Source organism: Bacillus sp. ISL-7, assembly GCF_018613065.1.
Window position 1 is genome coordinate 57,672 of record NZ_JAGGQW010000040.1, and the last position, 57,671, is coordinate 115,342.

At 34.9% G+C, this 57,671-nt stretch carries 59 protein-coding genes and 1 pseudogene (2 of these 60 cut by a window edge); 44 read left to right on the forward strand and 16 right to left on the reverse strand.

The features are described from left to right. Positions 1-390 carry the 3' portion of a GNAT family N-acetyltransferase gene (locus J7E66_RS15855; protein ID WP_215001603.1) on the forward strand. Its footprint begins 135 nt before the window's first position, so 390 of the gene's 525 nt are visible here — the last part of the coding sequence; the start codon falls outside the window, past its left edge; the stop codon is at positions 388-390. A 166-nt stretch (positions 391-556) separates the two neighbouring features. On the opposite strand, the gene J7E66_RS15860 is transcribed toward J7E66_RS15855, so the two are convergent. Then, complete coding sequence (locus tag J7E66_RS15860) at positions 557-1,831, reverse strand: C48 family peptidase (RefSeq protein ID WP_215001605.1); 1,275 nt, start codon at positions 1,829-1,831, stop codon at positions 557-559. 470 nt (positions 1,832-2,301) lie between these two features. Between J7E66_RS15860 and J7E66_RS15865 the strand changes: the two genes are divergently transcribed. From J7E66_RS15865 to J7E66_RS15890, 6 genes are all read left to right on the forward strand, one after another. Beyond that, a complete protein-coding gene (locus J7E66_RS15865; RefSeq protein ID WP_215001607.1) occupies positions 2,302-2,865 on the forward strand; it encodes a recombinase family protein in 564 nt (187 codons plus the stop codon). A gap of 225 nt (positions 2,866-3,090) precedes the next feature. Next, a complete protein-coding gene (locus tag J7E66_RS32895; protein ID WP_215001609.1) occupies positions 3,091-3,201 on the forward strand; it encodes a hypothetical protein in 111 nt (36 codons plus the stop codon). Positions 3,202-3,403: 202 nt separating this feature from the next. Beyond that, complete coding sequence (locus J7E66_RS15875) at positions 3,404-3,826, forward strand: DUF6884 domain-containing protein (protein WP_215001611.1); 423 nt, start codon at positions 3,404-3,406, stop codon at positions 3,824-3,826. Between the two features lie 22 nt (positions 3,827-3,848). Next, positions 3,849-4,856, forward strand: coding sequence for an HNH endonuclease (locus J7E66_RS15880; RefSeq protein ID WP_215001613.1), 1,008 nt, complete (start codon positions 3,849-3,851; stop codon positions 4,854-4,856). Positions 4,857-4,920: 64 nt separating this feature from the next. Continuing rightward, complete coding sequence (locus J7E66_RS15885) at positions 4,921-5,856, forward strand: HNH endonuclease (protein WP_215001614.1); 936 nt, start codon at positions 4,921-4,923, stop codon at positions 5,854-5,856. Between the two features lie 63 nt (positions 5,857-5,919). After that, entirely contained in the window at positions 5,920-6,795 is an 876-nt protein-coding gene (locus tag J7E66_RS15890; RefSeq protein ID WP_215001616.1) for a hypothetical protein, read from the forward strand. 195 nt (positions 6,796-6,990) lie between these two features. Here J7E66_RS15890 and J7E66_RS15895 read toward each other — a convergent pair whose 3' ends face one another. Beyond that, positions 6,991-8,718, reverse strand: a complete 1,728-nt coding sequence (locus tag J7E66_RS15895; RefSeq protein ID WP_215001618.1) for an ATP-dependent nuclease — start codon at positions 8,716-8,718, stop codon at positions 6,991-6,993. A gap of 498 nt (positions 8,719-9,216) precedes the next feature. Between J7E66_RS15895 and J7E66_RS15900 the strand changes: the two genes are divergently transcribed. The 5 genes from J7E66_RS15900 (at position 9,217) to J7E66_RS15920 (ending at position 14,587) form a co-directional block, all read left to right on the forward strand. After that, positions 9,217-10,194, forward strand: a complete 978-nt coding sequence (locus J7E66_RS15900; protein ID WP_215001620.1) for a DUF4917 family protein — start codon at positions 9,217-9,219, stop codon at positions 10,192-10,194. A gap of 343 nt (positions 10,195-10,537) precedes the next feature. Further along, positions 10,538-11,296, forward strand: coding sequence for a hypothetical protein (locus tag J7E66_RS15905; RefSeq protein WP_215001622.1), 759 nt, complete (start codon positions 10,538-10,540; stop codon positions 11,294-11,296). A gap of 389 nt (positions 11,297-11,685) precedes the next feature. Beyond that, a complete protein-coding gene (locus tag J7E66_RS15910) occupies positions 11,686-12,252 on the forward strand; it encodes a recombinase family protein (RefSeq protein WP_215001624.1) in 567 nt (188 codons plus the stop codon). Between the two features lie 276 nt (positions 12,253-12,528). After that, on the forward strand, positions 12,529-13,452 hold the full coding sequence (locus J7E66_RS15915) for an HNH endonuclease (RefSeq protein WP_215001626.1): 924 nt from the start codon (positions 12,529-12,531) through the stop codon (positions 13,450-13,452). A gap of 565 nt (positions 13,453-14,017) precedes the next feature. Continuing rightward, the gene (locus J7E66_RS15920) at positions 14,018-14,587 is read left to right on the forward strand and encodes a sce7726 family protein (RefSeq protein ID WP_215001628.1); all 570 of its coding nucleotides are present in this window, start codon (positions 14,018-14,020) and stop codon (positions 14,585-14,587) included. Here J7E66_RS15920 and J7E66_RS15925 read toward each other — a convergent pair. Beyond that, on the reverse strand, positions 14,556-15,617 hold the full coding sequence (locus J7E66_RS15925; RefSeq protein ID WP_215001630.1) for a beta family protein: 1,062 nt from the start codon (positions 15,615-15,617) through the stop codon (positions 14,556-14,558). The two genes, J7E66_RS15920 and J7E66_RS15925, sit on opposite strands and share 32 nt — an antisense overlap. Positions 15,618-15,984: 367 nt before the next feature. Between J7E66_RS15925 and J7E66_RS15930 the strand changes: the two genes are divergently transcribed. The 5 genes from J7E66_RS15930 to J7E66_RS15950 all read left to right on the forward strand — a co-directional run bounded on the left by J7E66_RS15930 (position 15,985) and on the right by J7E66_RS15950 (position 20,296). After that, on the forward strand, positions 15,985-17,730 hold the full coding sequence (locus tag J7E66_RS15930; protein ID WP_215001632.1) for a DNA/RNA helicase domain-containing protein: 1,746 nt from the start codon (positions 15,985-15,987) through the stop codon (positions 17,728-17,730). Between the two features lie 24 nt (positions 17,731-17,754). Beyond that, positions 17,755-18,093: a nucleotide pyrophosphohydrolase gene (locus J7E66_RS15935; RefSeq protein WP_215001634.1), complete on the forward strand. Its 339-nt coding sequence runs from the start codon at positions 17,755-17,757 to the stop codon at positions 18,091-18,093. Between the two features lie 191 nt (positions 18,094-18,284). Next, complete coding sequence (locus tag J7E66_RS15940) at positions 18,285-19,073, forward strand: hypothetical protein (protein WP_215001636.1); 789 nt, start codon at positions 18,285-18,287, stop codon at positions 19,071-19,073. Between the two features lie 109 nt (positions 19,074-19,182). Continuing rightward, on the forward strand, positions 19,183-19,680 hold the full coding sequence (locus J7E66_RS15945; protein WP_215001638.1) for a PDDEXK family nuclease: 498 nt from the start codon (positions 19,183-19,185) through the stop codon (positions 19,678-19,680). 256 nt (positions 19,681-19,936) lie between these two features. After that, positions 19,937-20,296 carry a hypothetical protein gene (locus tag J7E66_RS15950; RefSeq protein ID WP_215001640.1) on the forward strand — a complete coding sequence of 120 codons (360 nt, stop codon included), beginning with the start codon at positions 19,937-19,939 and terminating at the stop codon, positions 20,294-20,296. A 784-nt stretch (positions 20,297-21,080) separates the two neighbouring features. On the opposite strand, the gene J7E66_RS15955 is transcribed toward J7E66_RS15950, so the two are convergent. Genes J7E66_RS15955 through J7E66_RS15965 form a run of 3 tightly spaced genes read right to left on the reverse strand, consistent with a single transcriptional unit; the run spans position 21,081 to position 24,521 of the window. Further along, positions 21,081-23,039: a helix-hairpin-helix domain-containing protein gene (locus J7E66_RS15955; protein WP_215001642.1), complete on the reverse strand. Its 1,959-nt coding sequence runs from the start codon at positions 23,037-23,039 to the stop codon at positions 21,081-21,083. Next, positions 23,032-23,844 (reverse strand): PP2C family serine/threonine-protein phosphatase, encoded by an 813-nt coding sequence (locus tag J7E66_RS15960; RefSeq protein WP_215001644.1) that lies wholly within the window; start codon positions 23,842-23,844, stop codon positions 23,032-23,034. The genes J7E66_RS15955 and J7E66_RS15960 overlap by 8 nt, the downstream gene beginning before the upstream one ends. Then, on the reverse strand, positions 23,841-24,521 hold the full coding sequence (locus tag J7E66_RS15965; protein ID WP_215001646.1) for a vWA domain-containing protein: 681 nt from the start codon (positions 24,519-24,521) through the stop codon (positions 23,841-23,843). The genes J7E66_RS15960 and J7E66_RS15965 overlap by 4 nt, the downstream gene beginning before the upstream one ends. Positions 24,522-25,728: 1,207 nt before the next feature. Here J7E66_RS15965 and J7E66_RS32610 point away from each other — a divergent pair. Both J7E66_RS32610 and J7E66_RS15975 read left to right on the forward strand, forming a co-directional pair. Beyond that, positions 25,729-26,877 (forward strand): site-specific integrase, encoded by a 1,149-nt coding sequence (locus tag J7E66_RS32610; protein ID WP_215001648.1) that lies wholly within the window; start codon positions 25,729-25,731, stop codon positions 26,875-26,877. A 99-nt stretch (positions 26,878-26,976) separates the two neighbouring features. Beyond that, on the forward strand, positions 26,977-27,261 hold the full coding sequence (locus tag J7E66_RS15975) for a ferredoxin family protein (protein WP_168242623.1): 285 nt from the start codon (positions 26,977-26,979) through the stop codon (positions 27,259-27,261). A 139-nt stretch (positions 27,262-27,400) separates the two neighbouring features. Here J7E66_RS15975 and J7E66_RS15980 read toward each other — a convergent pair whose 3' ends face one another. Then, positions 27,401-27,748: a hypothetical protein gene (locus tag J7E66_RS15980; RefSeq protein WP_214732307.1), complete on the reverse strand. Its 348-nt coding sequence runs from the start codon at positions 27,746-27,748 to the stop codon at positions 27,401-27,403. 213 nt (positions 27,749-27,961) lie between these two features. Here J7E66_RS15980 and J7E66_RS15985 point away from each other — a divergent pair, with 213 nt between their 5' ends. Then, positions 27,962-28,261: a hemerythrin domain-containing protein gene (locus tag J7E66_RS15985; RefSeq protein WP_215001650.1), complete on the forward strand. Its 300-nt coding sequence runs from the start codon at positions 27,962-27,964 to the stop codon at positions 28,259-28,261. A gap of 26 nt (positions 28,262-28,287) precedes the next feature. Here the strand turns inward: J7E66_RS15985 and J7E66_RS15990 are convergent. After that, positions 28,288-29,524: pseudogene (locus J7E66_RS15990) on the reverse strand (MFS transporter). Between the two features lie 358 nt (positions 29,525-29,882). Here J7E66_RS15990 and J7E66_RS15995 point away from each other — a divergent pair. Beyond that, on the forward strand, positions 29,883-30,323 hold the full coding sequence (locus J7E66_RS15995; RefSeq protein WP_168242626.1) for a MarR family winged helix-turn-helix transcriptional regulator: 441 nt from the start codon (positions 29,883-29,885) through the stop codon (positions 30,321-30,323). Positions 30,324-30,426: 103 nt separating this feature from the next. Then, positions 30,427-32,121, forward strand: coding sequence for a M3 family oligoendopeptidase (locus J7E66_RS16000; protein ID WP_215001652.1), 1,695 nt, complete (start codon positions 30,427-30,429; stop codon positions 32,119-32,121). Between the two features lie 47 nt (positions 32,122-32,168). Here J7E66_RS16000 and J7E66_RS16005 read toward each other — a convergent pair whose 3' ends face one another. After that, positions 32,169-34,322: an ATP-dependent Clp protease ATP-binding subunit gene (locus J7E66_RS16005; RefSeq protein ID WP_215001653.1), complete on the reverse strand. Its 2,154-nt coding sequence runs from the start codon at positions 34,320-34,322 to the stop codon at positions 32,169-32,171. Positions 34,323-34,514: 192 nt separating this feature from the next. Between J7E66_RS16005 and J7E66_RS16010 the strand changes: the two genes are divergently transcribed. Then, positions 34,515-35,564 (forward strand): YkvI family membrane protein, encoded by a 1,050-nt coding sequence (locus J7E66_RS16010; protein WP_215001655.1) that lies wholly within the window; start codon positions 34,515-34,517, stop codon positions 35,562-35,564. A gap of 32 nt (positions 35,565-35,596) precedes the next feature. Here J7E66_RS16010 and J7E66_RS16015 read toward each other — a convergent pair whose 3' ends face one another. Next, positions 35,597-36,208 carry a CPBP family intramembrane glutamic endopeptidase gene (locus J7E66_RS16015; protein ID WP_215001657.1) on the reverse strand — a complete coding sequence of 204 codons (612 nt, stop codon included), beginning with the start codon at positions 36,206-36,208 and terminating at the stop codon, positions 35,597-35,599. Between the two features lie 144 nt (positions 36,209-36,352). Between J7E66_RS16015 and J7E66_RS31805 the strand changes: the two genes are divergently transcribed. Beyond that, complete coding sequence (locus tag J7E66_RS31805) at positions 36,353-36,472, forward strand: DUF6254 family protein (protein ID WP_251032950.1); 120 nt, start codon at positions 36,353-36,355, stop codon at positions 36,470-36,472. Between the two features lie 55 nt (positions 36,473-36,527). Here J7E66_RS31805 and J7E66_RS16020 read toward each other — a convergent pair whose 3' ends face one another. Then, positions 36,528-36,716 carry a YkvS family protein gene (locus J7E66_RS16020; RefSeq protein ID WP_066252404.1) on the reverse strand — a complete coding sequence of 63 codons (189 nt, stop codon included), beginning with the start codon at positions 36,714-36,716 and terminating at the stop codon, positions 36,528-36,530. A 248-nt stretch (positions 36,717-36,964) separates the two neighbouring features. Between J7E66_RS16020 and J7E66_RS16025 the strand changes: the two genes are divergently transcribed. From J7E66_RS16025 to J7E66_RS16065, 9 genes are all read left to right on the forward strand, one after another. Next, a complete protein-coding gene (locus J7E66_RS16025) occupies positions 36,965-37,159 on the forward strand; it encodes a hypothetical protein (RefSeq protein ID WP_214714687.1) in 195 nt (64 codons plus the stop codon). Between the two features lie 383 nt (positions 37,160-37,542). Continuing rightward, positions 37,543-37,809: a phosphocarrier protein HPr gene (locus tag J7E66_RS16030; protein ID WP_215001659.1), complete on the forward strand. Its 267-nt coding sequence runs from the start codon at positions 37,543-37,545 to the stop codon at positions 37,807-37,809. Continuing rightward, entirely contained in the window at positions 37,809-39,521 is a 1,713-nt protein-coding gene (ptsP, locus tag J7E66_RS16035) for a phosphoenolpyruvate--protein phosphotransferase (protein WP_215001661.1), read from the forward strand. The genes J7E66_RS16030 and ptsP overlap by 1 nt, the downstream gene beginning before the upstream one ends. 229 nt (positions 39,522-39,750) lie before the next feature. Next, positions 39,751-39,897 (forward strand): hypothetical protein, encoded by a 147-nt coding sequence (locus J7E66_RS16040; protein WP_215001663.1) that lies wholly within the window; start codon positions 39,751-39,753, stop codon positions 39,895-39,897. Between the two features lie 106 nt (positions 39,898-40,003). Next, a complete protein-coding gene (locus tag J7E66_RS16045) occupies positions 40,004-40,639 on the forward strand; it encodes an FMN-dependent NADH-azoreductase (RefSeq protein ID WP_215001665.1) in 636 nt (211 codons plus the stop codon). Between the two features lie 125 nt (positions 40,640-40,764). Then, on the forward strand, positions 40,765-41,550 hold the full coding sequence (locus J7E66_RS16050; protein WP_215001667.1) for an SDR family oxidoreductase: 786 nt from the start codon (positions 40,765-40,767) through the stop codon (positions 41,548-41,550). An 81-nt stretch (positions 41,551-41,631) separates the two neighbouring features. Further along, a complete protein-coding gene (locus J7E66_RS16055) occupies positions 41,632-42,105 on the forward strand; it encodes a hypothetical protein (RefSeq protein WP_215001668.1) in 474 nt (157 codons plus the stop codon). A gap of 175 nt (positions 42,106-42,280) precedes the next feature. Next, positions 42,281-43,159: an NAD(P)-dependent oxidoreductase gene (locus tag J7E66_RS16060; RefSeq protein ID WP_215001670.1), complete on the forward strand. Its 879-nt coding sequence runs from the start codon at positions 42,281-42,283 to the stop codon at positions 43,157-43,159. A 67-nt stretch (positions 43,160-43,226) separates the two neighbouring features. Beyond that, positions 43,227-43,406: a hypothetical protein gene (locus J7E66_RS16065; RefSeq protein WP_168242639.1), complete on the forward strand. Its 180-nt coding sequence runs from the start codon at positions 43,227-43,229 to the stop codon at positions 43,404-43,406. Positions 43,407-43,452: 46 nt separating this feature from the next. On the opposite strand, the gene J7E66_RS16070 is transcribed toward J7E66_RS16065, so the two are convergent. The 5 genes from J7E66_RS16070 to J7E66_RS16090 form a co-directional block, all read right to left on the reverse strand. After that, positions 43,453-44,607, reverse strand: coding sequence for an aminotransferase A (locus tag J7E66_RS16070; RefSeq protein WP_215001672.1), 1,155 nt, complete (start codon positions 44,605-44,607; stop codon positions 43,453-43,455). A 157-nt stretch (positions 44,608-44,764) separates the two neighbouring features. Then, positions 44,765-44,965 (reverse strand): hypothetical protein, encoded by a 201-nt coding sequence (locus J7E66_RS16075; protein ID WP_215001674.1) that lies wholly within the window; start codon positions 44,963-44,965, stop codon positions 44,765-44,767. Between the two features lie 192 nt (positions 44,966-45,157). Beyond that, positions 45,158-45,634 (reverse strand): YkyB family protein, encoded by a 477-nt coding sequence (locus J7E66_RS16080; protein WP_215001676.1) that lies wholly within the window; start codon positions 45,632-45,634, stop codon positions 45,158-45,160. A gap of 223 nt (positions 45,635-45,857) precedes the next feature. Continuing rightward, on the reverse strand, positions 45,858-46,730 hold the full coding sequence (locus J7E66_RS16085) for a metallophosphoesterase (RefSeq protein WP_215001678.1): 873 nt from the start codon (positions 46,728-46,730) through the stop codon (positions 45,858-45,860). A gap of 164 nt (positions 46,731-46,894) precedes the next feature. Continuing rightward, positions 46,895-47,740, reverse strand: a complete 846-nt coding sequence (locus J7E66_RS16090; RefSeq protein ID WP_251032951.1) for a C39 family peptidase — start codon at positions 47,738-47,740, stop codon at positions 46,895-46,897. Between the two features lie 139 nt (positions 47,741-47,879). On the opposite strand from J7E66_RS16090, the gene J7E66_RS16095 reads away from it, so the two are divergent. From J7E66_RS16095 to J7E66_RS16145, 11 genes are all read left to right on the forward strand, one after another. Further along, positions 47,880-49,091 (forward strand): EAL domain-containing protein, encoded by a 1,212-nt coding sequence (locus J7E66_RS16095; RefSeq protein ID WP_215001680.1) that lies wholly within the window; start codon positions 47,880-47,882, stop codon positions 49,089-49,091. Positions 49,092-49,320: 229 nt separating this feature from the next. Beyond that, positions 49,321-49,557, forward strand: a complete 237-nt coding sequence (locus J7E66_RS16100) for a YkuJ family protein (protein WP_066252435.1) — start codon at positions 49,321-49,323, stop codon at positions 49,555-49,557. Positions 49,558-49,784: 227 nt separating this feature from the next. Beyond that, a complete protein-coding gene (gene cbpB / locus J7E66_RS16105; RefSeq protein WP_088086226.1) occupies positions 49,785-50,228 on the forward strand; it encodes a cyclic-di-AMP-binding protein CbpB in 444 nt (147 codons plus the stop codon). A gap of 55 nt (positions 50,229-50,283) precedes the next feature. Next, positions 50,284-51,795, forward strand: coding sequence for an MDR family MFS transporter (locus J7E66_RS16110; RefSeq protein WP_215001682.1), 1,512 nt, complete (start codon positions 50,284-50,286; stop codon positions 51,793-51,795). Positions 51,796-51,828: 33 nt separating this feature from the next. After that, positions 51,829-52,716, forward strand: a complete 888-nt coding sequence (locus J7E66_RS16115) for a transcriptional regulator CcpC (protein ID WP_215001684.1) — start codon at positions 51,829-51,831, stop codon at positions 52,714-52,716. A 73-nt stretch (positions 52,717-52,789) separates the two neighbouring features. Beyond that, the gene (gene dapD, locus J7E66_RS16120) at positions 52,790-53,500 is read left to right on the forward strand and encodes a 2,3,4,5-tetrahydropyridine-2,6-dicarboxylate N-acetyltransferase (protein ID WP_168242647.1); all 711 of its coding nucleotides are present in this window, start codon (positions 52,790-52,792) and stop codon (positions 53,498-53,500) included. A 122-nt stretch (positions 53,501-53,622) separates the two neighbouring features. Further along, positions 53,623-54,756: an N-acetyldiaminopimelate deacetylase gene (locus J7E66_RS16125; RefSeq protein WP_215001686.1), complete on the forward strand. Its 1,134-nt coding sequence runs from the start codon at positions 53,623-53,625 to the stop codon at positions 54,754-54,756. A gap of 271 nt (positions 54,757-55,027) precedes the next feature. Beyond that, complete coding sequence (locus tag J7E66_RS16130) at positions 55,028-55,576, forward strand: peroxiredoxin (protein ID WP_168242649.1); 549 nt, start codon at positions 55,028-55,030, stop codon at positions 55,574-55,576. A 64-nt stretch (positions 55,577-55,640) separates the two neighbouring features. Next, positions 55,641-56,096, forward strand: a complete 456-nt coding sequence (locus J7E66_RS16135; protein WP_215001688.1) for a TlpA disulfide reductase family protein — start codon at positions 55,641-55,643, stop codon at positions 56,094-56,096. Between the two features lie 138 nt (positions 56,097-56,234). Continuing rightward, on the forward strand, positions 56,235-57,149 hold the full coding sequence (locus tag J7E66_RS16140) for a DUF4349 domain-containing protein (protein WP_215001690.1): 915 nt from the start codon (positions 56,235-56,237) through the stop codon (positions 57,147-57,149). Between the two features lie 86 nt (positions 57,150-57,235). Continuing rightward, positions 57,236-57,671, forward strand: the 5' portion of a protein-coding gene (locus J7E66_RS16145; RefSeq protein WP_168242652.1) for a potassium channel family protein. 224 nt of this gene lie beyond the right edge of the window; 436 of the gene's 660 nt are visible here — the first part of the coding sequence; its start codon is at positions 57,236-57,238; its stop codon lies off the right edge, out of view.

Here is a 57,671-nt window from a genome sequence, read left to right on the forward strand (position 1 = left end):
GAAGAGCGGGAACAGATATGGATAAATAACATTCCCGATGGCGGTGTATATGTAGCAGAAAACAATAAGGGGGAAATAATTGGTTTTTCTTCGGGTGGAATAGAAAGAAGTGGTAAATATAATGGGTTTGATGGGGAGTTATATGCAATATATATTTTAATAGAGTATCAGGGACAAGGTATTGGAACAGCACTTGTTAAACCAATCATAGATGAAATTAAAGAGATGGGACTTAAATCAATGCTTGTTCTTGTCATAGAAGATAACAGTTCACGTCTATTTTATGAAGCACTTGGCGGCAAAAAAATAGATACTATTAAAGTAGAAATTGCAGGGAAGAAACTTTCCGAACTTGTATATGGTTGGGATGATATTAGGAGTATTTTATAGTTTCATTCTTCAACAAACAGGTGTGTTTCTGTAATAAGCAGGGACTTTTTTTATAACTCTAGAAGAAGTAAGCAATAACTTCAAACCCCTTGGCTAAGAGTATGAATAATTATAAAAATTTAAAGCTTGAGGACGAAAACCAGCCTCAAGCTTTTTAGTGTTTTATCTATTGTTTTGATATCAGCTGAGACACCTTGTCAACAATTACTTGTATTATTTGAGGGTTATTCGTAATTGAATCGGTAATATTTTGTTGCTGACTTTGTGGTGTATTTGGAGTTGAAAACTCAACACCAAAGTATTTATTAACAAGAGTTTGTTTAACTTCTTTTTGTTTCTCTGGTTCTAAGTCTTTTAAATATGGGTCAAGTGAAGCAAGTTCCAACTCTATTTTTCTATTCCGTCGTTCTTCATTCCTGTGATTTGTAGCTTGTTTTGCACAGTAGGTGAACAGAGTAATTCCTACACCAGTCAATACTATTCTACTAACGAGAGCAGTCCAATCAAAAGCACCTTTGTGCATTAGTAGGAAGACTACTCCAAATACGATTACAGCCACCATTGAAATCAAAGAACCTATATTCCACCAAAAAGCTTTCTGACCTTCGTCATTAGCAATTTTTTGATAACCATGTGCAAGACCCTTCATGCTTATGATTCCTACAATCTTTTCAGCCTCTTTATTCATAGCGTGAATTTGATCAAGTTCAGTTTGCATTTTTGATTTAAAATTATCTATTAAAGATTCGAATGTATCCGATTGTTCATTTAATTGTTGTTTTAATGAATTATCACGAGATTCCAAAGTATCATTGAACTCGGATTCACTTCCTTTAAGGAAATCATTGAATAGTTCATTTCTTTGAGTTTGCCCTTGCAAAAATTGACTTTGAAATTCATTAACTATGGAGTCAATTCTAGTCTTTTGGCTTTCAATTGAAGAAGTAAGTTCATTTAACTTTTCGGTATTTCTTGTTAAGGCTGAGGAAGCTTCTTTTGCGTCTTTCTCAAGGTGTGATAGATGTTGACCAACAGACTGCTTAAATCTAATTATAGAACTTCTTACGCCTTCAATTTCCTCTGGAGTTTTAGTAATAACTAATTGGGAAAGGTTTACAAGTAAATTTTCAAGGTAACTAAAGATATTATTCAAATGTACTTGGTTTCTATCACTCTTGTAATTACTTATTTCGCTTAAAACGTTTGATATTGGACTATTTATATTGTCCAAAGTATTTGTTGAGATTAACCATGGGTCTGCTTTGTCTAAAGTATCCTTTAGAAAACTAAAGGTATCATTTATACGTCCTAACATTTGCAAATCTTTTGTTGACGTATTTGAATTATTAGAGGAGTCAATTTCATTTAAAATTCGAATAACATTTTCCATATTTATATATGAAGCATGAGCAGTGATTCTTTCTTCTAATGCAATTTGCACCGTCTGTTCCTCCCTTGATACAATCCATATATTTCTGATTATATAACAACGTTCGCTATTAATGTTGGAATTTTGACACAAGCAAAACGCACATAACCACTTATGGTGAATTTAGGCTTAGCTAAGTCTGATGTTTGGTGTCCAGTTAGTAAGATTTGGTATGAAACAGAAACCACTCTCATTCACAAACAAGCATTCGGTAAATTTTCCGACTCGACTCAAATAAAAGGTAAGGTTTAACACGGTAAAGTGATAAACCGCATAGTAATAAGCTGATGTTGTTCGAGACGAATCTTCGATGGATTATGTAACCCTATTCATCATACATCCTTGCACCCTTGTTAATAGATGACCTTAATGGTGCAAATACTTGAAAGTTATTGCACCGTTTTATTGACCTTGCTATAATAGGCTTCACAAGGTGCATTAACTTAGTGCAATAAATGAATGATGAATAGTGAGGATATAACATGAAATATGGATATGCAAGAGTCTCGACAGTAGCACAAGATTTAGAGGTTCAAATTCAAGCATTACAAGCGGAAGGTTGCGAGGTTATATATAAAGAGAAGTTCACAGGTACTAAAACAGATAGACCAGAGTTCAACAAGGTGCTTGATGTATTAAAAGACGGGGACACTTTGGTGGTAACGAAATTAGACCGTCTTGCCCGTAACACAAAAGAAGGGATTGAAGTAATCGAGAACCTATTCAACAGAGGCATTAAAGTTCATGTTCTAAATGTTGGTCTATTGGAGAATACAACAATGGGAAGGTTCTTCTTGACTACACTGCTCGCTGTGGCTGAAATGGAACGTAACTTAATTGTAGAACGTACTCAAGAAGGTAAGGCATTGGCAAAGCAACGAGATGATTTCAGAGAAGGTAGACCAAGAAAACACTCCAAGCTACAAGTTCTACATGCTTTAGAATTGCTTAAGACTCATACATACAAAGAAGTTGAAGAAATGACGGGAATAAAGAAAAGAACACTAATTAACAGAAAGAATGAACTAGAAGCAAAGCAACTATAAGGAGACTCCCAACCGAGGAGTCTCTTTCCTTTTGATAATGATAGGGGGGCGTATTTTCCACACTTTTAATGGGGTTAAATGGAAGATATCCCCTATGTACCCTTATCCACACGTCACAGATGATTCGAAACGAAGAAGAAAATAATCATTGAATCAGCGGAAGAAGGAATTGCAAAACAGAATGTTGTAAAGAGGGAAGACCAACAAATCCATACCAAGCAGCAGGTGAAAAATGCCTTACAATTGCTTGAGACACTTGATTACAAAGAAGTGGAAGCAATGACAAGTATAACGAAAAGGACTTTTATACGTAGGAAGAACGAGCAGAATGCTTAAAATGTATGTTTAGAATCCAGCAATAGTAAAATGAAGATGTGAGTATGAAAAAATGGATATCAAGATTATTAATTATTATTTAAATAATATAGGAACAAGAGGGTAGTAAATAAATATTGCTGCTCTTTTTATATACCTTCAAAAACCTAATATTTCTATGGTATGATTTTCCTATTAAGTTGTTTGAAGGAGTAGGCTGTTTATGAAAATTGCATTAGTCAGTTGTACTAAATTAAAAGCTAATTATCCATGTACGTCTAGAGAGATGTATCAAGAGTCAACTTTGTTTAAGAAAGCTGTCAAATTCATCGAACAGCGGGATTACGATGAGTGGTATGTGTTGTCTGCAAAGTATGGACTATTAAGACAACGTGATGTAATTGATCCATACGACTTAACCCTAAATAATATGAAAGCAGCAGAACGTAAAACATGGTCAGAGATAGTTCTAAGGCAAGTACACAATATGCAATGGGGCATAACTGAAATAGATTTTTATGCTGGAGAAAAATATCGACAATACTTAATTCCTGCTCTTAAACAAATGGGAATCGTATGTAATGTGCCGCTACAAGGAAAAGGGATAGGACAGCAATTAAGTTTTTATACAACCAATACAAAGTAATCGATACTGAGGTGTCTAGCAAATGCCAATACCAAAAAATATAACCAAAAAGCATGTAATTGAAGCGATTAAAAAGGTCGATAGTGAAGGAGTACCAGAAAGAAGGGAATCAACAAGGTTCAATCTTTCTTATGAAGGTAAATATTATCCTCCTAAATATGTTATTTCAATTGCAAACATATTTGCCAATGGTGAAGAATATCCACCATCATTGTTTAGCGGTGGAGATGAAACTAATAGGTTTTTTAGAGGTTTAGGGTTTAGCATCATTGAAAATGAAATTAATACGATTGGAAATCAAAATGAAGGTAATCTTTTAAGTGTTCCAGCACTTGAACCTGTAAGTCGTTCACGTGAATATAATCTTTACGAAGACCCAATAAGAGATAGGGTAGTTTATGAATCTCTTTTTCATGGGAGAACTCGCCGCTGGCTTGATGAGCATATCATAGGGTTGAATCCTGATGAAAGCCGTGGCTATCAAGCCATGGGAATACTTCATTTTATTGGATTAAAAGATAAACACAAAGGTATTTTCAAAGGACTAAGCATTCATGAAGCTGTACAGCTATTAGAACAGCAGGATTCAGATTTCAGTTTAGTTATTCAGTGTCTTAATAGGATTAATAATCTGATAGAGAATAGCCAAAAGTTAGTAGAGGTAATTACAGATGATATTGATTCAGAAAAGGCTGAAGATGATAGTTATTACAAGGATGGTGCTGTTAAACAGTATTATGGTAAGCGATATGAAAGGAATCCAGAAAATAGAAAAAAGGCAATTGAAATTCATGGCTTAAAATGTGTTGCTTGTGGATTCAACTTTGAAGAGGTTTATGGTGAGCGGGGGAAGGACTTTATTGAGGTGCATCATGTTAAACCATTAAGTACTATAGGTGAAGAGGTTACTATTGAGCCTAAGGAAGACCTCGTGCCTGTTTGTTCGAATTGCCATAGAATGATACATAGACGGAAAGATGATGTGTTAACTGTTGAAGAATTAAAGTTTATGATATCTCAGCGTAAATAAATGTGATAAAAAATGGTGATCTTCAAATGTAGGCAATGTTTAAGTTTTTAAGGGGGAACGTGTTTTGACCAGTTATATAATCCCATATTTAGACCCAAAGATACATAATAGGGAAGAAGACCCGTTATTCTCAGAGTATACTTATGGAGATGATGGGAATAGAGGAATAATTTTAAAAACTAAAGTTTCAAAGGGGGACTTTCTTTTTTTTTACAAAAGTATAGAAAATAACCCCTGTATCACTGCATTTTACGAAGTGGAAAAGGTTTTGGATATTAATAAAGCAAAAACGGATAATTCTATCATGACTAAATACCAAAATCCTCACTTATTTAGAAATAAAGTTCAAGAGAATGAAGTAATTGTTTTTGGTAATCCAGAAAAATCAATGATATTCGATATCCCAATGGTAGTTAACAGGGCATTACTAGAGGAATTATCGATTAATTATAATCCATCGCCGAATCATACAGAACTGCAAGCTCTTACGTTAAAGTTAAGATGGAAGCGATTAAATAATTCGCAAGTAAACCTATTACTGGAGAAAGTGAATCCACTGCATAATGAGAGTTTTCTAAAACTTCAAAAAGATTTAGAATCACCGATTGTTTTGGATAAAACGGAAAAAGAATCGGTTGTTAAGGCACGTATAGGACAGTCAATTTTTAAAAAGGCTCTTTTATCGGTTGAAAAGAAATGCAGATTATGTGGGGTTTCAGATGAGAGATTCTTAGTAGCCAGTCATATTAAGCCATGGAGTCAATCTAGTAATCATGAGCGGATGGATGTCAATAATGGATTATTACTATGTCCTAATCATGATTCTTTGTTTGATAAGGGTTATATTGGTTTTGCTGATGATGGAACAATTGTGATTTCAGATAGTTTAGATGAAGTGACAAAGGTTTTTCTTAATATCAATGAAACTATGAATTTTAAAATGAATGTGAGCCAGGAGAAATATATGAAGTGGCATCGAGAGAATGTATTCAAGATGTAAAGATTTAGTGGAATTAGTAAAATAAAAGGACTAATAGGGTATGTAATCAAAGGGGGGAAGTAAGTGGATTTAATATTCGATAGAGAATATCTAAAGTCTCTGTTTGTTGGCGACAAAGAAAAGAGGATTCGTAGAGTAGAAGAATCTCTCCGAAGGGTACATGAATATTCTGTTAATGGACAAGAAAGTAATGTAAAAAACCTGAAGCATATACTCCAATCTGATAAAGATGAAACAATTATCACACTGTATACATTTGCAGCCATTCACAAGAGTGAAAATGATGGATGGAACGATATTCTAACAAAATGCTTTCCAAGCGAGTCATGGAACATACATAATACAAATCTAATGTTAGAGCAAGCCATTTCACCTTCGAAGAATATGCAGGATAGATTAAGAGGTCATGCTCTTTCTAATCCAGTTAAATATCTAAGAGAACGATGTAATTCTGAGAAAATGGTCGAAGGAAAAACTAACTTTGATGCTTTGTTAGAGGTAAATACTGATAAGAAGATTTTCTTCGAGTGTAAATATACTTCTGATATATCCTATCAAACAACGTATGTAACAGAAAGAAACCAAATAGCTAGATGTATCGAAGTAGGATTAGAAGCAGTGGACTATAATGTAGATAATTTTTATTTTGTATTAGTTACTCCCGAACGTTACAGGGAGTTCCCAGGAAGTAGGCTCTACTATTTTAAAATGAAGCAATATCAAAATGACCCTACGGCTCTTGCTATGGATTTACCCACTCTTACAGAATGGTTTGGAGATAAAGAATGTCATGAAAAATCAGTCAAACTAATGAAACATATAAGTTGGCTGACTTGGGAAGATTGCTTTAAAACCACTCAACAAATGAAACACTTAACACCCTTACAGGTTGATTCATTAAAGAATTTTTACAGTGATAGAAACATACTACCTTTTTAGTTGTTCCTATAAGATAACTAATAAATTTTTGATTTTATTTTCTAATATGTTAGGAATCAATAGTTATAGCCTAAAAAATCTTTACCTTGATAAATTGGTAAGCAAAGAACCGATGTATTATATACATAAAAAAGTAGTTGAAAGAGGCTTGGAACTTGTAAAGCCTCTTTCAACCTGTAAAAGTTGCTATTCTATTCAACTCTCCCACCATTCTAATAATATTTTTACTAAAGGAAAATCCAAGGCCAGTTCCTTAGTCATTTCTGTAGCCACTTTTTCTCCAATGCTTACTTTTTTGCGATCTGGTATTTGAGGGATCTCACCAAACATCTCTTGTGAAAGCTCGTTTACATCTATATTAAGAACTTTTGCAAGAACCTCTCTTGGATAGACATTTTCAATAGTCCTATACTCCCTATCTAAAACGCAATTAACATCAGCATTTTTACAGGCTTCCTCATAGCTTAATTTTGCTTTTTTAATACTTCCACCAGCTTGTTCACTTTTAACTAAATCACTATCAATTATAACAATGCTCTTTTCATGAATTTTTTTTATATCTCTTGGATTGATTGCAAACAAATTTTCACCACCAAGTGGAACAATTAGAACGCCTTCTTTTTCAATATCTAATCCAACTTTATTTAGAAGAATGGATAATACCTTTACTTCCGTTTGACCTTCTACAAAGATTATTCCATTAGCAGATAAAGATAAAGGAAGGTATGCTCCAAGTGCATGAAAGGCTTCTTCCTTCTTTTCAAATTCGATAGGACGTCCAATAGTTTGTTTACCATTATGTTCAATAAGGTGCAATTTATCGTTACCCTTTACTTTTTGCATAATAAAAGGTGAATGGGTAGACAGTATTACCTTTACCCCAAACTCTTTTGTTAACTTCTTAAGTAAGGATACGAATCTCATTTGCAATTTTGGATGTAAACCATTTTCAGGCTCGTCTATAAAAATGATAAATGAATTGGGGGAATTTTCAATTAGTCTCGATATGATATATAAAACATTAGTTATTCCAGCTCCACTTCTGCTTAATGGATGATACTGTGTTATTCTGTTCTTTGTCCATGTAATAAATAAATCCTCCTTAATATGTTTATCAACAGGAGTACCAATTTCGATCTTCTCAAGTTCTGGAAATAAAACCTGACAGAATTCAATAAATCTGTGGTAATCTCCCTTTCTTCTTCTTTCTTCCTTGTTTATTTCTTTATAAAACTCAACTAACTCCGAACTGACTTGTTGAGTTGTATCTATTCCATCCAAGCTTATGTTTAAAAGCCTATCTCTAGTACTACTAGGAATAAACAGAGTGTCTAAATTTCTTTCAAATCGTTCTAGTAGATCTGTTAACTCCTTAAATAGTAACTCAAGAAAAAAAGAAGTACTATCCGCCCTCTCTAAATTGAAAAAATTGATGCAAAAAGAAGCGAATTCATCTTTGTCTACCCAATCCCTAACGTAATGACCATTGGGAGGAGACAACGGGACATCAACAAAAATACTTACGATTTCAAAAAACTTTCTTAAAGATTCTGGATTAATATTAACCCCGGTTTGTTTTACCTTTGATCCCAAAACTCCTCTGGTATAGCTTTCAAAGATATTTTTACTTTGTTCCTGTGTTAAGCCAAGTTCCCACCTGACACATTGATCACCTTCTAATTCACCTTGGGCATAACTATAATGAACGCTTCCTTCTAATGAGGCAAGTTTATTGTAGTATTCGGATTTTACCTCTTTTCTACTGTGAAGAACAACTGAACTTAAATAGCTTGAAATCAGAAAAGAAGTTTTGCCAGAATCATTTGTACCTGAAAGTACAGTTAAATCCCCTAACTTTATATGTAAAGGTGGACTGTTTCCAATAGATCTATAATTTATAACAGTCATACTTTTTATTTTCATTTTTTTCTCCCCTTAATACACCTTTTCCAAAATTGTACAAGAAATTACTTTATTCAACAAATTTTACTAACTACCTTATGTTAATTGAAGTTTTCTATTTATTATTGTTTTGTATCTTTAAGGATCTTCTTACATCGATAACAGACTTGATACTAGCTGCTGTACTTGTGAGTAAAATGTAACTTATATTATCTTTTCAAACTCTTAGGTACAAAACTTAATATTATTGACACCAATTTTCTGTTGCAGTAATACAAGGGATGAAACGGTGTTAAAATATGGTGACATAAATTAAAAAAATGGTTAGTTTTTTTACTTAAGTTTAAAAAACTATATATATTACAAGAGAGTAGCAATCAAGTGTTTGCTGCTTTTTTTTGCTAATAAAACCACCATTAGTAGTTTTATCGTGGTATAATTTTCCTGTAAAAATGGAAGATTACCCAAATTTCGGTTACGATGCATTCAATAAACAGGGTTAAAAGTTAGGGGGTAAAAATGACAGAGGAAATCTACGATTATCAAGATATTAGTCAATCTTTCAATAACTATTTGCTTTTTGGTAATGGCTTATCAATTTCTATAAATCAAAATTTTAGTTACCAAACATTGTTAGCTGAATGTCAGTCCTTAGAGGATGAAAACCATGAAAGAGTATTATCCGATGATGATTTAAATTTTTTTGAACAGTTTGAAACTATTGATTTTGAAAGGGTTTTATATGCCCTTAATACTTCAAAGATTGTAAATAATATAGTTGGGTTAGAAACTGGAGAAATTGAAAAGAGGTACGAAAACATAAAAAATGCTTTGGTTAAAGTTGTGAGGAAGGTTCATCCTTCTTGGGATGAGTTTGAAGATTCAAAGTTCCTATTCTTAAACGAGTATCTACAAAAATTCCAAGGCATTTTTACAACCAATTATGATTTAATACTCTATTGGTCATTAATGAGAAACATTGAACCATTCATAGATTTCTTTTTTCAAGGAGAATTTGATACTACCAATGTAGATAATTGGAGTAGAAGAATCCCCTTCTATTTCCTACATGGTTCATTACACTTATTTCGTGAGAAAGGAGTTACAAAAAAACTAAGGGCAAATGGGCTTAGTATTTTAGATAGGTTTGACCAAACGATGGTAAGAGGAAGGACACCATTGTTTGTGTCAGAGGGTACATATACACAGAAACTTCAATCGATCACAACAAACGACTATTTGAACTTTTGCTTTTATCAGCTTAAAGGTATAGAGAAAAACATTACGATTTTTGGTCACTCCTTGTCAGAAAATGATAAACATATTGCTGATGCAATAAACAATAATCCAAATGTTACAGAAGTAGCATTTGGTATCTACGTTGGAAATGCCCCGAATGAAAAGCATATAAATTACGAATGTGCAAGAATAAATAAGTTGTTTGGGGAAAAGAAAGTTTATTTCTTTAATTCAGAAACGTTATGGAATTTAAAGTAATCAAAGGGATAGGCGAAACCTCTTTTTAAGTAAAATGTGGGCAGCGATATATAAAGGACTAAAGATTTCAAGATATGTTGGTTTTTCTTTGTTAGCTATCGGGATCTAGGTATTTAAGTTGGTGGTGTTGGTACAACTAGAAACGTAATAGATACTTAAGAATGGATAAATCAACAAAGTTTATTATAGTTTTCCAAGTCAGGGAAGTTGGTTTTTCTGCTGTGAAAGGGAAATTATATAATTCTATTAATGAGGTGAAAATAATGGAAGATATTAAAGGTTTGTTTAAAAAAAGAGAGAAGAATTCCAAAATACTTTTTCGGAATTTGAAGGTGTTAGAGAATTGCAAGCTAAAGTTGAAAAATGTCAGAGTGCTCTAGAAGATGCTTATAAAGTTTATTTTGATATGTTTGTTCCATGTATTAGCTCGTCTCGTGGGCTAACAGGTACTTTTCAGCCTGAGGACTATGAACAAATAAATGATTTTTTCAACTTAGTTGAGTATAGTGAAGAAAATGTTTCTTTATCTAAATATGAAAAAATAGACGAACCAAATCAAGGAATAGAGCAACCAAGTGGCAGTGATGGAAATTTAGAAAGTGAAATAGCAAAGTTTTTAAGTGGTAGTGGTAGTGAGGAAAATCTAGAAAGTATAGTAGCAAAGTATCTAAAAAGAACTGGTTCTCTATTAGAAGAAAGCCGACAAACTTTAAATAAATCTGCTAATAAAATTCAAGAAACCTTAGTTACTCATAATGAAGAAATAATTCCACTTTTCCAAAATGTTGAGAAAAATATAACATATATTGTAAAAAGACCTATTGAAGAATATTTGGAAAAAGTAGTTTTAAAATCCCGCTTTTCTCTTGATAATTCAGATAGAATGGTAGCATATTCTAAAGAATTTTTAGAATATGTTAGGAAAAAATGTTCTATTCCATTAATTGATAGTATACTGAAAGCTATAAAAAATGTTGAGTCATCTAGGGCAAAAGAAACTACGAATACACGTGATGTCTATATTTATCTTGATACTTATCCATTAAATGTGAAATTATGGATTGAATTGACTAAATGTATGATTCACGTGGTTAGTAATTAAAGTAGTTTTACTATTATTATTGAAATTTGAAGTAGGAGAACTGATTAATCGAAATCTTCTTTAAAACCGTTTAATGTTAACAGTGACTTTTATTTGAAGTGTTCCAAGGCTCATAACGATATGAAGTATAATAATTACAATAATAACATATCATCACAAAGTCATAAGAATCGCTTTAAGTTTAATTTTACTAAATAATCAGTGTACGGAGAGTTCTAAATGTAGAACTCTTTTTTTGTGTATCAAAAACAATTGATTTTGGTACATAATAGGTGAGCCACGTAAAATCAGTGTTTGTTTTGTTCCAAAAATATATACCAAAAACAATTGATTGTGGAATATGAATTTGGTACATTAGTATTAATAAATCGAACATAGGGGGAAGTAATATGATTTTCGGTTACGCACGTGTATCAACTACAAAACAAAGCTTAGATATGCAAATCGATGAATTAACGAAATACTGCTGCCATGAAATTGTGGCGGAAAAAGATAGTGGGGCTAAAAAGGATAGAAAAGAACTTCAAACGCTTCTAGGTAAGCTAAGAAAAGCTGATACTCTTGTGGTTTATAAGCTTGATCGATTAGGGAGGACCATGCATCAGCTCGTAAATTTGCTCCAAGAATTTAGTGAAAAAGGGATTAACTTTGTATCAATCAAGGATGGAATTGATACAAATACAACAATGGGTCGGTTCTTGTTCCATATTTTTGGTGCAATGGCTGAAATGGAAAGAGAAGTGATAAATGAACGTGTGAAGAGCGGTGTTGAATCTGCTAAAGCCCGTGGTCGTATGGGAGGACGTAAAAAGGCTCATACGAAGGAGCAAATCAAAGCTATGATGCAAATGATTGGAAATGGAGCGAATAAGACGGAAGTATGTGAAGTGTTTAATGTTCCAAGAACCACATTGTATCGTTACATAAAAGAGTTCGAGACAAGTGGTAAATGCTAGTTTGAAATTACTACTAATCAGGTTTTGAATATTTCATTATTCTCATTAAACCCAAATGGTCGTCAACCGTGGTAAGGCTAGAATAAAAGCCCATTCTCTTGCGAGAAGGGTTTTTATTACTCATTTATTTCTGAGTGAGCTTGAAGTGAATGTCGGTTTGTAGCCTGAGGATGATCTGATGATTCAAGACGGATAGTCAGACCTTGTTAAATTAATATTACGTATAATGTAAAATAGAATATATCAAAACTGGAACGTGGTTTAGGGGGAAGCAATTTGAATAATTTTATTGTTATGCAGGGTCACACTTATCAGGAAGAAAAAGATCTAGGGATTATTTGGTCGCCACAACAAGATAAAGGAGGCAATGTACCACATTCATGGCAACGAATGACAGAAGTAAAAGAAGGAGATCGAGTATTTCACTATGTAAAAGGTAACGTCGTTGCTATTAGTATTGCCCGTGATGGTTGTAAAACAGCTAGTAAACCATCTATAATGCAAAGTCATAGTAGATGGAATGATGAAGGTTATTTAGTAAATTTAAAATACCATGAATTAGAAATTCCAGTTAATGTACGTGAGAAGTTTGATGAGATATTGCCTCTGTTACCAATTAAATATTCACCATTCCAGCAAGATGCAGGTGGGAATCAAGGTTATTTATATCCATGTAACGAAGAATTAGCCATCAAATTGGTTGAACTACTTAGCGTATTGAATATTTATCAAATAAATGATGAGCAATTAGAATTATCTATTGATGATGTAAGAAGAACTGAAAATAATTCATTAATTACTGTGATTGCTGAAACAGAATCCGAAGCGAAAACGAAAATCCGATTGGGCCAACAAAAGTTCAGAAAGGACTTGTTCCCACTTTGGGAAGGTAAGTGTGCATTGTGTAATATAAATTTATCGGAATTACTAAGAGCAAGTCATTCAAAACCTTGGAAAGATAGCACAAATGTAGAACGTTTAGATCCATACAACGGCGTACTGCTTTGTTGTAATCATGATGCACTTTATGATAAAGGTTTAATTACATTCGATGGGCAAGGACGTTTGCATATTTCTTCAGTGATCTGTGAAGAAGATTATTCGATGTATGGATTAGAACGAACGGCTAAGATACAGATTCGTTCCGAAAATAAAGTGTATTTTAAATGGCATAAGAAGAATATTTTTAAAACTATATAGTGTAAACTATAATTTAATTTTTTCTATTATAGTTCAAGTTTTAGTTCTCTTAGTTTTATATTATATTACCCAAGACAAGAACATTAGAAATCTGAGAAAAAGGATTCTAAATGCCATAGTTCATTGAAGCTTATAAAAAATAACTATATTGCAGATATGGATTGACATCAGAATAGTTGTAAGAAGGAAGGTCAAGCGAACATCTCTTGGCTTCTATTACGTTAAAATAAGAGTATTGTTTTTCCTATGTTTAAGATAAGGTTGAGGGGAATTTCAATATCATTTGACTCAGCATATATGGAACGAGTACCTAGTTGGTATATCCACACGTCACGTATTTTTTAAAGGATCGTAAGCATAATGGTGGGATGATTTACTTCGATAAATTAGCATTTTATTGTAATCGATATACAATTTATTGGATGTGAATACGAATGTTTTTTGATTTTAAACATATTAACATTTAAAGGGATATAAAACACATTTGACGAACTTATTATTAGACCGATTACCATCCCTCTTGAAATTAGCAGGCTTTCTTAATATGATATATAAGGTGATACAGATGGAATTGTTAAATGATGTAAAAGTAAGAATGTTGTTACTAGAAGACCTAAATAAAACTTATGGTGACTGCCAAGATACAAGAATCATTAATGAATTAGGCTTAGATTTTGGTGCTTCCCGAATAGATGTAGCAGTCGTTAATGGGATAATCCATGGATATGAGATTAAAAGTGATTTAGATACGTTACTCAGGCTTCCGAGGCAAATGGAGTATTATAATAAAGCATTTGAGAGAATGACCATTGTTGCTTCTAGAAAGTATCTATCAAAGGTAAAAGAAATAGTTCCTGATTGGTGGGGAATAAAAACAATTAGTTCTGATCAATCAAGGTTGATTGACATCAGGAAAGGAAGAAAAGTGTCTCAGCAAGATCCGACACTTATAATTAAATTGCTTTGGAAAAAAGAATTAGAAGGTCTAATTGATTATCTTGGATTTCCCAAATCCCTGAAAAAAATGAGAAAAAATCAGCTCCTAACACTTTTAAATGAAGAAGCTGACTTTAATGTTATTCGTTCTTATGTTTATACAGTACTTAAGACAAGACAGAACTGGAGATCAAATTAAGTTCGATAAGTTGTGAAACAGTTGTCTCAATATGATGATTTACTCCTATAGCAATAGGTGCTTGATGCTCAGAAATAGTTAACTCCCTATTTGCGCATTTAAAAATCTCTAAGTCTCCAAAGGAGAACTCTGGACCAGGATAGAAGTCATTTTCAATTAAATTTTGGCACACATCATGAAAAGTTGTTTCACCACCATCACGTATAAGTTTTGACTTAGCAATCCAATAATCGGTTTCAGTAGAGTAAAAGACTTTTAAGTATGAAGTGTTCATATTAAAACCACTTAATACTTCCCCTTTTAGTCTCGTTGTATAATCTCCGAAACAAAAGTTTTTGTTGCTAGTACTTAATTCAAGAAAATTGTTTAATTCTACTCTTGGTCCTACATAAGTAATCGAATGGGGGATTGCATCGTTTGCGTTTTCAGGACAAGAAGTAGCAAGATACACTAACTGTGAGTTCGCTATCCTTGAAAAGATATTTATTGTATTTTGAATTCTGTTGATTGTAGCTGGTTGATTAAAAAAATCTAACACTAAGGTGATTTTTGTCCCTGGTGCTGCAGATTCCAAGTCATCCTTAAGCTTAAGATATACATATTGGTTAAATGATTCCTGAAAATCGTGACATCTAATCCTAACAGCAATTTGAGGATAGCCTGAACGTAGAACTGATTGAATTAGCCATTCAGGAGAATCATGTTGAAAGCAAGGAATTAAGTCTAATTCGCATTCTCTCATTTTTGCTATACAGTGATCCACAATGTTGATGCCAGAATTAGTGACTAGTTTGTTAACTTCTCCTAAATCCTCCAATGCACAATTAAAATCGTAAATGAATTTAATGTCTTTTACACGCTCTTTCAAATATCTACCGAGAGTATTAAATTGCCCCTCCCAATTATTAACATTTTCTTTTTTTACCCTTTTTGATTCGATGATAGGAATAATCTTTGAACGTGATTCTTCTTTAAGTTCCTTTATGGCTTTCATTTCATTATTGGCATTTTTTAATAGTGGATAGTACATATGGACCTCCTGTTATTAATTTTTATACATAAGGTCTTTTCGATAAAATGGCAAAAAATACCTTCTTTTTTAAATAAAATGTTTTGCGCAAGAGTAATTTTCACATTTTGATCATATCTTTTATAGGATAGAGGGATTAGTAGATTACAAAGTCACTATGATAATTAATTAATGAAATATTGATTTTATTAGGATTAAAAAGACCCTGTTTTTTAAGTCTCGAGAATAAAATGTATATCGAGGGAGTATACGGAATGAAATTTTAGGGTTTTTAGTCAAATAAATAAGTGTGCTTTATAATAAAGATTAAAAGTAGTTAATGGATCGAAAACAGATTATAACGAAATGTTAACTAGGAGGATATTTTATGGATTTTAGTATATTAGAATTTCCATTAGAGATAAATCAAACAATAGTACATCAAAAAAGTATTAGAGACTTATCTAATATTGAACGTAGAGTATTAGAAGATGTTTTTGTTACTTATATTTATTACAATTTAGAGTTAAAAAATATTTATATAGGCGAGACAAAAGATTTTTGTACAAGACATGATCAACATATGAGGGAAGAGCATTTCTTAGAAGGAAAGTTTGATCAATGTATCGTCGTTTACAATGCCTCTAAGTTTACAGAATCTCATGCAAAAGATTTAGAGTTTATGCTGATCAATCATATGTTTGCTGAGAGAGATGTAACGAAATTCAATTTATTTAATCGCAATAACGGTCAGGCTCAGCCATTATACGATGGACAAAATCAAATGGAACAGGTTGTCTTTGTTAATCTTTGGGAAAAGGACTTATTTGTCAAGGGGTTAGTAGTTACACGAGAGTTGTCAAAGATTCGAAATAAAATATTATTCAAGTATTCACCTTTTAAGCAATTAAGCCAGCAGCAATTAGAGTGCGAAGATGAAATTATTGAAAATATACATAATAAACATATGGTAATCGGAGGAGCAGGAACAGGAAAGTCAATTTTATTAATGTCTATAATGTACAAGTTGATTAATGAAAATCCAGATTTAAAAATTGGTATTGTAACGACAGGGAATTTAACTGATAAATTTAATCGGGTGTTAAAGCAACTGAATTTAGCTGGGAAATTGAAGTTTGAAAGAGCAGGTCAGTTAATTAATAGAGCGAAAAAAGAAAAAATTAAATTTGATATTGTATTGGTAGATGAATCACATCGACTGCAGCGTTATTACCCAAAAGGTCATCCAGCGACTAAAAGACATTTTAATAAAGAAAAGCCTCATATTAATGAATTGCATATGCTAGAAGAAGTATCAAAAGGGATTGTGTTACTTTATGATGCATTTCAATCCATACGCCCACAGGATATTACTCGTAATGATTTTAATCATCAGACGACTTCATATAAAAAATATAGCTTAGATCAGCAGTTTCGAATTAAAAGTAATATCATTAACAACGAAGAGTTTGATGGAGAAAGTTTTGTAAAGGGAATTCAGTATGCCTTAAATATTTCAGATGATCGGAATTTTGATCCAATTGTTTTTGAATATAAGAATAAAGACTCATATTTCAAAATTGTAGATTCTATTAGTGAGTTATTCCATTATACGAAGGATATGGAAAAGCTGCATGCTAATACTACAAATCGAGTCATCGCTGGATATACGAAGGAATGGAAATCAAATCCAAGGTCTACAGATAATAGAGGCAAGGATAAATCGCAGTTGCCGTATGACTGGGAAGAAGGTAGCAATAAATGGCGTTGGAATAGTCAACATGAAAAGTGGATTGAATTAGAAAGTTCTAAAACAGAAATTGGTTCTATTCATGCTATTCAAGGTGCTGACATTGATTATGTTGGTGTAATTATTGGAAATGATATCACAGTAAACGATCAAGGGAATCTTGTCGGTGTAAAAGAAAACTATAAAGATACAGGCGGAACACCTTTATTAAAAGAATTTAATGAAGAAGAGTTTACAGCTTACATATTAAACATTTATTATATTTTACTGACTAGGGGTATCGAAGGATGTAAAGTATATTTTGAAAATCCAAAGGTAAGGGACTATTTTAAGCAGAAAATTTCTGAAGGATTCCCTACTTCTAAGTCTTTTACTGTCGTATAAATATAGACGAAATAAGGTGTATGTATGAATGAGATTAAAGAACTTACAGATAAAGTGATTCAGTTTAGAGACGAACGTAATTGGAAGCAATTTCATAACTCGAAAGATTTAGCGATTTCATTATCTCTAGAAGCTAGTGAATTATTGGAGAATTTCCAATGGAAAAGTAGTGAAGAGGCTCTAAAAGACAATCTTGGAAATATAAAAGACGAATTAGCAGATGTAATAATCTATTCTATATTATTAGCAAATGACTTAGATATAGATATTGAAGAGATTGTTAAAGACAAAATTCAAAAGAACAAAATGAAGTATCCTGTTGAAAAAGCTTACAGTGTGAAAACGAAATATACTGATTTATAGGAGTGGGCAAAATGAGTAGGGTAATCCTTCAACCGACTGGAAATAAAGAAGCCAGAGAACACTATGTAGATACGCTTCTACAACTTGTGTTGATATCTTAAGAATTAAACCCTTTGTGTCCCAAGAACAATTTATCCATTTACAAAAATTGTATCCTAATGGCTTAGTTCCAACATGGGAGGTGACTCATAGTGGAACAGCAACAACAAGAGGGTACAGTATATAGGGGAATTAAGTTGGCTGAAAGTGGTAAGTTGTATAAGAAAGATGGAAGTTATGTAGATAAAGTTAAAGGAGGTATTGATTGTTTCATTGATAGATTAAATGAATTAGGTCATGAGATATTAAATGAATACGTTAATTCTCAAACTAAAGTTCTTGTTGACTTCAAGTGTGGACATGATCCTCACTGGTTAAAACCTAACCACTATACAAGAGGGATCGGTTGTCCAAAATGTAGAGCAGAGTACTTATCCGACAAGTTTTCATTACAAGCTAAAAACGATTTCCCTTTATTAGTTAAATCTAAGGGTCACACCCTATTGAGTGAGTATGTCAATAGTCGAACCAAAGTGCTGATTGACTTTAATTGTGGACACCCCACACAATGGGTTATGCCCCCCGATTACAAATATGAACATGGTTGCATGGAATGTGGGAGGGAAAGGACGTATCAAAATGTTAAATTGAAAAGTGACAATGCTAAACTTGAATTAGAAAAGCTACTCAAGGAAAATGGTCATGAGTGGGTGTGTGGTAAATATGTAAGTGGTCACACAAAAATTCTTGTTGACTTCAAATGTGGTCACGAACCGAGCTGGATTTCACCTAGTGGCTATAAAACGGGTAACAGGTGTCGCAGGTGTGTAGGAACATCTTCTGAACAATCAAAAGAGGATCTAATGAGGGTTGTCGAAGAAAGAGGTCATGTTTTATTAAGTGAATACACCAGTTCAAAAGGCAAGGTTCTAATTAACTAATTGCGGACATGAACCATATTGGATAGGGCAAGGCAATTATAAAAGAGGCTTTGGTTGCCCACGGTGCAGTGGTAAGAGTTTAGAACAGGCAAAGGAAAAGTTGATTGAATTGGTAAATAAGAAGGGTCATACTTTATTAAGTGAATATGTGACGGCAGGAACAAAAGTACTTATTGATTTTAAATGCGGTCATCAAGCACACTGGATTACTCCAAGAGATTATAAATCTGGATATGGCTGTCCAATTTGCACTGAATCAAAAGGTGAAAGGATCATTCGGGAATATCTTGAGAAACAGGGTATCACATTCATACAAGAATACAGATTTCCTGATTCCAGAAGGCGGTATGACTTTATGCTTCCTTTTGAAAATGCAATTGTAGAAGTACATGGTAAGCAACATTACACCCATGAAAGCTTTTATAGCGGAGATAAAAGTAAACATGGTAGACGCACACTGAAGCAGGAACAAGAGAATGACCGTAGGAAACAAGAATTTGCTGAATCATTAGGATATAATTACATTGTAGTAGATTATAGGGAACATGACCCACAGCTTGCTTTACAAAGATTCATCGAAGCTTACAATAAATTAAAATCAGAATAAACAGTTACCTAAGTTGGGTGACTGTTTTTATTTACGGAGAGCAATTACTGAAAACCAATGCAGATCCATTGTAACCGACTATTTTCAGAATATTTAAAATAGATGTATTTCTATGGTTCAATTGATTTTCTGTGTTAGCAAGTTTCTGTAACAGTAATATAGTAAATTATCAAGACATAGGAAATATTACCGGTATCTTCGTTAATAGCATAACTGTAAGCTATATTCATAAGAAGACACAAAAGGAGATAGAGAAATGAAAGTATTAAAAAACTATGAAGATTTAGTTGGAAAAACGATTTTTTTTGTAGAGGATATGTCTTATTATGGAGGAGAACTTATCATCGCAACAACTGATAAGGAAGTGTTAATGACAACGTTTCGGCTAGATGAAAATGGAAAAGAAAACGAAGTGCGTATATTGGACAAGCATCAAGTTATCAAAAAAATACTTGATAGCAAGAGATTACAAGATAAATTAGACGAATTGGGTATTTTCAATGCAGAAGAATACAGAGAACGGCTAGAGGAGATTAAAAGAGAGCATAGACTGGAGGAGGAAAGGAAAGAAAGAAAGTTACTCGCTAAGCTGAAAAAGAAATATGAAAATGTTTAATGCGTATTACGTTAAAACACTGGTACTATAAGGTTTTCCCATGTTTATAGGACGTTTAGATTAGCGAAAGGAAAGGATTGAATGAATGGAGGGATTGTGAAGCTGTAGCTTGGTTTGAAAGGATATTTGAAGGTGTTGCAGAAAGACAATATCAGTCGCAAAAGGATACAGTATCTGTCTAATTTTTTTCGTCAAATTTGTTCCCTTCAAAAGGGGTAAATGGAAAATAAAACCCTTAAAAATACTGATGATTTGAGATGTATTCCTTATAATAAAAATATAAAAAAGGATACAAAGAAAAGAGAAGACTGCTTGCAGCAGGCAGACTATCGCCTTGGTAGATGTTAAAATACTGTTCTGGACAACTAGAGAGTAAATATTTTTAAAAAAGTTTTAATTATGTGTTGCACTTAGTTCATAAGGTTGAAACACACTAATGTCCATCTGAATATCAAGCTACCGACTGCTGTAACAACAAAGCCTGTGTTTAGCATTTTCGATTGTGGGAAGTAAAGCCTACCCTTATTATATATCTTAAAAAACAATCATCTGGAGGTTCATATAATGGCAACTCAAAGGAATGGGAATTTCAAAGAAATACGCAAACGGAACAGTTCACACTTGGGCATCTGGACAGTACAAAATATTTGATCGTTATTTAAAATGGCTATCGATTTGGTAGAGAACCATTTTTCTACTATATCTTGAATATTATTTGGTTAACCATGGTCTGGAAAATAAAAAATCTATCCGAAAGTGGATAGACAATGCAGTCCATAGAAACCTATAATACACTTTTTAAAAAGTCAACATTTGCTTTCGTCTGGCACAGTATTCGCACACATTCATCAGCTTCTCTTTTTAGATTTTCTCTTCTGTTAAGAATTGTTGTTTTAATATAGTTTAATTCGGCTTCACCTTTAGTTAATTTTTTCTCTATGTCACTTTTTAAAGCAAATATCTCTTTTTCTAACGAGTATAAATCTGATTTTGAAATACCTTTCTTTGGATCAAACGAAAACCGTTTCTCAATATTTTTTCTCCATTCTACTACATTATTTGTTAATGACGGCCCGAACCCAGGAACACTTAAAACTGCTTGCTTTGAAACATCTCTTGCTGTTTCAATTCCATATGATTGAAGTACTGCTTTTCTACTAGGTCCAATACTATCTATATTGCTTGATTGGATATAAAATCTATCAAGATATTCATTAAGCTGGCGATTTCTTTGATCTTTTTCAAGTTGCTTTAGTTTCATAGCACGTATATTAGGAATTTCAACATATTTTAATTTATAGTTTTTCAATTCAGCCATCTTGGAAAAAAACTTATCTGATGAAGCTTCTTTTTTCCAACGTTCTAAAAGGGTATTCCATTTACGGTTAAAATTTTCATATCCTTTATAAATTTCATCATACTGTTCAGTTTTTGCTTTCCTCGAACCGATTACAATAGAAGCAATAACTCCACCTAGTGGATAAATACCCACCACACCATAAAAAGTTAAAAACAAAGAAAATATTCCAAGTATTAGTGCTCCCGCTAATCTTATGGTTTTTTTTCGTTTGAAATTTTTACCTATTTTAATTATTTCTTCGTCTGGTTCTGGTGAAATTGAATTTAAATCAGGTAAATCTTGTTCAAAAGGTAGATTTATGCTACTTATTCTTTTCCAGAATAAATCTAGTTGAAAAACATTGTCATTACCTAGTTTGGATTTTATAATTGCCGAAAATAAAATTAGTCCCGTTCTACTTTCATATTCACACCAAGGGCAATTTTTATGATTTCTGTTATAGAAATGTGCTTGGTTTAATGAACAAGTAATCAATTCTTTGTTTAGCTTTTCTAGTGCAATAATCCATTCAGTTGCTTTTGGCCGATTTTCGTTTAAAGAACCTTTTTGTGAGAAAGCCTTCTCAAAAAGCTCTGCTAATTCCTTTGAATAAAAGTCCAGTGGAAAAGTAGCAGGTGGTTGCTGCATTTCTCTTTGTTTTGCATTTTTTCCGTATGCAAAACGATACTGTTCTATAGCTTTTTCAATGGGCATATCACCTGAACCTAAATATCGACCTGCAAAAGGATGTCTCCCCATAAACAAAAGCTGAAAGATTATAATTGCTAATCCAAAGTTATCATGATTTGCTGTACGCACAATATTGGATAAAGATTTAGATTGCAATTCAGGAGGTTGATGAGTTGAAACTCCAACTCCACACAAAAGTAAATTTCCTTTACTACTGATTTGAAAACTATCACAGTCGATTAATTTTACAGTACCATCATTTGAAACTAATATATTACCATGATTAACATCACCAATTACTTGTCCGCTATCATGAACTACAGCAAAGGAACGGGAAATATTTGCAGCAGTGTGAATTAGAAAGCGTAAACTTACATTTTCAAATTCACTTAACCGATTCTTAGGATTATATAGCTTATGAATTTCTTTACCGTTTGCAGTCGGCATTAACATACCTAAGACTTTACCACTTGCATCTTTTACTGTATCAATTGGCCAGGATGTATATTTTAAAAGCCTCTCATTTTTAATATTACTCATTATTGCAATCTTTTTTGAACGTTCATCGTCATACTTGTGATAGATTTTAAGGACATTTCCAGGTTTGCCTTCAACCTCATAAACTGTACCTTCTCCACCTCTACCAATCATTTTTCCAATTTTTAAAATGTTGCCCTTGCTATCCGTACACTTAGGATTTGTTGCCTTACTCATTACCAAGGTTCTCAACCCCTCTGCGTGAAGCTAACAATAAGGTCTTGTCATCATCTGTTTTTTCATTTACCCTTTCAGAGTTAAGAAATTTCTCTAAGGAAGAATTCAAATTATCTAAATTATCCTTATCCACTTTTCTTAATACATTAAACATTGGCTTAAAAAAAGGATTATGTACAGTTTGAGATTGATAGTGGAGTGTTAAATGCTGTATACCATCCGTAAATAATGAAACTTCATCTACTGACCTGGGTAAAACATCAAAGTTTATATTTTTCTTAACCATTGGGTCAGTAATAAAATATGTTGTATTTTCAAACTCGCCCTTATCTGGCCAAAATTCCCAATTGTAATTTTCTTCGGTATGGTCTGTTTCAAGACATACTATAGCACCATCCCCTACTTGAAAAAAAGCAGCATAGTCGTTACCGACAATAGCTGCTACGATTGTACATGCAAATTCACGAATAGAAACTTCCTGTTCCTTTGCTCGTGTGCTTATTTTACATTGAAAATACTCAATCCAATTTTCTATAAAACGCTTGTCCAAATCTTTTACTTTTTTGCCTTCCCTAAGATATTGAGATACTTCTTCTACAAATAAAGAACATGCTAAAGATGAACCTTGATCAGAAAATTTAGCACTTCCTGCTCCATCAGATACGACAGCGACTAAAATTTTTTCACCGTTTGGATCATCTATTACCTGACATTTGCTAGAATCTTGACATGGAGTATTTACCTTCTGATGAGATGTTCCAATCACAGATGCAAATGTATACTTCCAATCCCTTATTTGTGTCATTCAATCATTCCCCATCCACCTGGTGTTACTGGGTTTTCAAGGGGGACTGCATCACCAGGGGTAGATCTTGAAACAGAACCTAATGAATTCGATAGCCAAGAAAATAAATCTCTAAATCTCAATCCGTCTAGTTTTAGTGGCTCTCTAACCGATATTTGCCTTAAAATATCGATGTTTGCTCCTTCAACACCAACTGCAAAAAACATAAGAGATTTATTAGACTCAGCATCTTTAATTAATTTTGCTGCCTTTTCCCAATTATCAGTTGGAGCACCATCTGTAATTAAAAATATCCATGGTCTATAATACGAAATCCCATTTTCTCTATATTTTTCTTTTCTCTGTTGTAAAAGCTCAATCCCTTTTTCAATTGCTTGGCCCATTGGTGTCATTCCGTTAGCCTTTAGAGTTGGGGGATCAAATTCATCTGCAGTTTGAAATTCAGTTTCTACATTAACTGGTCCAAAACTTACAACAGATAATTCCACTCGTTTTACACTCATATGGTCTGCCATAAGTTCATCTTTAAAAGCCTGCAGACCTTTATTTAGTTCTGTAATAGGATGTCCTGTCATAGAACTTGAAGTATCAATTAAAAGTACACATGGACAACGAGGTTCAGGATTTTCTGCGAATTCTGCTCCATCAAAAGGAACTTGATCAGTAAAGTCAAACAAAAGAAACACTTCCCTTTATCTAATTATAGTTAATATGTTCTACAAATTGTATGAAAATTCCTTCAAATTCGATATTAAATTTTATACTTTTTAAACAAAAGTGAGTATTTTTTACTGTTTCATTTTATGATATGCATTCATTTGTTAGAACAATTAAACTAGGGATATAAATCTCAATAAGGAACTGGCTGTCATTATTGACAGTCTTTTTCTAATTGAGCTACGAGGCACGATATTTGAATAAGGTAGTATAGAAAGGAATATAAAAAAGGACTGAAAGAAGTGGCAAAATATAAATCAGAAAATTGTTTTGTGAATATCGATTGGCAGTCCGTTCATGTAGAGAAAGTAATAGTTGAAAACAACAATCTTAACTTAACATTTGTGTTTCTTGTAATTGTAAAAAAACATCCACTAAATCCTCCCAACGCATAGAAGCATCAACGTCTCGCTTATTTCTATTCAAATGAAATGATCATCTGTAAAAATCTTGCTTACATTCTAGGCTGCAATGTAGTGAATCTCTAGGGATACGGTCATATGGCCATCGCCCTTATATGTTGATACAAAGTTAATATAGATCTTTTTTCTGTTTGTTTAAGCCAAAATCATTATGCACTATTTACTCTTTCTCTAACTGACTTTACAGCCGAATCAAGATTATAATCTGGAATATTTCGAATGGTTCTTTTTTTAGTTCCAATCATCCCTTTAACCTAGAGTTACAGCATCCCAAGTTCCATCTGTGCTTTTCCCAATGGATTAGATGCTAAGTCAAAATCGACTCCTTTAATATATTTATACTTAATTACCTCGGTTGTTGCTCCGCCAGAAAATCCAAAGGTCAAATTCACAAAAATTAAACTGTGTTCTGCAACAACAATAAACCCTGTATTTGTAAGGGCGGAATTAGCATGAATTGATATATTTTCTCATCTTTTTTCATAACTTTCTTTAAAGCTTTTATTGCAAATACATAAAATTTCCGTTTGGTTTTAGGAAATTCGAGTGAGATTTCTTCCATTTCATTAAATGTGTATTCTATTTGGAAGTACATTAATGCATAAAATGTTATTATGTAATTCTACAAACGAGAAAGTCTTAGAGAAGTGATCTATATTAAAAAGTTCAAGTATATAGTGTTTTAATAAAATGGTAAAATATTATTAGGAAACCTTTTACAGAAAGAACAAGGAGGTTCTTATTTGTGAAAGGAAGTATAAAGAAAAATCAACAAACAGGTAAATGGGATATTGTTGCCGATATTGGCAAAGACCCAGTCACTGGGAATAGAAAGCAAAAGAAGAAACGAGGTTTTAAAACTAAACAAGAAGCGGAAAAGGCATTAACAAAGATTTTAAATGAAATTAATGAGGGAACTTTTTTTGAACCAGTAAATATGACAGTTAATCAATTTATGGAGATATGGTTTAAAGAGAGAAAGCTATCTGTAGAAAGAACAACATATCAAAATAATATTTCCTTCTTCAAAATATACATTTCTCCCAAATTGGGGTCATTAAAGATAAATGAAGTTACACCCATTTACCTTCAGAATTTTGTTAATGAACTAGTTGAAAATACAAACCTTGCTTCAAGTACAATTCATAAAATACTTGATGTATTAAAAGTATCTTTTTCTCGAGCAGTAAAACTCAGGATTATTAAAGAAAACCCAGTTGTTCTTGTTGATTTACCAAAGATAAAAAAAACTGAAATGAAAGTATGGGATATTAACCAAGTTAATTTCTTTTTAGAAAATGTCTCTAACATTAAAAGACCTAGTAAATATCTATCGGCGTACTTATTGGCAATATTGACGGGTATGCGTCAAGGGGAGATATTGGGCTTGAGATTTAAGGATATAGACTTTCAATCAAAACAAATATTTATAACACAAACATTGTCGCATGATGGTAAAGAACTTAGGAACGGTACTAAAACCAAAGCAGGGATACGCACTATACATATTCCTGATGTTCTCATTAATCATCTGAAAAATGAACGAAAAAAAATTCTTGAGAGCAAGTTGAGGTACAGAAATGAATATGAAGATAATGACTTAGTCATATGTACAAAGAATGGGAAGCCAGTTCAACCTACAAACCTTTTAAGAGGGTTCAAGAATGATGTTAGGAAAATTGGATTACCAATATTACGGTTTCATGATTTGCGACATACCCATGCGACAATATTAATACAGCAAAATATAAATCCTAAAGTGATTCAAGAACGGTTAGGACATTCGAGAATAGGAATTACACTTGACATTTATAGCCATGTACTCCCAAGTATGCAACAAGAAGTTGCTCGGAAATTAGATGAAATAATAATGATGAATTCTACTGCTATGTGACCAAACTGTGACCAATATACATTTATTAATGGTTAAAAGCTTTTTAAATCAAGGTTTTGTTATGGTTTTTCTCCTTCGTGCTTGGAAGGCGGTGAAATAATGTCAACGAAGAATATCGAGGAAAAACAGTATCTGCTCCGTTTTAAGTGTGATACAAAGTCTCATTTGACCGTAATGGATCATGACGTATGCATGACAAAATGTCCCGATAAAATTTGTACAGTATTTTGCCCAGCGGAGGTTTATAAGTGGGAAGGAACACGGATGCAGGTTGGCTATGAAGGATGCCATGAATGTGGAAGCTGCCGGATCGGCTGCCCATACCAGAACATTAAATGGGAATATCCAAAAGGCGGACACGGGATTGTATTCCGTTTAGCGTAAATTGGATATAAAAAAGGAGCTGTTTGCGATTTATGCAAACAGCTCCTTTATTTATGTAGATATTTTAATAATACTATATGTGGGTTATTTCACAAGTGATGGTAAAAAAAGGTGAAGCAGAAGGTAAGTTTTTAGGGGGTTAGCTTATTTTCTCTAGTATGGTAGCTGAGGAAAGTTTATCGTTTTTGCTGGCTGTGACAAGCGAAGATGCAAATGAGTTCGCATGATCCATTAACTCCATACTCGGTGAGCAATAATATGGTTTTTTCCAATTGAAATCACCTTCACTATCGGCAGGATATATACTTACTTTCCAATGATAGTATATTTTTGACTGTGGGAGCTGCACCCCTTCTACGGCAATAAGCCAATGTGTCGAAGGTGAGTTAGGGTAGTATGCTGCGGATTCCTGTAAGGAAACTAGATCATTTACACCAATGGGTATTAATGCCTTTTGATAAAAGTCATGATAATTTGGGGTTTTCATATTTTTTTCCCTCCCTTTTATGTTCTATCTCTATTATATGAAACATTTAAACTTTTTTTGTGTGATAAATGTTAAAATTTTAAAAAAAATTAACGAGTTTTCATGAAACTGTCAAAAATTCATAACTTAATTGTAATTGTGACCTATGTCACTACATTAATTAATGGTTGATTTTATATTTGAAGCAATAGAATGAGATAGAGGTGATTGTTGATGAGTGGCTGTATGAGTGCTCTTGGTGTATATATCGGGACTACATCTGGACCAATAGCTGTTATGGAATATGAACATGACCAGGCAAAAGCAAATATTGGAGAATTTCTTGAAAAAGCAGAAAGTGGTCTTATATCTACGGCAGAATCGAAAAAAACAGCTGAACTAATTCAAAATGCCTACTTTATCTTAACAGAGCATTTCTCCAAAGAGGAAAATGTTTTGTTCCCAATGGCTGAAAGAATGCTTATAGAAGAGGAAAAGGAAGAATTATACCGTAAAATCCAAGACATAAAATAAAGGATGGGCTTCTGGCCCATCCTATTTTACTTTTGATTCCATTCTTTAACCTTTTGGTCAGTTGGAAGGAGAAACGCAATTAAGCCTAGAATCGGAAGTACACCGAGCCATGTAATCATCGACTGTAATCCAATCCAGTCTGCAATATAACCAAGTCCTACAGAACCAATTGCACCCATTCCAAACGCAAGTCCTATGAGTTAAACCAGACATCATCCCAATTTTCCCCGGGACTAATTCCTGTGCATATACTACCGTTACAGAAAAACTAGTCATTAAAATAAACCCAGTAAGTATTAAGAAAATAAATGCCAACGTTGGTGGTACCTGTGGAATTAAAATTGAAAAAGGAATCGTTGCTAACATTGAAAAGGAAATGATTGTTTTTTTGCCAAAACGATCTGAAAGAGGACCTCCAAAAAAAGTACCGACGGCACCGGAAACTAAAAAAGCGAACAGGAATAATTGTGATTGCTTAATCGTAAGGGCATATTCCTTTATCGAATAAAAGGTATAAAAGTTGGTAATTCCAGAAGAATACCAAGTCCTTGCAAAAATTAATAATAAAATCAATGCTAAGGTATTTTTTACCTCTTTAGTTATTGCTACATTATTAGATGAGCTAGATTTCTTTTTCTTTAGTATATTTGGGGAAGCTATCAACCTGTGATTATACCAATTTGCAATATAAATTAATAAAATCACAGCTAGTGCTGCCACAATCGTAAACCAGGATGCACCAATCTGCCCCAAAGGAACCAATATTAGTGCAGTTATCAGTGGAGCCAATGCTTGACCCGTGTTTCCACCGACCTGATAAATCGACTGTGCCAGCCCGCGTCGATTTCCTGCAGCCATATACGCAACCCGGGAACCTTCCGGGTGAAATACTGCTGAACCAAGACCGATGAAAAGGACTGACAAGACAATTAGTCCAAAGTTTGAAGCAAACCCTAATCCAAGAATACCGACTAACGTGAAAGTCAGTCCGATCGGCAGTGCGAAAGGCATTGGTTTCTTGTCAGTTATGTAGCCGACCATTGGCTGCAAAACAGATGAGACCATATTTAGGGAAAAAGCAATGATTCCAAGCTGGGTAAAACTTAGCCCCATTGATTTTTCTAAAATAGGGAACATGGCTGGCACCACAGCTTGAATGGCATCATTCAATAAATGGCACAATCCAATAATAAAAAGAATTTTAAACATGGTTGATTCAGAAGACTTTGGAGCCTTTGCAGGTAAAACAGCTTGTGAACTCATAATGATCCCTTCTTTATTAAAATTCTAAATTTTTTTATAACCATATTTTACTACCGAACCATAAAAATAAGAAATATTTTATTTATAATTAATTTTATAGTCTCTGTCTAAATTGGCCGTTGATTTCCGCTCCAATCAACGTAGGCTTTAAATCAACAATGAGCTTTAACAAAGCCATTTAATAAAAAAATTCCTATCATGCATCAATTTCCCTTGGATACGAAATATTCCTGATTTTTTTAGGGTGAATTGACATTTCTTAAAAATTTTTTTATAATAATCTTGAAATCAAGATATTTTATTCGTATTGATACCTCAAAGTAAGTCTAATTTATAAACCTAAAAGGATGAGTTTTTTATGGAAAATAATTCAACTGCTAATTCATTAAAGCTTTTTATAGTCCTTTCAAGAGCGTATAAAGCAATTAACGAGCATGTAAATAAAGTGATCCAGGCCAGTGGGTTAAATCCTACTGAATTTGCAGTTTTGGAGCTCCTTTACCATAAAGGTGACCAGCCAATGCAGCAAATAGGCGGGAAAATATTACTTGCAAGTGGAAGCATTACTTACGTGGTCGACAAGCTCGAACAAAAAGGGATGTTAAAAAGAATTGCCTGTCCGAAGGACCGTCGAGTCACATTTGCACAAATAACTGAAGATGGGAAAAAGTTTATTCAGGATATTTTTCCTGAACATGCTGAGCAAATTGATAAACTCATGTCATCACTGACTGAAACTGAAAAACTGGAAGCAATTGACCTGTTGAAAAAACTAGGGTTGCCTGCTGGTAAGTTCTAATACGGCCATTGGGTCGTATTTTTTTTGTTGTTAGGAATGTTAGTCGATAGTATATAATAAAATAGATTGGAATAATAGCAAAGTATAAAAAGGGGATGGTTCAATGGGGTTTGAGAACTATACATACATACGTCCGGATTTAAATGAGGTAACAGAAAAATTTCATTTGGCACTTGAGAGCCTAAAAAATGCAGAATCAGTTGAAGAGCAAAGCAGGGTCATGAATGAGATTAATAAACTAAGAAATGATCTAGGTACGATGTTCAACCTTTGTTATATTCGTCATTCTATTGATACAAATGATGAGTTTTATAAGGATGAACAAGATTTTATGGATGAAATCCAGCCTGAAGTTGAAGGGTTAGTAACTAAGTATTATCAAGTGCTTGTAAATTCTAAGTTCCGTCCTGAATTAGAAGAGAAATGGGGAAAGCAGCTATTTGCCCTGGCTGAAGGACAACTTAAAACATTTAAACCTGAAATTGTGCCCTTACTTCAGAAGGAAAATCGCCTATCAACGGAATATACGAAGCTAATGGCCTCGGCAAAGATAGAATTCGAAGGGGAAGAGAGAACATTAGCACAATTAGAACCATTCGCGCAGTCGACTGACAGAAAAATGAGAAAACGAGCCAATGAAGCGAAATTTGGTTTTATGGTTGAACATGAAGCTGAGTTTGATCGAATTTATGATGATCTGGTGAAAGTAAGGACAGAAATTGCCGAATCACTTGGATTTAATAACTTTGTTGAACTTGGTTATTACAGAATGATGAGAACAGATTATAATGCTGAGATGGTCGCCAATTTCCGTAGTCAAGTACAGGATTTCATTGTTCCGATTGCGACAAAATTAAAAGTACGTCAACAAGAAAGAATCGGACTGGATAAATTAAAGTACTATGATGAAAGCTTTAATTTTCAAACTGGTAATGCCACTCCAAAAGGTACTCCGGAATGGATCATAGAAAATGGACAAAAAATGTATGAAGATCTTTCAGAAGATACGGGGGCATTTTTTCGCTATATGCAAGATAATCATTTGATGGATCTTGTTGCCAAGAAGGGTAAGGCCGGCGGAGGCTACTGTACGTTTATAGAGAATTATAAAGCACCTTTCATTTTTTCTAATTTCAACGGAACGTCCGGGGATATTGATGTCCTGACACATGAGGCAGGTCATGCTTTCCAAGTATATTCAAGCCGTCATTTTGAGATTCCCGAATATGCATGGCCAACCTATGAAGCCTGTGAAATTCATTCGATGAGTATGGAATTTTTCACATGGCCATGGATGGACTTGTTCTTTAAGGAAGACACTGATAAATACAAGTTTTCTCATTTAAGTGATGCCCTATTATTCTTGCCATATGGGGTTTCGGTTGATGAATTTCAACATTGGGTCTATGAAAACCCAGAAGCTACTCCAAAAGAGCGTAAGTTCCAGTGGCGTGAGATTGAGAAAAAATATTTGCCGCATAAAGATTATGACGGAAATGAATACCTAGAGAATGGCGGCTTCTGGCAGCGCCAAGGGCATATCTATAATTCGCCATTTTACTATATTGATTATACGCTCGCCCAAATTTGTGCTTTCCAATTCTGGAAGCGTTCAAGAGAGAATCAAGATGAAGCTTGGGCAGATTATGTGAAGCTTTGTAAGTTAGGCGGGAGTATGTCATTCACAAAGTTAGTCGAGGCAGCAAATCTAATCTCTCCTTTTGAAGTTGGTTGTGTAGAGTCAGTTGTGGGTGTAATTGATGATTGGTTAAAATCTGTGGATGATAAAAATCTATAGTTAAATGAAAAAAGCGAAGCCGTTCAAGAAATGGCTTCGCTTTTGACCTATTTAAGAGAAGTTACTTTAGAAACTACTTTGAGCTGATTTTCTTCAACAACGGCAGATAATTTTTTAGTATCTGGTTCCTCTAAGATAAAATCAGCAATTTTATCTTCAAGTTCTTCTTGGATTACGCGGCGGAGCGGGCGTGCCCCAAATGCGGGGTGGTACCCAAGCATAGCTAGTTTTTCTTTTGCTTCAGTTGTAATGGTTAATTCAATCTTTTGCTCAGTAAGTGTTTCTTGTAATTCACTAATCATTAAATCGACAATATAGAGGATATGCTCTTTACCGAGTGAATTGAATTCAATAATACTATCGAAACGATTCAAGAATTCTGGCTTAAAGAAGCCGCCTAACGAGTCAAGTATACTTGCTTCTTCGATCGCCGCTGTTGTACCAAATCCAACATGAACTGTCCTGTGGCCCACACCAGCATTGCTTGTCATAATGATAACAGTATCCTTAAAGCTGACAATTCTTCCTTGACTGTCTGTGAGTCGGCCATCTTCAAGAATTTGCAGGAACAGATGCTGGACATCTGGATGTGCTTTTTCAATTTCATCTAATAAAATAATGCTATATGGATTTCTCCTCACTTTTTCGGTTAGCTGTCCTGCCTCTTCATGACCTACATAGCCAGGAGGTGAGCCGATTAATTTGGAGACGCTGTGTTTTTCCATGTATTCGCTCATATCAAGACGGATCATCGAATCCTTAGAACCAAATAATTCCTCAGCAAGCGTTTTGGTTAACTCTGTTTTTCCCACGCCGGTTGGTCCAACAAATAAAAAGGAACCAATTGGGCGATGCTTTGATTTTAAGCCGGCCCGACTACGTCTAATCGCTTTAGAAACTTTATTTACAGCCTTTTCCTGGCCAATAACCCTTTGGTTAAGATTTTCTTCTAATGCCTTCATTTTTAGCTGCTCATCTTGTTGCAGCTTTCCAACAGGTATCCCTGTTTTTTGTTCGATGATTTCTTGTATAAGCCCTACATCAACGATGGGTCTTTCAGAGCTTGATATGAAATGTAAAGACTTTTCAAGGTTTGTTTCTTCATCGCGAAGGGATGCTGCCCTTTCATACTGCTCATTTTTAAGTGCTTCTTCCTTCTCAGCAGCAATCTCTTTTAGACGTATTTCAATTTGTTCATTGCTCTTATAATCCGAAACTAGGTTTAATTTCGAACCAGCTTCATCAAGCAAATCGATGGCTTTGTCAGGTAAAAAGCGGTCTTGAATATAGCGCTGAGACAATTGAACACATGCAAGGATTGCTTCATCAGAATAGACGACTTCATGATAATCCTCATACTTCTTTTGTATCCCTTTTAATATATCAATCGCAGCTTCTGCAGTCGGTTCAAGTACATGAACTGGTTGGAAGCGCCGTTCCAGAGCAGAATCTTTTTCGATTTGGCGATATTCTTTTAAGGTGGTTGCACCAACCACCTGAAGTTCTCCACGTGCAAGGGCAGGCTTTAAAATGTTGCCGGCATCCATAGAGCCTTCAGCAGAGCCAGCACCTACTAGCAGATGAATCTCATCGATGAAAAGGATTATATTTTTCCGCTCCTGTAATTCGGAAATGACTTGCTTCATTCTTTCCTCAAATTGGCCACGGATTCCTGTATTGGCAACAAGGGAAGCGACGTCAAGCAAATATACCTCTTTACCCCGTAACTTACCTGGGACATCTCCTTCAGCAATTTTCTGGGCAAGATCTTCAGCAATTGCAGTCTTCCCGACCCCTGGTTCACCAATTAATACCGGATTATTCTTATTTCGTCTGTTTAGTATTTCAATGACACGCTTTACTTCTCCATCGCGGCCGATGACAGGATCTATCAACCCCGCTTTTGCCATTTGGGTTAAATTACGTCCGAATTGATCAATAAAGCCACCTTTTCCGGTTTTTCTTCCTGTTTGTTGTGTAGGTTGAATGTTATCATCCTTATCATGAGAAGCGTTATTCATGAACAGATTTTCAAATGGGAAGCTTGGATAAGAATTCATCTTTGGACCAAAACTTGCACCTAAAGTTTGCTTTTCTTTTGTATAACATTCGTGACAGAGTTTGATTTCCTTACGTTGTCCGTTAATAATCATATTTAATTGAATGTTCGCATGGTTTTCTTTACATTGTTGACAAAGCATAAGCAAATTACCTCCTTGTAAAGATTCATATTTTCACTTTGACTTTGACTATATTTGACCTTATGACGATAGTATACTCTGACCTTTTTTGACTTTCAAGAAATTTGTTTTTGGTAATGCTTGCTATTTCAGGAAAAAAGCTCGTCTTTGTTTGTCCTTATCATCATATATTGATTATAAGGAGGAGATGATGTGAAAAGGGATTGGACTCAAGCATTTCAGATTGCGGCGGTCTATGTAGGCACTGTAGTAGGCGCTGGATTCGCCACGGGAAAAGAAATCGTTGAATTTTTTTCGCGGTTTGGTTTCTTTGGCTTAATAAGTATTTTGATGAGCGGATATCTCTTTATTTCATTGGGTTCAAAATTAATGAGAATGGCTGCACTTATAGATGCAAAATCTTATCAAGAGTTTAATGAGTACTTGTTTGGCAAATGGCCTGGTCGTGTCATTAACGTCTTTATGCTATTTATGCTTCTTGGTGTTAGTGCTGTGATGCTTTCAGGGGCTGGGGCTATTTTTGAGGAACAGTTAAATCTGCCCAAAGCAGTCGGTGTTTTCCTGACAATTTTTTTATCCTTTTTAGTCATGCTAGTTGGTACAAAAGGTCTTTTTGCTGTCAACACGTTTGTTGTTCCGGTAATGATCACATTCAGCATAATTTTAATGTTCTATTCCATTCAAATGCCCAACTTCCTCAATCAATTATTATTTATTCCCCATTCTGACGATGGCTGGAAAAGTGTGATTGCACCATTTTCATATGTGGCATTGAATCTGGGGCTAGCACAAGCCGTTTTAGTACCGATTGCAACAGAGGTAAAGGATGATTGGACAATCAAATGGGGAGGGATTCTTGGGGGTGCTGCTTTAACAGTGATATTGATTGCTGGTCATTTCACTTTAATCATGCTTCCTAATTTAGAACAATATAATATTCCAATGGCAATTATTATGAAAAACTTAGCCCCTTTTTTTTATTGGATTTTTGTACTCGTTATATATGGAGAGATTTTTACTTCTGTAATTGGAAATGTCTTTGGACTGGACCGACAATTGAAGCAATATTTGCCCATTCCAACAATTGTGTCGGTTACGCTTATTTTTATTGTTTCCTACCTGATAAGTCTTGTGAATTACGGTACGTTGCTATCCTATTTGTATCCATTGTTTGGTTACATTTGCATGATTTTTTTTATTTTACTATGGATGAAACCATTTACACCAAGTATAAGAAAATAGAAAAGCAAGTGTCTGCTAGACACTCTGCTTTTCTATTTAAAAGGCAAAATAATAAAAATCAAAAGGTCAAAAATGATATGAGAAACAATAACCAAGGGCATACTCTTTTTAAAAAAATAAAGATATCCCCACACAAAACCAGAAATAAAGGCAGCGAGAACTAATAAAAATGAGCCCGAATAAATATGGACGGAAGCGTACAGAATTGATGCAGACAAAATACTTACAACCGGATTTAAGTATTTCGAGAGTCTTTTTTGGATAAATCCACGCCAGAAAAGTTCTTCGCCAGGTGCCGCAACTAAAACAAGTGCAAGGTACTGCCAAAATAAGGATGGGGCATACCAGTTATAGAGATTTTTAATGCTTGTATCAATTGGCAGCTGAAGTATCTCCATTCCCCGTATACCAGCCCGAAAAACAAAATATAATAAGAAACCGGATATTGATCCAAGTAGGATAAATTGAATAAATGATACTTCATCATCCACCTCCTCTTGAAAGGTTGAGTATGCGATGAGTACCAGAACTGATCCTGAAAATATATACCAAAAGATCGCTCTATCATGAAATGAAAAAAATAAAAGAACGTGAGCAATAATAAAACCAATAAGTATGCGAGGGTCTAGGAAGAATTTTTTCATTATCGCGATCTCCTTTTCGAAACAATAAAATATATTTTATCAAATTAGTTTTTCAAATGGAAATCATTACATCACCCCTTTCCCCATTTATATTGTTTAGAAAACCAAGAAAAGAAAAAAATAATAAGGAAGGGAGTGAAAGGGATGAGCAAATCAAGGAGTGAACAAGAACGAGAATGGACAGTTAGGAAACAAGATCAAAATCCTCATGGGAAAGTCAAAAGTTTAAAGCAGTTATCAAAGGAAGCAGGAAAAGGCGAATAGCGGTTTAAAAAAAAAGGCAGCCATGGCTAGACTGCCTTTTCTATAATTCTATTAATTAATAAGCGCTTTCTTTTACAACCTTATAGTTTTTGTGATTAACAACTGTTCGTTGATCCAATTCTAAATCACGATAATTGTCCATAAATGTTAGGTCGACTATGACAGAATTTTCATTTACCTTTTCAACGATCCCCTTTAGACCACCGCGGAATTCTATGATATTTCCTACTTCTGCTTTTCTCATTTTAGTCTCTCTCCTTTACCCCAAAAAACTATAATAAAATCCAGTTAAATAACAGTTTGCACTACTTTATTCATTTCGTAAAGGCTTTTATTTGACAATTATGTTAATTCTTTATAAACATTTTAATAATATGCGAAAAAAGGCCATAAAAGAATCGGAAACGCTTTCAAAAGTTATCGTAAGTTTCGAAAATTGGCTTAATAAAAGTCATATACGTTAAAATAAACAGATAAAGGTGGTGCAACAGAATGAAGGAAGAAATGATCACTGAAATCTTGGATCGACTAATGACTGGTGAACTTTCAGAGTATTTTGTAACAAATGATGATTTCATGGAATTTCGTCAGGTACTTGTAAAAAGAAAAGATTTTAAGCATTTCCGCGGAATTGGTCAGAGGGGAGGCGATGTTTTGTATCAATATCTAAAAGAACCAAGAAGCTAATCGCTATTATTACCAGGAACTCTCCATTAGAAATGTTGAAATAATCAAAAGCTGTCGAAGGTGACAGATTTTATTGTTTTTTCATGGGGGAATGTGATAGTTTATGAATGTTTTTGACAGAATTGTGACAAATGATATAAAATTGATTTTACAGTTGTTTGATAAAGTGGAAAGTGCTATTCTATCAATTGAATAAACAAAAAACATTATCATGTGAGTGTAAATTCATTACATATTTGTTTTCCTTTTGGAAAAAATAATTGAAAAAGATTTGAATTTAACTCTTTAGCCAATTAATGATTTAGTTGACTAAATGATGAGAAATGTTTATTTTTAATGAAGCAAGTTTATATTTTTATATATATTAAAGGAGTTTGATGATCATGTCAGAAAAGCAATTTAAGGTAATCGCAGAAACAGGGATACATGCAAGACCAGCAACTTTATTAGTACAAACGGCTAGCCGATTTGATTCTGAGATTCATTTAGAGCATAAAGGTAAAAAAGTTAATTTAAAATCAATTATGGGTGTTATGTCTCTAGGTGTTGGCCAAGGTGCAGATATTACGATTTCTGCAGAAGGAAACGATGCAAACGATGCTTTAAATAGCCTTGAAGAAACATTGAAAAAAGAAGGATTGGCTGAATAATGACTTTTTTACATGGGATCGCAGCATCAAACGGTATCGCAATTGCGAAGGCATACCGTCTTGTTGAACCAGATTTATCTTTTGAACAAAAAACAATTGACGATGCTGCTGCAGAGGTTGACCGTTTTCGACAGGCAATGGAAAAATCTAAAGCAGAACTCGAAGCAATTCGTGACCGTGCCAAAGTTGACTTGGGTGCGGATAAAGCAGCAATTTTTGAAGCACATTTACTTGTCCTAAGTGATCCTGAATTAAATACACCAATAGAAGAAAAAATTCAGTCTGATAAAGTGAATGCTGAGTCTGCTTTAAAGGAAACTGCAGATATGTTCATTATGATGTTTGAACAAATGGATAATGAATATATGAAAGAACGTGCAGCAGATATTCGTGATGTAACGAAACGTGTATTAGCCCATTTATTAAGTGTTCAACTGGTTAATCCAAGCATGATTGCTGAGGAAGTTATCATTGTCGCAGAGGACTTAACACCTTCTGATACAGCACAATTAAACAGACAATTTGTCTTAGGATTTACAACAAATATTGGTGGACGTACGTCACATTCAGCAATTATGGCTCGCTCTATGGAAATTCCAGCAGTAGTTGGAACAAAAACGGCTACTGAGGAAATCAATAATGGGGATCTAGTTATTGTTGACGGTTTAAAAGGTGAAGTACATATAAATCCTACTCCAGAACTTGTTGAACAATACCGTAAAGTTCATGATGAGTATGAAGTACAAAAAGCTGAATGGGCCAAGCTTGTTAACGAACCAACGGTAACGAATGATGATCATCATGTAGAATTGGTCGCCAATATAGGTACTCCCAAGGATTTAAAGGGAGTAATTGAAAATGGCGGGGAAGGTGTAGGTCTTTACAGGACCGAGTTCCTATATATGGGAAGAGACCAGCTTCCAACAGAGGAAGAACAGTTTGAGTCCTATAAAGCCGTTTTAGAAGGATTAAAAGGAAAACCTGTTGTAGTTCGTACCTTGGATATTGGTGGGGATAAAGAACTGCCATATTTGGATTTACCAAAGGAAATGAATCCATTCTTAGGCTTCCGGGCCATTCGATTATGTTTAGAAGAGCAGGATATATTCCGCACCCAGCTTAGAGCCTTGTTACGGGCAAGTAACTATGGGAATTTAAAAATCATGTTCCCGATGATTGCAACTCTGGATGAATTCCGTGCGGCAAAAACGATTCTTGAAGAAGAAAAGCAAAAGCTTCTTGCTGAAGGTCAAAAGGTTTCCGATGAAATTGAACTTGGAATAATGGTCGAAATTCCTTCAACTGCTATCTTAGCTGATCAATTTGCAAAAGAAGTAGACTTCTTTAGTATTGGAACAAATGATTTGATTCAATATACGATGGCTGCAGACCGCATGAACCAACGTGTTTCATACCTATATCAGCCCTATAGCCCATCCATTTTACGATTAGTAAAAATGGTTATTGATGCATCACATGCAGAAGGAAAATGGACAGGTATGTGTGGGGAAATGGCAGGAGATGAAACGGCTATTCCGGTTCTTTTAGGTCTTGGGCTTGATGAATTTTCTATGAGTGCAACTTCAATTTTAAAAGCTCGCTCACAAATCAGGAATTTGAAAAAATCTGATATGGAGAAGCTTGCTCAACAAGTTTTAAATATGCAAACAACCGCTCAGGTTATTGAAGCAGTAAATGGCGCCACAAAGTAAACACAATACTCAAAAAAGACCGGCTGATGATTAGCCGGTCTTTTTCTGTCGTTCATTTATTTTTTGATTTTTCACAGTATTGTCTTTTTAATTATGGATTTTTGAGTATAATAATAAGTAATACATAGTACCTATTTTTCGGCCAGTACTTTAGGATGATAGATGGACAGGAATAGGCAAGTATTTTATTGGACATGGTAAATTTGAAATGGTGGAGGTGAATGGAAGTATGGAACAAAAACCTGTACATTTTGATGGAAGTTCACTACTAGGTCAGGCAACCAATGAGGCATTGGTTAATGAACCATTCCAGTTGACTGATGAAATGAGAATTAACATTGGTCACAATCCTTACTCTCTTGATACAAATGAATAAATGATGCATGAAAAGGATTTGTCTTCGGGCAAATCCTTTTTGATTATTTTCTCTTATATTAACTAATAATATTATTGACTTTATTCAAAAGAAAGGTGGAGCTTAAATGGTACGTGTTTTGTATATCACGGCACATCCTCACAATGAAACACAGTCCTATAGTATGGCGGTAGGTAAGGAATTTATTGATAGCTATAAACAAATCAATTCCAACGATGAGGTAATTCATCTTGATTTGTATAAAGAACATATACCTCACATTGATGCAGATGTGTTTAGCGGCTGGGGGAAACTTCGTTCTGGTCAAAGCTTTGATGAATTAACAGCGGAAGAAAAGCAAAAGGTTGGCCGGCTTAACGAGTTAAGTGAGCAGTTTGTTAGTGCGGATAAATATGTGTTTGTCACGCCTTTATGGAATTTCTCATTTCCGCCAATTATGAAGGCATATCTTGATTCTGTAGCAGTTGCGGGAAAAACATTTAAATATACGGAACAGGGCCCCATAGGTCTTTTAACGGATAAAAAAGCATTGCATATTCAAGCTCGGGGTGGATTTTACTCAGAGGGGCCTGCAGCACAGATGGAAATGGGACACCGATATATCAGTGTGATGATGAGTTTCTTTGGAGTTCCATCCCTGGAGGGGTTGTTTGTGGAAGGACATAATGCAATGCCTGACAAGGCTGAAGAAATAAAAGAAAATGCGATTGCACGTGCAAGGGATTTTGCACATACATTCTAAAAACTTACTTAAGTATAGGTAAAGAGACAGATTAAATCTGTCTCTTTTTGTATGAATTTTGCCAAGTATTCCCTCAATTTATCCTGTATACTAAAAATATATTTATGAAGGAGGAATTGTAAACAATGGAGTTGAATTTAACTGGTAAAACAGCTTTGGTGGTTGCTTCCAGCCAGGGCTTAGGGTTTGCAATAGCTGAACGATTAGTAAGAGAGGGAGCAAATGTTATGATTTCTGGCCGGGAAGAGGAAAAGCTGAAACAAAAAGCAAGTCAGCTTGAATCTCTTGGTATGGGAAAAGTAGCCTACCAAAAAACTGATATAACTAATGTAAACGACATTAATCAGCTGGTAAAAGTAACAGCAGAATCGTTTCAACGAATTGATATACTAGTTAATAATGCTGGAGGGCCTCCTGCAGGGGCGTTTGAGGAGTTAACAGATGAGGAATGGCAGAAGTCCTTTGAATTGAATTTATTATCATATGTTCGAATGATCCGAGCTTCTTTGCCCTATTTAAAAGAGCAGGGCGGGAAAATTTTGAACACCGCCTCTACTTCGATTAAAGAACCAATTCCAGGCTTAATACTCTCGAATACCTTTCGGACGGGAATAGTTGGACTAGCAAAAACTCTTGCTTTAGAACTGGCTCAATATAATATTCTTATTAATACCATTGCTCCTGGCCGGATTGCAACTGACCGCGTCAATCATTTAGATCAAGTAAATGCAGATAAACTTGGAGTCGATCGGGAAGCTATCGCATTGCAAGTAAAGGAAGGAATTCCATTAAAGAGATACGGAACACCAGAGGAATTTGCAAATGTTGCAGCTTTCCTATTATCTGATGCTAATTCCTATATGACAGGCAGTTCATTTTTAGTAGATGGAGGGATGATCAAAGCGATATAATAACTTTCCTATATTAACCTTTCTTTACGTTTATTACCCATGTATTTTGGCTATGGTAAAAATATTAAGGGAGTGTTATAGATGCTGAAAAATATTCGATTCATTACTGTATTGATCCTAATAGTATGCAGTTCTTCTCTGCTAAGCGGCTGTAATTTGCTTTTTTCCAATGAATTAATTGTAAACCGCTATGCCGACGCCTTGTTAACAAAAAATAATGAACTTCAATTCCGTTTTCGAATTAACAATGAAATATTAGCAGGGCAACAATTATATAAGGTGAAAGTTACTATTCACGATGACAAATTAGCTTCTGCAATCGGTAAACGAGAAATAGTGTACGGAGAAGATCAAGTGTTGAACGGTGAATATTTAGAAGTAAAAGGAAAAGGTGAGAAATATATTTTTATGGATCCGTTGCCCCTAAGAGAAGATTTACATATTCTTGACCTTAAAAACATGATTGAAAAGGATAATGCTGTTTCGATTGAAGTATTTAATAATCAAGAAGTATTCGGTCGTGCCTATTTAACAAATTTTTCTTCAGAGTTATAAAAAGTGATTATGTTCTCGTTTGAAAGGACAAAATATATTTGTGCATAACTTTGGAGATGGAGCACGAAGACCGGAGCGACTGGGACGTTCCGGTTTTTTTATGCATAATTTTTTATCAAACAAAATTTTAATGCTAAAATATATAAGGAAAATTCCAAAGAGAGGGAAGATTATTTTGCTTACTCCAGAAAATACGGTAATTGGATTTATTGGCACAGGTGTAATGGGAAAAAGTATGGCAGGACATTTATTAAAGGCGGGCTACTCTGCAGTTGTTTATTCAAGGACAAAGGAAAAAGCACAAGACCTATTGGATAAAGGCGCAGACTGGGCCGCAACGCCGAAAGAGGTAGCTGAAAAAGCATCTATAACTTTCACTATGGTCGGCTATCCAACCGATGTGGAGGAAATATATTTCGGCGAAAATGGCTTAATTCAAAATGGAACATCTGGAAGCTATCTTATCGATATGACAACCTCTTCTCCGTCACTTGCCATTAAAATTTATGAACAGGCTAAAAGGAAAGGAATTCAGGCGATTGATGCACCTGTTTCTGGTGGAGATGTAGGTGCAAAGGAAGCTAAGCTCTCCATCATGGCTGGCGGTGAAAGTGAAGCGTTTGAAGAGGTTCGTCCTATATTGGAGTTGCTTGGAACTAACGTGGTCTACCAAGGCAAACCAGGTGCTGGACAGCATACAAAAATGTGCAATCAAATTGCAATTGCTTCAAACATGATGGGTGTTTGTGAAGCAATTATATATGCTGAAAAAGCTGGGCTAGATCCAGAAAATGTCCTGAAAAGTATTACAACTGGAGCTGCTGGAAGCTGGTCTCTTAGCAATCTTGCACCAAGAATGTTAGCCGGAAATTTTGAACCTGGTTTTTACATAAAGCATTTTATAAAGGATATGAAAATAGCGATAAATGAAGCTGAACGAATGGGAATGGAAGTACCAGGTCTCTCATTAGCTAAATCTTTATACGACCAATTAGCCGAAATGGGAGAAGAAAATAGCGGCACACATGCGCTTTATAAATATTGGAAGAACTAATAGTTGAATAAATTCCTCCTATCTTCTTGAAACTATAAGAGAAACCTTGAATTAGGAGGAATTGTTAATGGCTAAAAGGACAAAAAAGAACGACGCGAAACAAAAAAACAAAAAGGGGTTTGATTCTGCAGTAGCGAACGAAGAATTCGCCAATGAATTCGGATCAGCTGCAGCAAATCAAGCACATAAAGAAAAGGCTAAAAAAGAAAAGGCTCCAAAAAACAATGGGAAATATAAAGGCCAATAATTTTTAAAATTAATACCCTCACATTAAATGTGAGGGTAAAATTCGTTTATTTCCAATTTCGTAAATATTGTTCCAGCCGATTTAGGCCAAGTTCTAATAATTCTATAGAACAAGCAAACGATAACCGGAAATAGCCTTCTCCATATTCAGAAAAAGCACTGCCTGGTACGACGGCCACTTTTGTTTCTTGAACAAGCTTAAGGGCAAAATCAAAGCTGCTTAATGCGATGGTATCAGGAATTTTCACAAAGAAATAAAACGCTCCATCCGGTTTGACGGCATCAAGTCCCATAGCAGATAATCGCTTGAAAACATAATCCCTTCTTTTTAAATATTCCTTTTTCATCACAAGCGCATCATCAATACCTGTTGTAACGGCCGCCAAAGCTGCCTTCTGCGCAATCGAAGTGGCACAAGATATATTATATTGATGGACTTTTAAAATATGTTTGGTGATACCTTCAGGTGCAAATAAAAAGCCAATTCTCCATCCTGTCATTGAGTGGGACTTGGATAACCCATTTATTACAATGGTTTGTTCTTTTAGAAAGGAAGCAATCGATTGATGTGGCTGATCATAAGTAAGTTCGCTGTATATTTCATCAGCAAGGATAAAGATATCTTTATTCTTAATATATTCTGCTATTTCTCTTAGCTCTGACTCTGAGAGACTGACTCCAGTCGGGTTCGAAGGGTATGGGAGTACAATGCAGCGAGTTTTCTCGGTAATAAATGGTTTGATCATTTCTAATGTAAAGCGAAACTGGTTTCGCCGAATATCGACATGCACTGGAGTTGCCCCCATCATTCGAATAATTGGTTCATAGCCTGGATAAATTGGACCAGGTAATATGACCTCGGAACCTTCTATTAAAATAGACCGAAAAGCAATATCAATTGCCTCGCTTGCCCCTGCAGTAACAATCACTTCTGATTCAGGCTTATAATGCAAGCCATATTTTTTTTCTACAAAATTGCACGCCGCTTCCCTTAATTCAATCGTCCCTGCATTATGTGTATAGGAAGTAAAGTTTTGTTCAATTGCTGCAATAGCTGCATTTTTTACATGTTCTGGGGTCGGGAAATCAGGTTGTCCAATTGTAAATGAAATCAGGTCATCAACATGCGCAACCATATTAAAAAACTTTCTAATTCCCGAGATTTCTATATCTTTTACTCGTTGATTAATTAAATGCTCCAATATTGTCCATCCTTCCGACTGGGTTTAATCTGTTATGAATATAATGATTATAGACTATTTTTAGCTAAAGTTACCACCATGTAGAAATAAAAAACGATCTGAGTTTTTCTCAAATCGTTTTTTGGGGAAGGGGAGTTTTAATTCAAATTAAAGTGTTTTAATAACCATAGTCCCAGTCAACTTCGTCCTCGTGCCAAAAAACTGGTGACACAAAACCAAAATTAACTACTTTATTTTCGAGCTTGCAATTACATTTCTCGCAGCCACATTGCTCTTTAATTTCTTCATAAATAGAATAATCAACATCTTCAATAAATGTAACATTTTGTTCCTGAAAAAGAATCGCTGTTCCTTTCATTTCTCAAGCACCTCTTTTGAAATTATAATCAACTTAAGACTATTTGACTTATAACTGTATTTTAAATCCACATTTATTAACAGTCTATATAATAGTGATATTGTTCACAAAATCATCACGAAGCATTAGCAAAAGTAATCCAGATTTATAAATCAAAAAAAGCCCAGCTTGAGCTGGCTTTTTCAGTTCTTTTTAGGAGTATCTTTCTCCTAATTTTTTAAAAATAGGCTTTTGGTAAGTTTTGCTCTTTTTATGATTGCTTGGGGGTTGATCTAGTTCTGAGATTCCAGTATATAGTTGAAGTAATGCTTTTGCTGAATTAAGTGAGAGTGTTGCCTTTGGATTTCGTACCCGTTCATCTAATTTCCCAAAATGAGGTAGTTCGAGAAAATCTGATTTAGTTGGAGGAATATGAAATGTGTATCTTCCACATTCAACAAGCACATCTGACTGCTGCTGACTATTACGCGGATTTCCAGAAAAATGAAGACCAACTTTTTTTGCCTTGCCTTCTTCAATCAATTTTTTTAATGATTCTTGTTTCAATTTGTACAATAATTTGGGATTTGTAGCCGTTTTTGCATGGCGATTCACAATAAAGATAGCTTGAGCGAGGTTTTCGATGGTTAGATTTAGATTTATTAGGGGGCCTTTCTGATCATAATTCAAAATATGTTCTCCCTTCAGTTATATAAAACATCTATATTATACCCCTTTTTTTAAGAAATAGGAATAAAACAGTGCGTCTTTTTGGCTATTATGATAAGAAAATTATAAAAATTCTTCTAATCTTAGGAATAAAAGAGAATTTAGGATGTTAACTTAATCCTACACTATAAAAAGAATAAATAGAAACTTTATAATCATTATGTTCGAAAGGTTATTTCGTTTTCTACTTTTCTGATTTTAGAGTAAAGACAGTTAATTCAGGTTTTGACATAAAGCGAAAAGGGAGACGTGTTGTTCCAATTCCTCTATTTACATATAGTGAGAGGGGATTATGCTCGCCGATTGAATAAAGACCCTCTGGATATATTTTTCCAAAGGGAGGAGTCACAAGAGCCCCCAAAAATGGGATTTTAATCTGTCCTCCATGGCTATGACCACTTAGCTGCCATTGGACTGGATACAATGAAGCTGTTTCTGCAAGATCGGGTGCATGGGATAATAATATTTTAAACGAATTTTTAGGCACATTTTTTAATGTCAAAGATATATTAGGATTCCCTAGCATCACATCATCAATCCCAAGCAGATAGATTATGCTTCCATCACTTAATTTAATTGGTGCTGAATCATTCAAAAGCACGGAAAAATCAGTCGTTTCCATAATATTCCGGTAAATATCAGAGCCATAGCCGCCATGATCATGATTACCAAAAATGCAGTATTTTCCAAGCGGAGCCTGTAATTTCTTCAAAATAGGCATCAGTTTATTAATTTCTGTATATTGGTTTGGCTCGTCCATTAAATCTCCAGTAAATAAAATAATGTCTGGCTTAAGACTATTAATTTTATTAACTAATTGATTAAATTGATGAAGATTATATTGAAAACCAAGGTGGGTATCACTAAATTGAATCATTTTTATTCCATCAAAGCTGTTAGGGATTAGTGGATGTTTGATTTGAAGTTCTTGAATATCGAGTAATGAGGGTTCAATTCGATTAGCATAAAGATAACCTCCCGAACTTAATCCGAGAACGGTAAGAAATGAACCCAGTGTTCGTTTTAGAAAGGTTCTCCTCGTCTGATTTTTAGCCATTTTTTCAACCAACCTATCTTTTATTCACCTTCTATAAAAAGAAGGGTCCCTTTGTATTTTCTTTAAAAACTTTCGATAATGCAAGTGAAAAGGTCCTTGGTATGTTCTTATTCAAAAAAAATTAAAACATGCATAAAAAGCAGCCAACAATGTGGCTGCTTTTCCTACTTATAGCTTACGGCACGGCTTTTTAATGCTTTCCAAGAAGAAATAAATTGTTGTTTACCTACTCTTACTTGTTTTTTACCAGAAAGTGGATCGTTTAAATAGACATATTTCGTGTCATAACCAACTAAAACGACAGCATGTAAATCAAGTGGTGTTTTAATGTATTGTTTCCCGTGATACCAGCCCTCCCAACGGTCTGGAAGACGGTAATCCCCGGTTGTCCATACAACCACTGGATACCCTGCAGAAACATGCTCTAAGACCCTGTCAAATGGCATATTTGTTAAATTAATTGCTCTTCCAGGGAGCTTTTGGTTGATTAGGGCAATCATCGGTTGGTCAAATACTGCATACCCTGCTCTTCTGCCTGTCATATCCCCAACAAAACCATCTGCTGGGTTTCCCCAACGTACTATATCTCCCTTTGGAGATCTGATAAGCGGGTCTACATCCTTCCGTATAGACCGGTATAGATCCATTTTACTTGTTTTAACGCCTGCAAAATTTAGCACCATTGCTAGGCTTGTGACTTCACAGCCGTATCTAAGTTCAGGGTTTTGCTTAATTAATACCACATTTAGCATAGCAGAATTCTTTTTGGGAGTAGTGCTAACTGAATCACTCTTATTGACTTCATTTTTTCCATAAATCACTTGTTGATTAAGTTCTTTTATTGTATATCGGTTATTTTCAAAAACGACAGATGATCTGGATTGAGTTTTCTCTTTCACGGATATCGTGGAAAGAGGCTGTTTACTTTCTGTCCTGGAATGTGTATCAGCATTAAAGTGGCTGCATCCCAGCATGGGAAGGATCGAGGCTAATAAGCAAAGTTTTTTCAAAACTTATCCTCCTTATAGAACAGCGTAGGTATAGGATATGATTGTTTATAAGCGACTATAATGGTATCCTTTTGGAAAAGAACGAGAATCCGTCGTTTTGCGTATGGTATAATGAGAAAAAAATTTTGGAGGTACTTGGATGGATGCATTGGAAATACTATCGGATCTTGAAAATGTATTTCCCTATTTTCAACCGATTATTAGTGCCGATGAACAACGCGTAATTGCCTATGAGGTATTGGGGAGATATGAATCAGAAGGGAAAATCATCAGTTTAGGGGCCTTTTTTCAGGATGATCAAATTCCTGATGAATATAAGTTTGAAGTGGACTTGTTATTAGTCAAGTTGGCACTTGAAAAAGCGTTAAAGCTTGATGAGGATGTAAGTATTTTTCTGAATCGGAATGCTGATTTATTAATGTATGGACATGGTGAACCTTTTTTACAAGAGCTACTTGCGTTTGAAAAAAAGGGCTTGATGTTAAATCGAATTGTTCTGGAAATTTCAGATCGAAATTATACTGGGGATTTAGACCAATTTGATCACTTATTGCAATATTATCGAACATATGGGATTAAAATAGCGATAGCAAGAATTGACAGTGAAAGTAACTATTTTGAACGAATAGGTCAACTTGAACCAGATATACTGAAAATTAACCTACAAGCCTTAAAATCGACGTCAACTGGTATAAATTATCACGATGTCTTGTTTACATTGTCTCTTTTGGCACGAAAAATTGGTGCCACACTCTTGTTTGAAAATATTGAGATGAGCTACCAACTGCAGTTTGCATGGAAAAATGGCGGTCGTTATTATCAAGGTTATTATTTACACCCGCCAGCAGCAGAGTTCATTCAACGTGATTTCCTAAAGGATCGCTTAAAAGAGAAGTTTCATGACTTTATCTCATATGAAAAAAAGAAATTAGAAGCAGTTTATACCACTGCAGAATTTTTTCAAGCCAAAGTCCAAGAAATTGTGATTAAGAACAGAAATGCAACATATCAAAACCTTTTCCAAGTACTAATAAAAGAATTGGATCAGATTGCCTTTAGAATGTATGTTTGTGATGAAGATGGCTTCCAGAAATCTGCTAATATCTTTAAAGAAAAAGAGGGCTGGATCACTCAATCCGAGTACATTCAAAAAAATTGGAGCTGGCGTCCTTACTTTTTAGAAAATATTATCAAAATGAGAAATGAACGAAAAGGAATCTTATCTGATTTATATTGTGATATTGATACTGGGGAAACAATTCGTACTTTTTCATTCCCAATGAATGGGGAAGATTATTTGTTTATCGATATATCCTATCAATATTTATTCCAACATGACCAATTACTTTAAAATGCACTGAATTTGCTATCTTTTAGCTTCTTTTTAGGGAAGTGTATTAAAAAATTCCTTATTTTTTTATTTTTACTTGGACAAATGGACAACGTTATTTTATTCTTTTAATATTGGCATATTAATTATGCGGTTGGAAAATTATGAAAGTAATCCAATCGGATAGAAAAATGCCAAATGAGAAACATAATTGTAGATGTTTGTTTGGGTTTGAAAGGAGACGGAGCATATGTCACAGCTTCAAGGTATATTAACAAGATTAAAAAATCTTCAGGAACAAGCTAATAGTGGTGAGCCAGCACAACGCTATTTCGAGGTAAACGGTGATAGAAAGTGTCAAGTAACATTTCATCCGAAAACGGAGACATTTGAATTAGAAGTATATAATGAGAAGGAAAAACCAAAAAGATATCAATTTGATAATGTTGATATGATTACAATTGAAATTTTTGATTTGATTCAATAAGGAACCTTTAGGGTTCCTTTATTTTTCGGCTAATAAGAAAGTATAAGTGCAACTACGCCGCTGTCTTCGCCTAACGGCTCGCCCAGTTGGCGAGTTTTCTTTATGTCAACGACTGCGGAGGTTGTATTTTAGGTTTCTAATTATACATTACCAAAATTAGCACAGACTCCCGAATACTATGGTAGAATGTAACTGTAGAAAAACAAATTTTTGAGGAGTTTTCGGCGATGATCAGTCTTCCCAACGGTGAATTTTTAAAATTAACAATAAAAGAATTAATGATCCCTTCCGAACGGGTAGCGCATGTTCAAATAGGTAATAATCTAGAACATGCCTTATTAGTTTTAACAAAAAGCGGGTATACGGCTATACCGGTCTTAGACCCTCATTACAAGCTTCATGGGTTAATTAGCACCCCGATTATTATGGATTCTATCCTTGGACTAGAAAGAATTGAATTTGAACAACTTGAGAAAAAACGAGTGGAAGAGGTCATGAAAGGCTCTATTCCACGAGTTAAAATTACTGCATCCTTAAAAAAATGTCTTGAATTACTTGTTAACCAACCATTTCTTTGTGTTGAGACTGAAGATGGATATTTTGAAGGAATTTTGCCAAGAAGTACGTTATTAAATCAATTAAATAAAATAATAAAAAAAAATGAAAAATGATGTATTTAGGCCCCCAAGCAGGGGGCTTGATTTTTTTTAAGTTTGAGGTGTGAATATGAGTTCTTCTACTGAGAAGATATCTAAAGGAAAGTCCAACAGCAGGCAAACGAAAAAGCCACTAGTTCTAGCCGCCGTAATGTTAGCGATGTTTATGGGGGCGATTGAAGCAACGATTGTTTCTACCGCAATGCCCGCAATTGTCGCTGATTTAGGTGGGTTTACACTATATAGTTGGGTATTTTCTGCGTACTTGTTAATGAATTCTGTAACCGTTCTTATTTATGGTAAATTATCCGACTTATTTGGTCGAAAACCAATTCTTACGATTGGAATATTAATTTTTTTATTAGGATCCATTCTTTGTGGATTCGCCACATCAATGAAAATGTTGATTATTTTTCGTTTGATTCAAGGGTTTGGAGCAGGTGCTGTCACATCGATTGCGACAACAATAATTGGCGATATCTATACTGCAGAAGAACGGGCTAAAATTCAGGGATACCTAGCTAGTGTATGGGGTGTTTCGGCGATTTCAGGACCTGCTGTTGGAGGCTTACTTGTCCAATATGTAAGTTGGCATTATGTATTCTGGATAAACATTCCGCTTGGGATTCTGTCCTTAGTAGGCCTATGGCTGTTCTTACATGAAAATGTCCAAAGGAAAAAACATGAAATAGATTATCTTGGTGCTATTTTGTTAACAATGACAATTTCTTCGTTAATGTTTATCCTTGTAGAAGGTGGGAGCCGCTTTACATGGGGATCTTGGCAGTCGCTAAGCTTTTTTGCTTTCAGCGCTGTAACATTACTTGGGTTTGTATTTCAGGAAGCCCGTGCTAGAGAGCCAGTAATGCCATTTTCAATTTGGAAGGAACGCTCTATTCTTATAGCCAACACTACCTCGCTTTCTACGGGAATCATGTTAATTGGAATTTCGAGCTTTTTACCTACATTTGTGCAAGGTGTTATGGAACAAACACCCATTGTTGCGGGTTTTACGTTGACAGCTATGTCAATCGGGTGGCCAATTGCATCCACACTTGCGGGACGGTTGTTGATAACGATGGGTTATCGAAAAACTTCTATTATCGGTGGTGTTTCGTTAATCATTGGCAGCATTGCCTTCTTGACGATGTCAGCCTCCTCAGGGCCTTTATGGGCAGCAGTGGGTTCTTTTTTCGTTGGATTAGGGATGGGCTTAACATCCACTGCCTTTATTGTCTCGATTCAAAGTACGGTTGGTTGGGAACAGAGAGGCATCGCAACTGCATCTAATATGTTTATGAGAAATCTAGGAAATACAATTGGTGCGGCATTACTGGGGGGAATCCTTAATAATAGGTTGAGTCAATATTTAAGCAAGAATGATCATTCCTTATCAGTAGATGATGTCAATCTACTCTTAAAATCTGCTGAGCGAGAAAATCTCTCAGAATCAGTCCGGACTTTCTTGCAGAATGGGTTAACCATTTCTCTTCACTCTGTTTATTATGTTGTCTTCGCCTTGGCAATCATAAGTTTACTGTTAATATTTTTTATACCGAAAAAGAACGATAGCTCTGTGTAAGTTCACAGAGCTTTTTTAAGGAGGGGAACAATCTTGTCCTCATTATCAGAATTTCAATTATTATCCGTTTTAGCCCAGGAGATGAATATGCGGAAGGCGTCGGAACGGCTGTTTGTTTCACAGCCAGCCCTTTCGCAACGATTGCAAACAATCGAAAAAGATTGGGGAACGAAATTATTTATTCGCTCACAAAAAGGACTAGCTCTAACCCCCTCAGGTGAGCATGTCATCCAATTTGCAAATGAAGTACTAACTAAGCAAGAAAAGGTGCGTGAAACCATTCACTCCCTTCAATCAGGTGTGTCAGGTACTTTGAAGATTGCTGTTGCTTCGATTGTAGGCCAAAACTGGCTTCCGCAGGTTTTAAAGAAATTTATTGATAGATATCCTCAAGCCAAAATTTCATTAGTAACTGGATGGAGCAGCGAAATTTTAAAATGCTTATATGACGATCAAGTTCATATTGGGATTATCCGTGGTACACCCGATTGGAAAGGAATTAAGGTTCATCTATTTAACGATCCTCTTTATTTAGTTGACAGGGATATTACCAGTCCGGAACAAGTTTTAAATACGGACCGCCCCTTCATTCAATTTAAAAGTGATTCAAATTATTTCCAGGAAATTCAAGATTGGTGGATGCGCAATTTTAAGACTTCACCCAAGAGGACCGTTGTGGTTGATCAAATTGAGACATGCAAGCAGATGGCTTTCAATGGCATTGGCTACGCTATCCTGCCCGCCATAACATTAACTAAAGCAGAAAAGGAAATTTTCAAAATACCGCTTTTAAATGAGAATAATGAACCTCTAAATCGTGATACATGGCTACTGGGCTATGAATCGGCCTTTCAATTAAAGCAAGTTTCAGCATTTGTAGAATTAATTAAGGAACATATCGCTGAATCTTCAGGAGATTAGGGTAGTTTTTCTTGTTTTCGTTTCTTTTGTTTGTTAAAGTATTTTTTAGTACGAATACATAGGGGGTAAAATAATGAAGATGATGGATGCAAATGAAATTATTTCTTTTATCCAAAATAGTAAAAAATCTACACCTGTAAAGGTGTATTTAAAAGGTGAATTAGCAGGAATTGATTTTGGAAACAATACAAAAACTTTTATTAATGGAAATACGGGTGTCATTTTTGGTGAATGGTCTGAAATTAATGAAGTATTAGAAGCACATAAAGAAAAAATTGAAGATCAAGTGGTTGAAAATGACCGTCGTAATTCTGCAATCCCTTTGTTAGATAATAAGCATATTAATGCCCGAATTGAGCCAGGTGTTACTATTCGTGACCAAGTGGAAATTGGTGATAATGCCGTTATTATGATGGGAGCCGTTATCAATATCGGTGCCGTTATTGGTGAAAAATCGATGATTGATATGGGTGTTGTTCTAGGTGGAAGAGCTACTGTCGGGAAGAATTGTCATATTGGGGCGGGAACTGTCTTGGCCGGTGTTATTGAACCCCCATCTGCGAAGCCTGTTATTATTGAGGATGATGTTCTTATTGGAGCGAATGCCGTTGTTCTTGAAGGGGTAACAGTTGGAACAGGTTCAGTAGTCGCTGCAGGTGCAGTTGTCACTCAAGATGTTGCTCCTTATACAGTTGTAGCAGGGATGCCGGCAAGGAAAATTAAAGATATTGATGAAAAAACGAAGTCAAAAACTGAAATAATGCAAGAACTTCGTCAACTTTAAAAGCCCGCTTCCTTTGCGCGAAGTACTCTAGCCGCTGGGCGCTGGAGCTAGATAGTTCTCAAAGTATAAGCAGAAAAGCGTGGAGCATATCCACGCTTCTTTTTTAAAAGGAGAGTTAATAAATGAATCCATTGATTAAAATCCGCCGTGACCTTCATCAAATTCCGGAACTAGGATTTCAAGAGTTTGAGACACAAGCCTATTTATTATCTTACCTTGAGTCTTTACCACAAGATCGTATCACGATAAAAAAATGGAAGACAGGGTTGTTTGTAAAGGTTCATGGCTTAAATCCCCAAAAAACGATTGGTTATAGAACAGACATCGATGGACTTCCAATTAGCGAAGAAACAGGATTACCTTTCTCATCGATCCACAATAACAAGATGCATGCATGTGGGCATGATTTCCACATGAGCATCGCTCTTGGGGTACTAACTTATTTTACGAATAACTCAATTGCAGACGACCTTATGTTTGTTTTTCAACCTGCAGAGGAAGGGCCTGGCGGAGCGGAACCGATGTTAAAATCAGATGAGATGCTGGAATGGAAGCCTGACCTGATTTTTGCCTTACATATTGCACCAGAGTATCCAGTTGGAACTATCGCGGTTAAGGAAGGATTACTATTTGCTAATACTTCTGAACTGTTTATTGATCTAAAGGGTAAGGGGGGGCATGCCGCTAGACCCCATGAAACGAATGATATGGTTGTCGCAGCATGTACATTGGTAAACCAGCTGCAAACGATTGTTTCGAGGAATGTCGACCCCTTAGATAGTGCGGTTATAACGATTGGAAAAATCACTGGCGGTACTGTTCAAAATATTATTGCTGAAAATGCAAGGCTTGAGGGAACCATCCGGACGCTTTCTGCTGAATCGATGAAAAAGGTTAAACATCGCATTGAGGCTCTTGTGAAGGGAATCGAGGCAGGTTTTGAATGTGAAGCAGTCATTGATTATGGTTCGATGTATCATCAAGTCTATAATACTGAATCTATTACAAGAGATTTTATGAAATATCTTCAAAATGAAACAAATGTTGAAGTAATCGAGTGCAAGGAAGCGATGACGGGAGAAGACTTTGGATATATGCTTAAAGAGATTCCAGGGCTTATGTTTTGGCTGGGTGTCGGTTCGCCCTATGGTTTACACCATTCAAAATTAAATCCACAAGAAGGTGCGATTGAAGTAGCTGTTAAAGTAATGACAACCTATATCTCTAATTTAGGGAATAGATTAAATCTTATATAAGAAGGCGTTTTATTTTGTTCTGATTAGCAATCGTGATAAAATTAAAGAGAATTAAAAGGGAAATTGTTACATATCGTCGATTATTCTTACACAATTAGGGAAAACTTATGAAGGGGAAATAAGGTTATAATTAATAATAAGTATTTAATTAAATTAATTATAATTTAATATTGACTCAAAATAAGATGTGTCCTATAATTAGAATTGTGAAAAGGATAGCAAATGAGAATTGCTATAAATACTCATTTATTAAATATTTGGAGGGATTTGAATGCCAGAACGTATGGTAGGTAAACAAGCACCACGCTTTGAAATGGATGCTGTAATGCCAAACAAAGAATTTAAAAAAGTAAGTTTGGAAGAAAACATGAAAAACGATAAATGGACTGTGTTGTTCTTTTATCCTATGGACTTTACATTTGTTTGTCCAACTGAAATTACAGCGATGTCCGATCGTTTTGAAGAGTTTGATGATTTAGATGCAGTTATCGTTGGTGCTTCTACTGACACAATCCACACTCATCTTGCTTGGATTAAAACAGATCGCAAAGAAAATGGTCTTGGCGATTTAAACTATCCTCTTGCTGCAGATACTAACCATGTGGTAGCTCGTGATTATGGAGTATTAATTGAAGAAGAAGGTATCGCACTACGCGGTTTATTCATCATCGATCCTGAGGGTGAGTTAAAGTATTCTGTTGTAAATCACAACAACATTGGCCGAGATGTGGATGAAACTTTACGTGTTCTTCAAGCATTACAAACTGGCGGTCTTTGCCCAGCAAACTGGAAGCCTGGACAAGCTACATTGAACGTATAATTTGCACAAAACAGATAGACCTAACCTTTTAAAGTGTTAGGTCTTTTTAATAGGGGGATTATCCATGAAATTACGTGAACCAATGCCAGAGTTAACTGGGGCAACTGAATGGTTAAACGGTGAAGTGACAAGAGAAGACCTAATCGGAGAAAAACCAACATTGCTTCATTTTTGGTCGATTAGCTGCCATCTTTGTAAGGAAGCGATGCCGCAGGTAAATCAATTCCGTGATGATTTTAAGGACCAGTTAAATGTGGTTGCTGTTCATATGCCGCGTTCTGAAAACGACCTTAACCTAGATGAAATTAAACGAGTGGCAGCTGAGCATGGAATCAATCAACCGATTTTTGTCGACAGTGATCACAAGTTGACAGAAGCCCTTGAAAATCAATATGTACCAGCTTATTATGTATTTGACAAAGAAGGCAAGCTCCGCCATTTCCAAGCAGGCGGAAGCGGCATGAAGATGCTCGAGAAGCGTGTAAACCGAGTGTTGGATGAGTTGGAAAAAACAGAATAAAAAACGATCTAAGTGCTGTCCGTTATATTCAACGGGCAGCATTTTTATTTTTTTCTTAACCTGTAACCTTGCCTCCTTTTAATCGTCGGTACTTATATATACCTAGCTTTAACCATTAGAGAAAAAAGGGGTGTAAGAATGATAAAGCTAAAACGTTGGTTTCCTATCTTTTTCATTATCTTATTATTTTGGGTAACAGGGTGCAGTCCCAGCAGCGAAGATAAAAGTGCAAAAATGAAAGAAAGTAATGATACAGTTATGGATTCAGCCCAATCTGGCAATGGGGAGGAAGCAGATTTTTACTCGGGTGAAACAGAAAAGGCTGAAAAAAGTTCCGCAGCTGCAAATATAAAAATTCAAAACCAAATGGTTATTTATCAAGCTGATCTACAACTGCGAGTAAAGAAATTTGATCAGACTGTCCGTATCCTTGAAGAAAAAGTAATAAAATATGGAGGTTATATAGCAGAGTCCAATGTATCAAAAGAGGGCAACGAGCTGGTAAGTGGCAGCATTAAAATTAGAATACCACAAAAGCACTTTCAGACCTTTTTACATGATGCTGAGAGCCAAGCAGCAGAGGTTTTGCAAAGAAGCATAAACGGGCAGGATGTAACCGAGGAATATGTTGATCTTGAGTCCAGATTAAAATCAAAAAAGGTGGTGGAAGAACGGTTACTCACTTTCATGAAAAGTGCAGTAAAAACAGAAGATTTATTGAAAATTTCTGCTGATTTAGCATCCGTACAAGAGGAAATTGAGATCATTGAAGGAAAGATGAAGTATTTAGAAAACCAAACCTCCCTTTCGACGGTTAACATAACCCTTTACGAAAAAAGCGTAGTTGTACCTTCAATTAATAAAGATAAATTAAATACTTGGGAGAAAACAAAAAAACAATTCATGAAAAGCATCAATATGTTATTAGTTGGTTTATCAGGCTTGGTTGTTTTTTTCGTTGGTAACCTGCCAGTTCTAGCCATTTTATTTATTATAGTATTTTTTCTCCTTTACTATCTTAAAAAGAGGAAGTCCAGACAGGGGCAGGAATAAGAAGGGGTAGCTCTCTCTATATAAATCTGACGAATGATGCTAAAATGAAACATAATAAGATAATGATTTAACCGGGGGAGTTATATATGAAAAAAAGTTTCGCAGTCATTGGGCTTGGTCGATTCGGTGGAAGTATTTGCCGAACTCTTACCGATGAGGGGATGGAAGTTCTTGCTATCGATAAAAATGAAGAACGAGTAAATGAGTATGCAATGATTGCTTCTCATGCGGTTGTAGGGGATACAACAGACGAAGCTGTTTTGAAAAGCCTTGGGATACGTAACTTCGATCATGTGATTGTAGCTATTGGTGATGATATTCAATCAAGTATACTTACAACTCTTATTCTTAAGGAATTGGGTGTAGTGCGTATTACAGCTAAGGCTCAAAACGATTACCATGAAAAAGTTTTGAGGAAAATTGGAGCAGACAGTGTTGTTCACCCAGAAAGAGACATGGGAAAACGGATTGCTAACAATATGGCTTCGAGTAATGTGGTCGACTATCTTGAACTATCAGATG

Bases quoted from the DNA above. Each gene is read 5' to 3' on its own strand.
- J7E66_RS15960 (WP_215001644.1), bottom strand. From the start codon at position 23,844: ATGACACAAATAAGGGATTGGAAGTATACATTTGCATCTGTGATTGGA.
- J7E66_RS15910 (WP_215001624.1), top strand. From the start codon at position 11,686: ATGATTTTCGGTTACGCACGTGTATCAACTACAAAACAAAGCTTAGAT.
- J7E66_RS15930 (WP_215001632.1), top strand. From the start codon at position 15,985: ATGGATTTTAGTATATTAGAATTTCCATTAGAGATAAATCAAACAATA.
- J7E66_RS15985 (WP_215001650.1), top strand. From the start codon at position 27,962: ATGAGTGGCTGTATGAGTGCTCTTGGTGTATATATCGGGACTACATCT.
- J7E66_RS16025 (WP_214714687.1), top strand. From the start codon at position 36,965: ATGAAGGAAGAAATGATCACTGAAATCTTGGATCGACTAATGACTGGT.
- cbpB (WP_088086226.1), top strand. From the start codon at position 49,785: ATGATCAGTCTTCCCAACGGTGAATTTTTAAAATTAACAATAAAAGAA.
- J7E66_RS16015 (WP_215001657.1), bottom strand. From the start codon at position 36,208: ATGAAAAAATTCTTCCTAGACCCTCGCATACTTATTGGTTTTATTATT.
- ptsP (WP_215001661.1), top strand. From the start codon at position 37,809: ATGACTTTTTTACATGGGATCGCAGCATCAAACGGTATCGCAATTGCG.
- J7E66_RS15880 (WP_215001613.1), top strand. From the start codon at position 3,849: ATGCCAATACCAAAAAATATAACCAAAAAGCATGTAATTGAAGCGATT.
- J7E66_RS16030 (WP_215001659.1), top strand. From the start codon at position 37,543: ATGTCAGAAAAGCAATTTAAGGTAATCGCAGAAACAGGGATACATGCA.
- J7E66_RS16065 (WP_168242639.1), top strand. From the start codon at position 43,227: ATGGCTAAAAGGACAAAAAAGAACGACGCGAAACAAAAAAACAAAAAG.
- J7E66_RS16110 (WP_215001682.1), top strand. From the start codon at position 50,284: ATGAGTTCTTCTACTGAGAAGATATCTAAAGGAAAGTCCAACAGCAGG.
- J7E66_RS15875 (WP_215001611.1), top strand. From the start codon at position 3,404: ATGAAAATTGCATTAGTCAGTTGTACTAAATTAAAAGCTAATTATCCA.
- J7E66_RS15975 (WP_168242623.1), top strand. From the start codon at position 26,977: ATGTCAACGAAGAATATCGAGGAAAAACAGTATCTGCTCCGTTTTAAG.
- J7E66_RS15920 (WP_215001628.1), top strand. From the start codon at position 14,018: ATGGAATTGTTAAATGATGTAAAAGTAAGAATGTTGTTACTAGAAGAC.
- dapD (WP_168242647.1), top strand. From the start codon at position 52,790: ATGAAGATGATGGATGCAAATGAAATTATTTCTTTTATCCAAAATAGT.
- J7E66_RS16075 (WP_215001674.1), bottom strand. From the start codon at position 44,965: ATGAAAGGAACAGCGATTCTTTTTCAGGAACAAAATGTTACATTTATT.
- J7E66_RS15935 (WP_215001634.1), top strand. From the start codon at position 17,755: ATGAATGAGATTAAAGAACTTACAGATAAAGTGATTCAGTTTAGAGAC.
- J7E66_RS16005 (WP_215001653.1), bottom strand. From the start codon at position 34,322: ATGCTTTGTCAACAATGTAAAGAAAACCATGCGAACATTCAATTAAAT.
- J7E66_RS16100 (WP_066252435.1), top strand. From the start codon at position 49,321: ATGTCACAGCTTCAAGGTATATTAACAAGATTAAAAAATCTTCAGGAA.
- J7E66_RS16130 (WP_168242649.1), top strand. From the start codon at position 55,028: ATGCCAGAACGTATGGTAGGTAAACAAGCACCACGCTTTGAAATGGAT.
- J7E66_RS16095 (WP_215001680.1), top strand. From the start codon at position 47,880: ATGGATGCATTGGAAATACTATCGGATCTTGAAAATGTATTTCCCTAT.
- J7E66_RS31805 (WP_251032950.1), top strand. From the start codon at position 36,353: ATGAGCAAATCAAGGAGTGAACAAGAACGAGAATGGACAGTTAGGAAA.
- J7E66_RS16125 (WP_215001686.1), top strand. From the start codon at position 53,623: ATGAATCCATTGATTAAAATCCGCCGTGACCTTCATCAAATTCCGGAA.
- J7E66_RS16055 (WP_215001668.1), top strand. From the start codon at position 41,632: ATGCTGAAAAATATTCGATTCATTACTGTATTGATCCTAATAGTATGC.
- J7E66_RS16000 (WP_215001652.1), top strand. From the start codon at position 30,427: ATGGGGTTTGAGAACTATACATACATACGTCCGGATTTAAATGAGGTA.
- J7E66_RS16085 (WP_215001678.1), bottom strand. From the start codon at position 46,730: ATGGCTAAAAATCAGACGAGGAGAACCTTTCTAAAACGAACACTGGGT.
- J7E66_RS15955 (WP_215001642.1), bottom strand. From the start codon at position 23,039: ATGAGTAAGGCAACAAATCCTAAGTGTACGGATAGCAAGGGCAACATT.
- J7E66_RS15925 (WP_215001630.1), bottom strand. From the start codon at position 15,617: ATGTACTATCCACTATTAAAAAATGCCAATAATGAAATGAAAGCCATA.
- J7E66_RS15995 (WP_168242626.1), top strand. From the start codon at position 29,883: ATGGAAAATAATTCAACTGCTAATTCATTAAAGCTTTTTATAGTCCTT.
- J7E66_RS16140 (WP_215001690.1), top strand. From the start codon at position 56,235: ATGATAAAGCTAAAACGTTGGTTTCCTATCTTTTTCATTATCTTATTA.
- J7E66_RS15980 (WP_214732307.1), bottom strand. From the start codon at position 27,748: ATGAAAACCCCAAATTATCATGACTTTTATCAAAAGGCATTAATACCC.
- J7E66_RS16050 (WP_215001667.1), top strand. From the start codon at position 40,765: ATGGAGTTGAATTTAACTGGTAAAACAGCTTTGGTGGTTGCTTCCAGC.
- J7E66_RS15895 (WP_215001618.1), bottom strand. From the start codon at position 8,718: ATGAAAATAAAAAGTATGACTGTTATAAATTATAGATCTATTGGAAAC.
- J7E66_RS15900 (WP_215001620.1), top strand. From the start codon at position 9,217: ATGACAGAGGAAATCTACGATTATCAAGATATTAGTCAATCTTTCAAT.
- J7E66_RS15865 (WP_215001607.1), top strand. From the start codon at position 2,302: ATGAAATATGGATATGCAAGAGTCTCGACAGTAGCACAAGATTTAGAG.
- J7E66_RS16135 (WP_215001688.1), top strand. From the start codon at position 55,641: ATGAAATTACGTGAACCAATGCCAGAGTTAACTGGGGCAACTGAATGG.
- J7E66_RS15950 (WP_215001640.1), top strand. From the start codon at position 19,937: ATGAAAGTATTAAAAAACTATGAAGATTTAGTTGGAAAAACGATTTTT.
- J7E66_RS16040 (WP_215001663.1), top strand. From the start codon at position 39,751: ATGGAACAAAAACCTGTACATTTTGATGGAAGTTCACTACTAGGTCAG.
- J7E66_RS16020 (WP_066252404.1), bottom strand. From the start codon at position 36,716: ATGAGAAAAGCAGAAGTAGGAAATATCATAGAATTCCGCGGTGGTCTA.
- J7E66_RS16045 (WP_215001665.1), top strand. From the start codon at position 40,004: ATGGTACGTGTTTTGTATATCACGGCACATCCTCACAATGAAACACAG.